Here is a 56,588-nt window from a genome sequence, read left to right as displayed (position 1 = left end):
TTTTTTGTTTTATTTATTCTATATCAATATCTATGATTCCATAGTTATCATCATGTCTCTTATATACGACTTCAATTTTATCAGTTTCTGTATTTAAAAATATAAAGAAATTATGATTTAGAAGTTCCATTTGAAGTGTAGCTTCTTCTTCATGCATCGGGCGAAGTAAAAGCTGTTTTCTTTTTACAATTACGCTACTTTCTTCTTCAACTTCAGCTTCACGCACATTTTCAAATCTAATCGTTTTAGAATTTCCTTGATATCTTTTCTTTAATCTTGTCTTATATTTTCTAATTTGTCTTTCAAGTACATCAACTACTTTATCAATTGAAGCGTACATATCTTGAGTTGTTTCTTCAGCTCTTAAAATCGTTCCCGGAAGGAAAATTGTCACCTCTACAGTCTGACTGCCTTTTTGTGTTGAAAAAACTGCTCTGGCTTCTACCTCTTCATCAAAAAATTTATCTATCTTTGAAAATTTTTTTTCAGCCTGCTTTTTAAGACTTTCTGTCAATTCCATATTTTTTCCAACTAATTTTAGTAACATATTAACACTCCTCTCAAGTTTGTTATATATATGATACCCAAAAATATATATTTTATAGCTTAATTGATTAAAATAAAAAAGTATTTTCACCCTGTGGATAATGTTGATAAGTTTGTGGAAAACTGTTTTTCCCTATAAAATTCTTGTTAATTTATTGTGGATGAATTTTTTTATTTCCTTTGTTATAATTATCTTGGTGATAAATATGAACATAAGTAATATAAATTTTAAGAAAAAAATCGGAATGAGAACAATAAAAACTGCTCTTGCCGTAGTAATAGGATTATATTTATCAATGCTTTTAAACCTTAATACTCCCATATTTACGTCAATAGCGACAATTTCAACAATGAAATCATCTTTCTCAGAAAGCTTTATAGATGTCAAAAAAAGATTATTCACGTCAATTTTCGGAGTTATTCTCGGATCTATTCTTGGGATGTTTAAAACACATCAGCTCTTAAATCCAATAATTGCAGGGCTTGGAATAATTATAATAATCTATATACTTCAAGCTACAAATGTAAAGGATATGACAGTCTTATCATGTGTGGTATTCATGGCAAGTTTTATATCGGATTCTAAACTGATTTACGGTTTTGATAGAGTACTTGGTACATTTTTAGGTGTCGTAATAAGTGTGAGCATAAATTATTTAATTGCAACTCCAAATGTATATGAGCATTTTATAAATAATTCAAGAGATACTTTAAAAAAATCTAAAAACTTTATGCTACAATTAATTATGAACGAAGAACATTCTATTTCGGAATTTGAAGAGTCTTTTGCAAATACAAAAAAATCTTATGAACTTTTAATATCCGAACTTGATACTCCTATTCATGCAAGATTTGATTTTTATAAGGCCGAAAGAATTATGGAATTGTTCACTGATTTTAACAACAGATTCCAATTGTTGAATTCAATTGATAGTAGACCCGATATGACATCTGATAACTGCAACTTGATAGAAGATATTTTTTTTATTAAGCTTCTTGAAAACGGAAAATTAAAAGGTGATCTGAATACAATTTACAACTATCATTTACACAAAATTTTACTGAATTTGAGTATCGTTGAAAAACTGATAGGTGATAATAAATGAGTAAAATTGAAAGACTTATAGCTGAAACAAAATTTTTGTTTGCAAAAAATTTCTATTCACAAATTGACAATTTTGCAAAAATTAAAGCAGATAAAAATGATGAAATATATAAATTTTTGACTGTTACAAGAGGTACCAAAGAGCTAAAGGCCTTTATAATATTAGATGCTCATAGAAATGAGCAACGCATTTTAGAAATGCTTAAATTTTTTTGTAAAAGTAATAAAAAACTAAATGATACAATGCTAAGTTCAATAGCAAGTTCTCTTATAAACAGCTACTGCACTGTCATTGAAGTTTTAAGTGTAGATGAAGATTATTGTGTCATCTATGATAAATTGTTAAACAAGAGTTTTAAAGTAGAATCTGCTTCAAATTTGTCCGACAGAGAATTGTTGTTTGCAAGACTGATTGAAATTGATGGATATTACTATGTGATTAGTATTCTTGAAGTACTTGATGAAAGTTTTGAACTTCTGTTTACAAGTAAAATCTATAATATTTTTAAGGCTTATGCTGAAGAACGTAACCTAAAAAGTTTAAGTGATGAAAATAAAATAGAAATATTAAAGATTTATCTTGCAGATATCTTCTTAATTTTTGCAAGTTCCACCTCCGAATTTATGGAATTGCAAAATACAGAATTGTCAGAGAAGGATAGAACTCTTGCAATAAACACATTTTTTAACAATGAAGATAGTAAAATATTTGAAAGATTCTTGCTATATGCCAACTCAAAATTGGAATACGAAGAGGAAATGTGCATTTATTTCTTCAATATTGTATATATCGAGTGTCTTGCTCCTATCGGAAAAAATTTCTCTGATTTTGAAAACTATAACTTTATAGATATTTTTGAAAATGCAACAAAAAACGGATTTATATATACAAATAGTGAATTTAAAAACACAATAACACTACTTAAATATTATTATGAATTTGCTTTAAAAACTTCAAATAAATTTTTAAAACCATATGAAGAACTTAAATATATATTAAAATATATTTTTCTATATCAAAATAATCTAAGTAAATCATTTAACGGATTTTACTTTGATGAAAATTTATTTGAATTAATTCCAAATAATTTTGAATGTACACTTCTTAAAAACTATATAACATTTACAGACTTATTTAATGATTTGAAATTACAAATTTCAGAAAATAAAAATATGCTGACAAACGCCTCTGTAAATAAACTTGCAACAGCCTTAAATCTAAAAACTTCAAGAGAAATTAAAACACCAAACCAAACTCATTACCCGTTAATTAATTTCTTTTATAATTTTTCCGTAACCAAATCAATTCTTAAAAATGAAAACGGAGATTTTGATTTCAGCGAACGACTTATGCAATTTTTATCGTTAGATGGTGAAGAACAATATGCTATTTTTATAGAAACAATCTTTAATCGAGATTTCTTATTGACATATTTAAACGAGAAAAAAGTAAATATAATATTTGATAATTTAAAAATTATTTTTGAAACTCTATACCATAAAGATAATATAGAAACTTCAGACTTAAATATAGATAACGAATACTCTTATCTCCTGGATATACTTCAAAGGTTGGATATTATATCTATATCAAATACAAAAGTAACTATTACAAATAACGGCAAAGCTATTTTAAATTATTTTTCAAAAAATTTTGTAAATTCAAATGTAATCAGCATAAATAATTATAAAAAATCAATTAGCTGAATTTGTATTTCTAAATAAAAAGAGGCTTAGAATAATTTTCTAAACCTCTTTTTATTATTGCAAAACGCCTACAATTAAAAGCCTTGCATTTTTACTTTCATAAGTACATGTTGAAAGTGTAATGAGTTTTGAATCTTCATTTATATACACATTTTCACTCTGAACTGTCATGTTATTGAGATTATCAATATAATCTATTGAGTTCATAGCATCACTTTTATTTATATAAATATTAAAGTTGAAAAACTTATCTTCATTTGTAAGATCGATTATATAACTTCCTACCACTTTATATTCTCTTACATCATTTAATGTATATAAATAAATTGTACGATGAGAATCAAAAAATTCTTTTTCTTTATACTTAATTAAATCTGAAAACATATTGTCACTACTCATATTATGCCCATACAGTATAAGATTTGTAGATGTATCAACTTCACATTCATAATCCATAAAAATCGAACCGTTTAAGTCATAATTACAATATATATTTCTTCTCATATAATAACTGTTATCTTCCGACTTAAAAATCGGATAGTATACGTGAGTATCCGGAATATCAAGTATTGCAACTATATCTTTATTAATTTTTTTCAGCTCTTCAAGTTCGAGCTTTTTCTTTTCAAATATTTCATTTTCCTCTTTATTTTCGGTAATAACCTTATCATTTTTTTGTTGTATTCTCTCTATTGCCTTTTTTGATACGTCATCAGTCTTTGTAATATAAAATTTATATCCGACCCATACCGCCAAAGTTACCAATACTATAAAAATTAAAATCTTAATTATCTTTTTCAATCATATTCTCCTAAATCTCTATTTAAAATAAGTTCTACATTAAAGTCTTCATCTTCTATTATTATATTAAATTTTCCTCCTAAAAGCTCTACAAGATTTTTGGTTATATAAAGTCCCAATCCCGAACCCTCGGTATTCCTTTCTCTATCTGATTTTACAAATTCTCCTAAAAGTTCTTCCTGTGTAAGCTTAATTTTGCTTTTAGACGTATTTCTCATGGAAAATTTTATTATTTCATCACTTGAAAAAGTCTCCGCATAAATTTTTGTACCCGACTTTGAATATTTATAGGCATTTGAAATTAAATTTTGAACAATTCTCGACAAAATATTCCCATCGGTATATATTACTATATCCTCTTCTTCATATTCATATATAAATTCTACATTTTTGCGCTTTAGAATTTCATCAAAATCCCCATAAATTTGTAATAACAGCTCGTTAAAATCTATAAATTCCTTTTCAACTTTTATGTTTCCCGATCCTGTTTTTGAGGCATATATCAAATCTACTATAAGACTTTTTAATCTCTCAGAATTTCTTCCTAAAACTTGAATATAATCCTTAGCTTCATCATCCATAGCTTCTTTTTTAGAAAGTATATCTGTATAATTTATTATTGAAGTAAGTGGAGTTTTTAAATCATGAGAGATATTTGTTATAAGTTCAGTCTTCAAATGCTCAGCTTCAAGACTTTTTTTCATAGAACTTCTGATCTGCTCTCTTATTTCTTCTAAAAGTCTAAGACTTTCTTTAGTCTTATTATTGGCAAGAATCGAAATATATTCCGCCTCTCCAAAGCTATATAAGTCTTCAATCATTGAAGTTAGTAGAAAATTTTGAACATATACATTTTCTCCGACAAAAATTAATTTAAAAAAACACAATACTACAAAAGTTTCAAATTCTCCATATTCAAGAAACAACATTTCAAAAATTAGCATCAAATTTATTATGCCGAATATTAAAAACAAATAATTTTCACTGTAGCTTAAAAACAACTTTACGGTAAATAATGATTTAATAACCTGTCTTCTATATATTTTCCATATAAAAAAACATACGAATAGAAATGCTCCTATAAAATATCCATACTTGCCATAAATAAGTCCGCATATTAAAAGCATATCAAATAGAAGAGACTCCATAAAATCATTATCTCTAAGATACAAATATATCTTATATAAACTTTTCTTAACTCTTTCGGATAATCTCATTATTTATCCTCTATTTTATAACCCATGCCATATACACTCTTTATTAAATCCGGCTTTCTCGGATTTATTTCGAGCTTATCCCTGAGATGAGATATATGAACTGAAATTATCTTTTTAACATCATGTGCCTCATCTTCCCAAACCTGTCTATAAATTTCATCGGAATTAAATACACGAGATTTATTTTTCATAAGTAGAAGTAAAATTTTATATTCATATGGCGTTAAGTTAACCGCCTCATCATCTATAAAAACTTCTTTAGATGAATTTTTTATTACAACTCTACCCGCTTTATAAATATCTTTATCAATATCTGCACTTCCTAAACTTGTAAATCTTCTAAGTACCGAATTTACTCTTGCAACAAGCTCAATAGCATTAAACGGCTTTACAATATAATCATCTGCACCAACATTAAGCCCTATTATTTTGTCAGTTATTTCAGATTTTGCAGATAAGATAATAATTGGAATATTATGTTTTTCTCTTATTTTTAAAATCGCAGAAATACCATCTACCTTTGGCATCATAAGATCAATAATACAAAGATGAATCTGTTCTCTGTTTATTATCTCAATGGCTTCAAGGCCGTCATACGCTTTAAAAACTTCATACCCTTCCGCTTTTAAATATATCTCTATCGCTTTTACTATATCTTTTTCATCATCACATACAAGAATATTATATGCCATATACTCCTCCTTATTTTCAATATATTTTATCACATTTTATACTGATTATGTTATAATTTCTCTTGAGGTGGATTATGCTTAACAAAATCAAGAAAAATTTTTATAATAACCTAAATAAAAATTATGTAATATTTTTTGACAAATTCCTATATAGATTTGCTGAGCATAGAATTGTTGAAATAAGTGCAAGTTTAGCATATTTTCTAATTTTGTCAATATTTCCGTTTTTAATTGCTCTGTTAAATATAATAAACTTTACAAATTTTTTATATTCTGACAATATAATAGAAGCTCTTAGTTATCTTCCTGAAGATATCACAAAAATAGCAATGAACTTTATAAAAGAAATTTACTCCGGAAGCTCCGGAAGCTTATTTTCAATATCTGTTTTACTGGGACTATGGTCAGCATCTAACGGATTTAAAAAAATTATAAAAAATATAAATTTAGCTTATGGATTTAGCGAAAAAAGAGGTATACTCAAAACCAAATTATTGTCATTACTGTTCACCATTGCTTTGATAATAATGATACTGCTCTTATTATTAACTCAAGTTTTCGGCGAAACTATAATAAATATGCTCATAAATTATGTGGGACTTGGAGAAGATATCACATATCTATGGCATATTCTCAGTTTTATAATCCCATTTATTTATATGTTTATAACTTTTCTATTGGTATATAAATACAGTCCGGGAACTGATACAAGAGATTTATTAAAGTTTAGTTTAATTCTTCCCGGTGCGATATTTTCCACTATCTCATCTGTATTTGCCACAAATTTATTCGGGTACTATGTTGGAAATTTTGCAAAGTACTCTGTAACCTACGGCTCACTTGGAGGAATTATAATACTGCTAATATGGCTATGGCTTATGAGTATGATAATTTTAATGGGTGGAGAAATAAATGCAACTCTATTCTCAATGAAGTATTTTAAATCTACAACGCTATGGCCAAGATATGAATCTGTACTTAAAAATTTTATTAAAGATTTTGAGAAGTAGCTGCTACTAATGCCGCTACTTTTTTTATTCCATTTTCCTTTAAAACTCTCGCCATTTCATTTACTGTAGCACCGGTAGTAATTACATCATCAACTATTATAATACTCTCTACCTTTTCCCCTGCAAATCTAAATACTCCCTTTATATTTTCAATTCTACCGAAAAATTCTTTAATACCTGCTTGCTCCGGAACATCCGCTATTTTTTCAACCGGTGCAACAAACTCCAACAAAGTATTTTTAGCCACTTGTTTTGCTATTAATTCACTTTGGTTATACCCTCTCTTTTTTAAAGCATTCTTATGCATAGGGACACAAGTTATATTTTTATATTTCATACTGAGTTTTTCCTTAAACAATTTTTCTGTCAAAACTTCAGAAAAAAATTTATATAGATATGTCTTATCTTTAAATTTATATGACAACATCTTATCTCTTAGAAAATTATTATATTCAAACGCTACTATAACATCATCCACATATTCAAGTTTTTTTGAAAATAAAATATCCCCTTTCAAATTATCATAACAATTTTTACATATTCCATATTCAAAAATCTCTTTTGAATCACAAAAATAGCACTCTTTCTTAAACAAATTAATCATCTTTCATCAGCTTCTTACATAAATTGGAATATCTTTTTGAAATTCTATTATTCTTAACCATAATATCTAAATACTTATATTCTCCCACAAGCACTACGAGTTTTTTTGCTCTTGTTATGGCAGTATAAATTAAATTTCTCGTCAATAATATATATGGTGCAAAATGTAGCGGAATTATAACTATATCAAATTCCGAACCTTGAGATTTATGAATTGTACAGGCATAAGAAAGTATAAGTTCATCTAAATCCGAATACTCATATTTAACTTTCTTTACATCGTCATAAAGCACAACAAGACTTTTATTCTCAATATCTATTTCTACAACATATCCTATATCTCCGTTAAATACTCCTTCTCCTTCTTCAAGATAAAATTCCGATTCTATCTTATATTCAAGGTTATAGTTATTTTTAGTTTGCATAACTTTATCGCCCACTCTAAATACATTATCCCCAAATATAATTTCATCCCCTTTGGGATTTAATACTTCCTGTAAAGTTTTATTCAAACTGTAAATCCCGACATTTCCTTTTTTCATAGGTGCCAATACTTGTATTTTGTTAGAATTCACCCCATAGTATTGCGGAAGCCTTCTACTTACCAATTCCTTTATAACTTCAAGAGATTTTTTTTCATTCTGTTCCGAAATCATATAAAAATCTCCGGAATTTGAAATTTCAGGTAATATTCCATTATTTATCAAATGTGCATTTTTAATTATTGATGATTGTTCTTTTTGCCTAAAAATTTCATTTAGATTTACAACCGATACTCTCTTACTTTCAATCAGATCTGATAGCACATTTCCTGCTCCAACTGACGGCAACTGATCTTTATCCCCAACAAGTATAAGTCTTGTCCCCTTTTTTATAGAATGAAGCAGAGTGTTCATAAGTCCTAAATCTACCATGCTTACTTCATCCACTATTAGTACATCACAATCAAGCTCAACCTCTTCTTCATATCCATAATTTATTCTATCATCATCGGGGACTCTTATTTCAAGTAATCTGTGAATCGTGCTTGCATCTCTGTTTGTAGCTTCCTTCATTCGTTTTGCGGCACGCCCTGTAGGTGCGGCAAGCTTTACACTTTTCCCCATGGACTCAAAAATTTCTATTATTGCTTTCAAAGTTGTTGTCTTACCTGTTCCCGGTCCTCCGGTTATAATTAATACTCCCTTTTCAACAGCTTCTCTAACTGCAATAACTTGATTTGTTGCAAATTTAATTTCATTACGTTCTTCTATTTTTTTTAAAATCTCATCTATATTTGTATCATACTCAAATTTACCGGATACAAGTTCTTTAATTTTTCCAGAAATATAATTTTCCGCTCTTAGATATGGTGCATAATAACAACATATTTCGCCATCGCTTTGCTCAATAAAAAATCTATCATCTAAACTTAAATTTAAAAGTTCATTTTCAAGTTGTTCTATATTATCTCCAACCAACTTATGGGTTCTTTTAATTAAAATATCTTTAGGTAAAAAACTATGTCCTTCAAGAGTTGCAAGTGAAAGGATATACTTCAATGCAGCTCTGTTTCTAAATGATGAGCCTCTAAACTCTCCAATGCTCATTGCAATCTTATCCGCTTTTTTAAATCCTACTCCACTTATATCCTCCGCAAGTTTATATGGATTTTCTTTTATTATCTGTATTGCTCTCTCTCCATATTCTTTGTATATTTTAACTGCAAGCGTAGTTCCGAGCTCATGCTTATTCAAAAATAAAGTCAATCTTCTAAGTCCTCTATTCTCAAGAAGAGCACTTTTAATCTTATCTAATTTTCGCGGACCTATTCCATCAACTTCAAGTAATCTTTCCGTATCCTCTTCTAAAATTTTTAGTGTTTCCGTTTTAAATTTATCAACTATATTCTTGGCAGTTTTTTCTCCTATAAATGGAATAATTCCACTTGAAAGATAATTAATTATTCCATTTTCAGATTGAGGCAAAATTTCTTCTATGCTCTCAAATTTAAACTGTTCACCATATTTTTTGTGAAATATAAAATCTCCCTTAAGTTCATATTCCATTGAAGTCTTTATTTCTGCACAGCTTCCATTTATAGTTATAGATTCCTCTTCTGTTGAAAATCTTGCAACAGTATAACCGTTATCTTCATTCCTATATATAATTTTCTCTACTACGCCCTTAATTTCTATCATATTTATTCTCCTATTGTCTATTGTAGTATAAAGAGTGTAATAAAAAAAGGAGAATTTCAAAACGAAATTCTCCCAATCAACTATTTTAAATAAGCTTTCAACTTTTCAACTTTATCAAGCTTTTCCCAAGGCAAATCTAAATCATTTCTGCCAAAGTGTCCATAACTTGCTACCTGTTTATAAATAGGTCTTAATAAATCAAGATCCCTTATAATGGCAGCAGGTCTTGCATCAAAATTATCCATAACTATCTTTTCTATTTCATTATCGGATAACTTGCCTGTTCCAAATGTCTGAACATAAACTGATGTAGGTCTTGCAATGCCAATCGCATAGGCAAGTCCTATTTCACACTTTTCCGCAAGCCCGGAAGCGACAATATTTTTTGCAATATATCTTGCAAAATAAGCTGCTGATCTATCAACTTTTGTAGGATCTTTTCCGGAAAATGCTCCTCCGCCATGTCTTGCAAATCCACCATAAGTATCTACAATTATCTTTCTTCCTGTTAATCCTGCATCTGCCATAGGACCGCCCATTACAAATCTTCCTGTCGGATTCACATATATCTTCGTATTTTCATCCATCATTGTTTCAGGTACTGTTTTTTTAATTACTTCTCTAATAATATCTTCTCTGATAGTTTCAAGACTCACATCAGGATTATGCTGTGTAGATACTACTACATTCTCTATTCTTTTTGGAACTAAGTTCTCATATTCAACAGTAACTTGAGTTTTCCCATCCGGTCTTAAATAATCAATAACATTTTCTTTTCTGACATCTGAAAGTCTTTTAGACATTTTATTCGCAAGAGATATCGGCAGAGGCATATACTCCTCTGTTTCATTGCAAGCATAACCAAACATCATACCTTGATCTCCTGCTCCAAATGAATCCAACTCATCAACTCCCGCTTCCTTAAATCTGTCAACTCCCATTGCAATATCAGGGCTTTGCTCTTTTATAGCACATAACACTGAACAAGTATCCGCATCAAAACCAATTTTTGCTCTATCATATCCTATTTCTCTTAATGTATCTCTAACTATTTTAGTGAAATCAACATAAGTACTTGTGGTGATTTCACCGGTAATTAATACCATTCCTGTTGATGCAACTGTCTCACAAGCAACTCTTGCATTTTTATCCTCTTTAATAATTGCATCTAAAACTGCATCTGAAATTTGATCACAAACTTTGTCAGGATGACCCTCTGTTACAGATTCAGATGTAAATAACCATTTATCCATTTCTACCTCCTAAATAAAAAATCCTCCTCCAGAGGAAAAGGTATCAAAAAATAACCTCATCTTCCAGATCTCTCTGTGGGATTTGGCACCACAATAGGTTGCCGGGTTTCATCGTGCCCATTCACTCCGCCGCTCTTAATAAGGTTGTCTATTAAGTTGGTCATTAGTATATCACTTTTTCTTTTTCCTGTAAAGCCTATATTATACTGTAATATTTTAAAATGGCTATGCCCACTGCATAAGATACTATTGAAAAAACAAAAGATGCCGTTATTATCTGTGAGGTTAAATTTGCATCTGAACCCATTTGCTTACCCATAATAAAACAATTCAATGCGCAGGGAGTGCCAAAAAATATATATGCTACAACAAGTTGCGAATTTGTAAAACCTATTAAAAATCCAATAGGTACTAAAATAGCCGCTCCAATTACGTCTTTAATTAAAGTATCTACACAAATAATCATAACATCAGAAAAAGTTCCGTTAAAATTCAAAGAACCTCCTATTAAAATTAGAGATAATGGAGTACATAACTTTGCAATAATACTTGCTCCGGACTCAATTCCACTATAAATAGGAATGTTCAAAAACTTTACACATAATCCAAGTGCTATTGCAATTATCATAGGATTTTTTATTACTTTAATAAAAAAATCTGTAATACTCAATTTCTTATCTCCGTAATAAGTTAAAAGTATAATTGCAAGCATATTATAGAGTGTAAGCCCAAAAATTATTACTATTAAAATTGAATCCATTGCAGGTTCCGAAAAAATTAAATCTAATATTGGTATTCCTATATACACAAAATTAGATCTATATGAACAATGTACAAATGCCGATAATTTTTTCTTATCTTTTATAAAAAAGTAACCTGAAATCCAAGAAAGTCCAAAAATTAAAAGAGTTCCCAAAAGTAAATATAAAACATATTTTATATCCAGCGAGTTGACCTTGGAATTTTTTATGTCAAAAAATAGTTTCGCCGGAAGTGCAACATAAAAAACAAGAGTAGTGCTCTTGGAAATAAAATTTTCATCTAAAATTTTTTTAGTTTTTAAAAAATATCCTACAAAAATTACGAAGAATATAGGGAAAATTATATTTAATCCTATTTGTAAATTTTCCAAAAAACCACCTCTGTCGAAAATTATATAAGGATTAATACCATCCTCTTAACTTCATAGCTGTATCTATTGATTTAATAGCATACATATAAACAGCTTCTCTTAATGGTACTTTATATTCATCAGCAATTCCAAATACTCCGGAAATAGCTTTCATCATATCAGCTTCTTGTTTTTCTTCTACTTCTGCTTCTGTCCAATAATATCCATATTGATTTTGAACCCATTCATAATAAGAAACTAATACTCCACCTGAGTTAGTTAAAATATCCGGTGTAAGAGCTATTCCTCTTTCAGTAAGAACCTTATCTCCTTCTGGAGTAGTAGGTCCGTTAGCTGCTTCACAAACTAATTTAGCGTTTATAACCTTTGCTCTATCACCAGTGATTACATTTTCAAGTGCAGCAGGTACTAAAATATCATATTCTTTTGCCCAGAATTCTTCATCAGAAATCTTAGTTGCTCCAGGGAATCCGATTAATGTCTTATGTTCGTTCTTATATGCAATTAATTCTTTGAAAGACATTCCGTTTTCATTGTATAGTGCATAGTTTCCTTCTTTTTTATCCCATTCAGCTATTGCACAAACTTTTCCGCCTTGTCTTTCAATATTCTTAACTGTGAAAGAACCTACGTTACCAAATCCTTGAACGGCAATCTTAGCATCAGCTATATCAATTCCAAATCTCTTAGCAGATTCTCTAACAACTACTGCAACACCGAATCCTGTTGCTTCATTTCTTCCTTCTGAACCGCCAAATGCAATTGGCTTTCCTGTGAATGTACCAAGGTCCATTCTTTCGCCATTTAATTTTACATATTCATCTACAAACCAGCTCATAATTTGTCCGTTTGTATTTACGTCCGGTGCAGGTATATCTATTCTATCTCCAAGATATTTATAAAGTCCTCTTACCCAACCTCTTGAAAGTTGTTCTAATTCTCTTTGTGATAATTCTGAAGGATCTACACAGATTCCTCCCTTTCCACCACCATATGGAAGTCCTAAAGCTCCACCTTTAAATGTCATCCAAAGTGAAAGTGCCTTTACTTCGTCCATGTTTACATTTGGATGGAAACGAACTCCTCCCTTAGCAGGACCTACTGCATCTGAGTGAGCACTTCTCCAACCTTTAAATACTTTTAGAGAACCGTCATCCATTTTTACAGGAATTGAGATTTCAATAACTCTCTTTGGCTCTTTTAAAAGTTCATATACTGCCGGATCACAACCTAATTTTTCACACGCTACTCTTACTTTCTCTTGTGCAGCTACTAATGGATTTAAAGTATCTGTCATGTTAAACACTCCTTTAATTTTAATTAAGATAAAATCTTATCTTTAATCTACTATTGCCATTTCACATAATGGTAACAATTTCATACACACTAATTATAGCAAATACTATATATAATTTCAACTTTACTGAAATTATTGGCAAATATTAATAAAGCTCTATTATTAGCCTTTTAAATCAACTTTACGAATTTTGTCAAGTAAAATACGCTTAATTTTTTTGTTAATTTTTTTATATTTACAACTTTATTTTTATCAGTTATTCTCTTCCAAGAAAATAATAGCCTCCTGCAACTAACAACCCTCCAATAATATTACCTATCGTTGATGGCACTAAATTATTCATAATCATTGCAATAGTAATCTCAGGTGACATAGCTTTTGCTATTATAAAGCAAGTCATATTTGCAATGCTGTGCTCAAATCCGAGTATTACAAAAGGCATTATGCACCAAAATACCATTATTAATTTTGCACTTTCACTTTTCATTTTTATACAACATAGAACAGCAAGACAAACTAATATATTACACATTATTCCTTTAAAAATCATCGGAACAAACGCAAAACTCGCCTTTACTTTTGCAAGTTCTATAATTGCATTACAAACTCCGGAGTCTTTTATTCCTGTTCCCATATATAAAAAACTAACTAATAAAGCTCCTAAAAAATTCCCTATGTATGATAAGGCGCATACCTTTATAGCATCTGATGTTCTTATTGTCTTAGTCATAGCACCTGTTGAAAGTACAAGTACATTTCCTGTAAATAAATCCCCTCCTGCCATAATTACAAGAGACAATGCAAGGGAAAAAATAAATCCATTTGTAAATTTTACAACCGGAAAATCAAGTCCTCCAAATACAGAAATAGATGCTCCCATACTAATCAATCCAAGCCCGACAAAAAATCCTGCCAGCATTGATGATATAATATACTTAATTTTGGAGCTGTCATATATCTTAAACTTATTTAAGGCACCTCCGGAAATATTTTTTATAATCTCTGCATACATAAAATCCCACCTCAATTAGTTTATGTTAAAACTATAACTCTATTGTGTCTAAAATATGTCGAATATTTAACAAATATAAATTAAAGCAAAAAATCTTCCCCGGTTTCTCGGGGAAGATTTTTAAGTTTAAATTCAAACAAATTTATTTAACAGATTCTCTTGCATCAAGAATTTTTTGTTCAAATTTTTCATATTCTTTTTGTGCATCACTAAGTGATATTTCAGTAAAGCATAACTTATTCATAGCGCCCATTTGTGCAATTTTTGCAATATCCTCTTTTATTACCGTTCCAATCTTAGTATATCCGCCTGTTGTCTGCCTATCAGCCATTAAAATTATAGGGTGTCCATCAGAAGGAACTTGTACTGCACCCATTACTGTTCCATCAGATATAATATCTGCCGCTGTTTTATGTTCAAGTGCTGCACCGTCAAGTCTTATACCCATTCTATCTATATTTTTTGTAAGTGTATATCCTCCCGATCTAAACAATTTTTTAATTCCGTCTTCAGTAAAGTAATCATCTTGCGGTCCAAGTACAACTCTTATAACATTAAATTTATTTATTTGAGCTTTGTATTTATCCGGTAAAATTTTTCCTTCTTTGGCAGCTTCATTTACCTTTACTTCAAATTCATCTCCTGCTTTTAACGGTCGTCCTTCATATCCTCCGATTTTACTCTTAACTAATGTTGACTTACTTCCATTCACTACAGGAACATCTATTTCTCCGCCAAATGCAAGATATGCTCTAACTCCATCTATAAGTTTTCCAAATGATAGTGTACTGCCCGCTCCTATTTTATAGCTTTCATACATATTTATAGGAACTCCATCTATCTTAGGACTTACATTTGCACCTGTGACTGCTATTACTACCTCGTCTTCAAATTTCAACATAGGTCCCAAATATGTTATCTCTAAAACCGCTTCTCCTCTTTTGTTTCCTGTCAAAGCATTTGCAAGTTCATAAGAGTATTCATCCATTACACCCGCAGGTGCTATACCAAATTTTTGATATCCTATTCTTCCATAGTCCTGAACTGTGGTGTAAATGCCTCCGTTTAAAACCTTAATCTTAGCCATTCAGCTCACCTCTATCCACAGTTTTTATACTAACTTCATATGTTCCGTTTTCAACTTCCGACTTTATCTTTTCATATTCAGCTTCATCTATTTTTACATATCTGATATAATCACCTGCATTTATAAACACAGGAGGATCATTAGCCTCATCATATAATTTCAGCGGAGTTCTTCCTATTAACTGCCAACCTCCCGGTGAATCGGAAGGATACATCCCTGTTTGAGCTCCTGCTATTCCGACAGAACCACCCGGAATTTTGAGCCTTGGGCTTTTTAATCTAGGTGTTGCTATTCTCTCGTCCATTCCACCAAGATAAGTAAATCCCGGTGCAAATCCCATCATATATACCAAATAGTCTGTTCCTGTATGAATTTCTACTACTTCTTCTTCATTTAATCCTGAATGTTCAGATACAAATTTCAAATCAGGGCCATATTCACCGCCATAAACTGTAGGTATTTCTATAAGTCTTATTGTATCTCCATCTGATTCTTCTTTATGTTTTTCAAATTCACGAAGTTTCTCTACAAGTTCATCATATTTTATAATCAACGGATTATATGAAACAGTTATAGATCTATATGTTGGAACAAGTTCAACTATTCCTTCAATATTACTTTTTTCAATTTTTTCAATAGTCATTCTAATGCGAGAGTTTATATCTTTTGAAATCTCATTACCAAATTCCATAATAAGAGCTCTATCTCCCGCAATAAGATATTTAACATTATTATACATTTAATCACTTCTCCTTAGAAGAATGTTGACATCTTACTAACAAATGTTGTAACTCCTATATATGCAGATACTACAGTAACTACCCAACCTAAATAGAATAATATATTTGAATGAACATATTCTCCAACTATTGATTTCTTTTTACTTGCTATAAGCATTACTGCAAGTGTTATAGGTAAAATCAATCCATTTAGTGCTCCTACTAATACAAGTAATTTTTGTGGTTGTCCGATAAATATAAATATAATTGTTGAAAAAACTATAAAAAGTATTGTTACAAGATTCGCTCTTTCTCCTATTGGCTTAAATAATGTTTTTAAGAAAGATACTGATGTAAATGCTGCTCCTACTACTGATGTAAGTGCTGCAGCTGTAAATACTATACCGAATATCTTGTATCCGATTTCACCACTCGCAATTCTAAACGCAGATGCTGCAACATTTTTCTCATCAAGTACTCCACCGCTATTTATTACTCCAAGAACTGCTAAGAATAAAAGAATTCTTACTACAAGTGCTACTACTATACCAAGTGTCGCCGATTTATTTACTTCACTTAAATTTTCTTCTCCTGTTACTCCGGCATCAATTAATCTGTGACCGCCTGAAAATACTATATATCCACCTACTGTTCCTCCAAGAAGTGTTAATATTGCAGGAACTGTTGCTCCCATATCTGATGGAGCTACCATTCTCTTTGCAGCTTCTGATACAGGCGGAGCTGTTGTAGCACAAACATAAGCTATAAGTATAATCATTGCCGCTCCTAAAATTTGTGTAAGTTTATCCATAGCCTTTCCTGCTGACTTAGATGTGAAAATTATTACTCCGAGTATTCCTCCGATTGCCGCTCCAACCTTAGGATCTAATCCGAAAATTACATTTATTCCAAGTCCTGCTCCACCGACATTACCGATGTTGAAAGCAAGCCCGCCAAGTGCTACAAGAAATGCAATAAAATATCCAAGTCCTGGTAATACTTTATTTGCAATGTCCTGTCCTCTAAGCCTTGATACCGCAATAACTCTCCATACGTTTAACTGAGTTATATAACTCATAACTATTGACACTAATATTACAAATGCAAAATCAGCCTTTAATCCATTTGTAAATGTAGCTGTTTGAGTCATAAATCCAGGCCCAATAGCTGATGTCGCCATCAAAAATGCCGCTCCTAGTAATACGGAAAGGTTTCCTTTTTTATTTTTTTCCATAAATATTTCCTCCTATTTTATAAAGTCTTGTATTGGAGCAATTGTTATATCCGCTTCTGCTAATCCCGCTCTTATTTGCTTTACAAATTCAATCGCATGAGGATTATCTCCGTGTACACATATAGAATCTGCCTTTATGTCTATCTCTTCCCCTGCTGCTGTTGTTACTTTTCCTTCTTTAATCATTCTTATAACTCTTGGAATTGCATCTTTAGGATCCTTTACAAATGCACCCGGTAAACTTCTGTTAACTAAAGAACCGTCTACATTATATCCTCTATCGGCAAATACCTCTTCTGAAACTCTGAAACCTCTTTCTTTTCCGGCTTTAGCTATGTAGCTTCCACTTAATACCATCAATATTATATCCTTATCCAAAGCTTCAATCCCATCAAGAATTGCATCTGCAAGTGCTTTATCTGCGCATGCCTTGTTATAAAATCCACCATGCAATTTCATATGTTGAAGTTTTATACCGTGAGCTTTTGTAAACGCTATCAATGCACCTGTCTGGTATAGCATATAACATCTTGCTTCTTCGGGAGTAATTGCCAAGTTTCTTCTACCAAATCCAAGTAGATCAGGATATCCGGGATGTGCCCCTACATTTACCCCGAATTCTTTTGCAAGTTTAACCGTCTTATCCATAATTAAAGGATCTCCTGCATGCCATCCACAAGCAAGATTAATGCTCGTAACATGCTTTATAATTTCTTCGTCCATTCCCATCTTATATGCGCCATATCCTTCTCCAATGTCGCTATTAAGATCTACATAATAAGTCATAAAATTACCTCCCGTCATATTTTGATACTTCGTACTGCTACTCTTATAATAAACTAAATTCTTTTTTTTGTAAATATACATTTTATCTATATTACACTTATTTAATATATAGAAATATAATTACCAAGTTATCATAAAATACCTATGAAATTTTTAATTCATTATTTCATTTTTTTGATTCAGATATATTTTTACAGGTCTATTATATGCTTATCCGCTTTATATCCGATTTACAAAAATAAGATAGCTGTAAAGCTATCTTACTTCATTATAATCTTCAAATAATTTACTCAGGAAAAACACCCCGACAAAATCGGGTCCTGTATGTGCTCCAATAACTGTTCCGAGCTGGTTACAATAAATTTGTTGTTCAGATATATTATACTCGGATAATATATGATTTTTCAAACGCTCCGCAAACGAAACATCATCTCCATAAGCTATTATGATACTTTGGTTTGTATTAAACTTTCCACCACTTTTCTTTGCAAGCTCTTCTGAAAGCTTTTTATATAAATTATTTTCTCCTCTCGCCTTATCAAGGGATGTTATTTTTCCATCTGTCTTTGTAAGTTCCATAATAGGTTTGATATTTAAGATCCCCCCTATTGCTGCGCTTCCTTTTGAAACTCTACCGCCCCTTACTAAAAACTCTAAAGTTGTTACTGAAAATACATGTTCTTGATGAGCTTTTAAAAATTCAAGTGCATTTAAAATATATTTTGAATCTCTTCCGTCTGCCGCCATCATCGCCGCCCTGTGAACCATAAGTCCAAGACCGCAAGTTGCACAAAATGAATCAAATACATGAATCTTTGCACTTTTGTATTTTTTTAAAACTTCTTCTCTAATTCTGAGTGCAGCATCATATGTCCCTGTAATTCCGGACGATAGAGAAATATAAATTATTTCTCTATTTTCAGATGCATACTTTTCAAAACATTGAATATAATCCATATTCCCAACTTGACTTGTTCCATAGACTTTTTTGTTTCGCATGTTTTTAAATAATTCATTTGATGATAGTTCATCATCTCCAAAATACTCTTCTATGCCATCATTTACTGCTATCGGTAAAATTTCTATATCATATTTTTTTATATATTCTTTTGGAATATCACAACCGCCATCTGTTATTATTTTTACATTCATAACAAATCTCCTTAAATTTTAACTTTTGGCAAATGAAGATTTTTCTTCACTGCAAATATTCTTATAATTATAACTATCATTGCACTTAATATCATAACTGTATCTGCATCAAGTTTATCTATGAACAGTACATAAAAACATGCTCCAAAAAATGAAGCCACCGCATAAATTTGCTCTTTAAAAATCGACGGAATACTATTTGAAAATACATCTCTTATTATTCCTCCGCCGACTCCTGTTAACATGCCTACAAATATTAATAAAAATTCCTTTTCAGCATATCCTGTACCAATAGCTGTATTTATTCCTGTTACAGTAAATGCACCCAGTCCTATTGCGTCCAAAATCATCAAAAAATCTTCATATTTTTTTAGTGCCTTAGAATTTAGATAATCGGATTTCACATAAAATATCATAAACAGTATTAGCGATGATATTAAAGCCTGAATTGCATAAGACGAATTTACAAACATCCCCGGAGGTGTTATCCCAAGTATTATATCTCTAACACATCCTCCGCCGAGCGCCGTTACTATCCCAAGTACAAGAATTCCGAACAAATCCATGCCCTTTCTTATCCCAACCATTGCTCCCGAGGATGCAAATGCAATCGTGCCTATAATTTCTAATACGGCATCTATTTCACTATAATTCAACATACTTAACCTCAAATAAATTATTTTATTTTTTGTATCAACTCATTTAACTCTTTAGCATTGTCAACGATATAATCCGCCTTACAATCAAGAAGCTCTTTTCTTGAACCATATCCCCATGTTACACCTATGGACTTAATATCAGATTGCTTAGCTCCATTTATATCAGAATACCTATCCCCTATCATATATACTTTCTCTCTTGAACTAATTTCTAATTTTTTCAGCACATATTCTATAACATCATGTTTTTTACTTCTTTCCGCATTTTCTGTAGCTCCACCTATAAAGTTGAAATATCCATCCATTTTTCTATTTTTTAAAATTTCAATAGACTGTTTTTCAGGCTTTGATGTAGCTACTGCAACTATATTATCTCTTCTAATATACTCAAGTGCATCACACACTCCATCATAAAATGTATTTTCATATTTCCCTTTTGCTTTATAATATTGTCTAAAATATTCTATAGTTTTATCCGACAAATTTTTTGAAAATCCCAATTTATTTATAAATGTATCTTCAAGCGGAGGTCCTATAAAATTTTTTATATTATCTATATTGTAGTCTTTATATCCTATTTTTTCAAATCCATATAAAAATCCATTTATAATTCCCTCTTTTGTATCTAATAATGTTCCGTCTAAATCAAATAAATAAACCATATTCACCTCAATAAAAAAATCACTCTTTATATTATACTAAAAAAAGTGATTTCTTTTTATTATTATTTTATTGTTTTATAAAATATTTTGTTAAATATTTTCATCTTTGCTTATTTCTTGCAGATATATCTTATCTTCTGCGCTGTTTAATGAAATTTGATTACTTTTAAAGAAATCATACTTTTGTATTTCTTCTTTTTTATCAGGTGGATATAATTCTATTATAAGTTCCCCAAAATTATTATCCACTTCTCTTTTTTTCTTAGTAATTTTTGAAGATATATTGATTTTTGATTTTTTATAAGGCATAATATCATACTTTTTTCTAACTTCAAGCATATTGGAACTGTCTTTTACAAACTCAAGCTGTAAACTCTCCTCTGAATTTTCATCTCCGATACAAATTTCGCCTTCTTTAAAAGAATTAAATATTCTATTGCTCTCTAAAATAATTTTTCTATCTTTTATTTCCGACATTAAAAATTTGTCCAAGTTCATTACCACTTCAGACGGAATATCAAAAATTTCATATACAACAGCTTTAATTGCTATTTTTGCTCCAAAACTGTTAAACTGAGCAGACTGTTTTACCTTTGCTATTGCATAATAGCTTTCGCTCCTCACCCAAATCAAATCATCTTTTTCTACTCTTTGTAACAGCACAATTAAATTAAAAATATTTTTTATACTACTATAATGCTCATATGCAGCAACATATTCATAACTCATATTAAAAAATGTTTCATCTGCTATCCAATCAACAGGTATGGCTTGCATGTTTAACATAGTCTCAAAACTATTTTTATCCATTAAATTAAGCGTATATAACATATTTTTTCCCTTCTATAGGCTTCTCATCATTCCGGGTCTGAAATTTTTCCTTCTCAGAGTATCATCTATTGTTTCAATAAGACCGCTTATATCTTTATTTAAAGTTCCTCCAAGTAGTACATAATTTGAAGCATGATTTGATCTGAAAATCGTACCCTCGGAATCTACATTTTCTAAAAACAGTCTAATTTCATAAAGTATTTCTTCAGCCGAAGGCATTTCAAATTTTCCCGATATATAATCCTCATATATCGGAGCATTTTTATAAATTCTCATAGTCAAGTAACTCACATAATCAGGTTTGGTTTTTGTTATTAATTTTGCAGTATTAATTGCATTTTGTTTCCATTTTTCTCTGCCGCCAAGACCTGCAATTATCGTTATTGATGTTTGCATTTTAACCTTTTTGCACTTTTCCATTGCAGATATATATTCTTCTGTAGTAAGACCTTTTTTTATATCTGCTAAAATTTCATCATCTCCGCTTTCAAACCCTATATAGAGCATTTTAAGTCCATTGTCATAAAGCTGTTTTAATTCTTCTACTGATTTTCTGTTAATATCTCCCGCAGTTGCATAAGATGAAATTCTATTTACATTTGGGAAATTTTTATTTATATACTCAAGCAGCCTTAACAAATCCGTTGTTTTTAATACAAGCGCATCTCCATCTGCTATAAACACTCTTTCAAATTGCGGAAAATAATCTCTTATAGTTTCAAGTTCTGCTATTATATCATCTATTTTTCTAATTATGAAAGGCTCATCTTTATACATATAACAAAATGTACAGTCATTATGAGAACAGCCTATAGTAGCCTGAATAATAAGTGATCTCGCTTCACTCGGAGGCCTAAATACATTTCCGTAGTAATTCATATTCTCTATTTCCTTTTTATATTTTTACCATGCTCTCCCAAAAGTTCTTCTTTAATCTTCCATAAGTCATAAGATAAATCAACTATATATTCTTGAGGATTATCAAGTCTTTTAGTTTCTTCCCATAGAGTTTCAAGTTCAACTTGAACTTTAGTTTTTATATCTTCAATATTCGGAAGCTCATAAACAAGCTTACCTTTATCATATATTCTTTCAAGCAGAGGCTTAGCTATAAAATTATTTAAAACTCTTCTCTTCCATGTATAAACAGGATGAAAAATTTCATATTCCTTAGAGTCATCTATAATTTCATCATGAAGTGTAATAACATCTGCTATCGCCTTGTTTGTATCCTTATCATATAATCTATATAGTTGCTTAAATCCGGGATTTGTAATCTTTGCTACATTTTCCGAAATTTTTATTTTTGGAATCAGCTTTCCATCTTCTTCAATTGTTGTAAGTTTATATACTCCTCCGAATACAGGAGAACTTTTTGAAGTTATAAGTCTTTCACCAACACCAAATGAATCTATCTTTGCTCCTTGATGTAAAATATTTTGAATTGTAAATTCATCCAATGAATTTGAAATCATTATTTTTGCATCTTCAAACCCTGCTTCATCAAGCATTACTCTTGCTTTTTTAGTAAGATATGCTATATCTCCGGAATCTATTCTTATTCCCTTAGGTCTATTTCCGCTAGGAACTACAACCTCATTAAACACCTTAATGGCATTTGGTATTCCCTCTTTTAAAGTGTCATAAGTATCAACTAAAAGTAAACAATTTTGCGGATATACTTCTGCATATTTTTTAAATGCCTCATATTCACTATCAAAAAGTTGTACCCATGAATGTGCCATAGTTCCAAGAGCCGGAACTCCATAAATTTTTTCTGCAAGGGTATTTGCCGTTCCAAGACATCCACCGATGTAAGCTGCTCTTGCCCCTAAATTCGCTCCTGTATATCCTTGTGCTCTTCTTGAACCAAACTCAACAACAGGCCTTCCATCTGCTGCTGATACTATTCTGTTAGCCTTTGTAGCAATCATAGATTGATGATTTATAGTTAATAAAATCATAGTTTCTACCATTTGAGCTTGAATAATAGGTCCTCTAACTATAATAAGAGGCTCTTGCGGAAAAGCAACTGTCCCCTCCGGAATAGCCCACACATCACATTCAAATTTAAAATTTCTCAAATATTCCAAATATTCTTCATTAAAAATTTTTTTAGTTCTTAAAAATTCTATATCCTCATCTGAAAAATGTAAATTTTCAAAATATTCTATAATTTGTTCAAGTCCTGCAATTATTGCATAGCTTGCATTATCAGGAACAGAACGAAAGAACATATCAAAATAAACTATTTTTTCTTTATATCCTATCTCAAAAAATCCATTACTCATGGCAAACTCATAAAAATCACATAATAATGTATAATTATTTTCATCAAATGACTTAGGCATTCTCCTACCTCCTATATATATTGTATTAATTATATAATTAAATATATAATGTTGCAACCTGTCACAGCTTCGCATAAAAAAGCCCTCTTAAATTTAAGAGGGTTTCTATTATACTGCAAGCTTTCCTGAATTTGATAAATAAGAACTTATTCTTTCAAGTGCGATTAACACTTTTTCAAAGATAAGACCGCTTTCCGGATCACAATCTCCTGTTTTCATTCGTTCCATATGATAATTTCTATATGTTGTTGTATAATTTTCGACTTTTTGATTAAAGAAACGCAATCTGTTAATTCTTTCAGCTTTTTCCAAATCTTCATCTATTGTATTAAACATTGTCATAATAGTAGTTTCTATTGCATCAATTTCCGAAATAGATTCCTCACTATACTTAAGTTCTCTTTCAACACTTAATTTAGCGTTATCCGCTATTGATTTAATATGGTCTCCGATTCTCTCTATATCTCTTACAATTCGCATATATCCTGTGAAATTTGAAGCAAGCGTATCTTCCATAGGATTTCCCATAATATCTATGATATACTTTGTAATTTGAGAATTCAAATAATTTAAAATTTCTTCATTTCTAAAAATTATGTCAAATTTATCAGAATCATATTTAGAAAATATTTCCATTGATAATTTAAAATTTTCTTTTGCAATTTCAAACATTCTTGTTGTTTCTGCCCTGACATTTGTAAATACAAGTATAGGATCAGTAAACTTTCTGTCATTTATATATTTAAGAGATAAATCTTCAACCTCTTGATCTTTTCCTCTTATAAGATTGATTGCAAGCTTTGCAAGCAACTTAGAAAACGGAAACAATAAAATTGTCGTCATCAAATTAAAAAATGTATGCATATTTGCAATTTGTGCGGCAGGCAAATTTCTTGAAATGCTTTCTATAAATCTATCTATTGGAATTACAAAAGATAAGGCAACAAATATAATTGTACCTATCATATTGAATAAAACATGAACCGCAGCAGTTCTCTGTGCATTTTTACTTGTTCCTATAGCGGATAATACAGATGTTATACAAGTTCCTATGTTAAATCCGCAAACTATATACATAGATGATGTAAGACTTATTAAACCTTGATTGGCTATTGCCTGCAAAATACCAAGTGATGCTGCTGAAGCTTGAATTGCAGCGGTAATTGTTGTACCTGCAAGTATTCCCAAAAACGGATTTTGAAACTTAGTCATCAATGCTATAAATTCAGGTTCTTCTCTAAGAGGTGCCATTGAAGATGACATAAACTCCATTCCCATAAATAAAAATCCAAGTCCAATCAAAACCTGACCAAAATATTTAGGTTTGTCCTTTTTAAAACCCTTTAGCATACAAAAACCTATAAACGCTATTATAGGTGCAGATTTTGTTATATTAAGTGCTACTAATTGACCTGTTATAGTAGTCCCTATATTAGCTCCCATTATAATTCCGGCAGCTTGATATATAGTCATAAGTCCTGCATTTACAAATCCCACTACCATTACTGTTGTAGCAGATGATGACTGAATAATTGCAGTTACAACCACTCCAACTAATACTCCTTTAATTGGGTTTGACGTTAATTTCTCAATTACCGTATTCATTTTATTTCCGGCAACTAATTCAAGAGCACTGCTCATCAAATCCATACCGAATAAAAATAGTGCAAGTCCTCCCAGCAATCCAAAAAGATAAGTTATCGACATTTTTTCCTCCAAAATATATATCTACTCAATATAATAACTTATAAATAAATTTTTTCAACAAAATTTTTGTTCATTCTAAAATTAATTTAATTGTCTTATAAATATTTTTGTGTTAAATTAATTTATAGGTGATTAATATGAAAAAAAATAATTACTTTGACCTTCTGATTGAGCTTGGTGATCAAGCATCAAAAGCTGCAAGTATGCTAAATAGAATTTATAGTGAGTTTAATTACAATGATATGAAATATTTAATGATGGAGATGCATTCGATAGAACACAGCGCAGATTCGACTGTTCATAATTTAAATAAAAATCTGATTAACCAATATATGCTCCCTTTTAAAAAAGAAGATATATTCGCAATCGGAGAAGCTGTCGACTCAATCATAGACTCTGTCGAAACTCTAACTCAATGTTTCTACACTTTTGCTATTAAGGAAATGCGAACTGATGTAAAAAATTTTATAGAAATTATTTCTGAAAGTATTTCCGTTATAAATGAAATGCTTAAAAAACTTAAATCACATAAGAATTTTAAAAGCTTAAAAGAATACATTGAAAAGCTTGAATACCTTGAAGATAAAGCCGATAAAATATATATTGAAACCACAAAAAATTTATTTAAAGAAGAAAATGATCCGATAGCATTAATGCAATGGGAAGAAATTATTCACCAGATGGAAAAATGCACCGACAAGTGCAAACATACGGGTATAGTTGTAAGCAAAGCATTTTTTAAAAGTATATAAATAAAGCAAGGGTATAACCCTTGCTTTATTATTTTATATTTTCAATATAAGTTTCATCATTCAACATTTCATTTAATATAACTTCATCTGTTGTCTTCATTCCATATCTTGCTATATGTCCTACCGTTTTAATAGTACTGTCCAAATCAGCTTTTACAATTCCGTCTCCGGCTTCAAATGAATTTTCACTCTTTGCTTGATCATATGCCAAAAATGCATTTCTAAGACTTGATGCTATTTTCATAGCACATGACGGCTTTGCTCCGTCACAGATAAGTCCCGAATTTACAGCTAAGGCATTTGATAAAGTTTCTTTTAGAACTTCTCTTTTTTCACCTTTTAGTATTCCTACTCCACAAACAGAGGCAGCAGCTGCCGAAACAACTCCGCAATATGCAGACAATTTTCCGATTCCCTGCTTCATATATAATCCAATAAGATTTGCAAATATAAGCGCTCTGTACAAGCTATCGTCACTAACATTATTTTCCTTTGCATATACAATTATAGGAACAGCTACCGTTATCCCTTGATTTCCTGAACCGGAATTTATTACAACAGGTTTTTCGCATCCGCTCATTCTTGCATCAGAACCTGCACTTGCATAGGCAACAAGTCTTTCCGAATAGTTTTTTGAATAATTATCAAGTATAATGCTTCCAATATTTGAGCCCCACTGATTATCTAATCCCTCTTTAGCTATATCATAATTATAATCTATCTGCATATCCAATATATTTTTAATTTCAGAATAATCTACATTTTTTGAATAATCATAAATTTTATCAAAATCAAATTCTATTTCTTCTTCTATTGTCCTTTCTGAACTGCCTTTAAATAAAATTTCACTATTTTTTTCAATTAAAGTTATATTAGTGTGTCCACCCTCTATTACAACTCTTGCATAGTCGTCATCTTTTTTTACTTTTATATCTATGTAGAGTCCTGCTATACCTTCTTCTAAATTAATTTTACAGATACCATCTTCAATTAACTTGTCACATTCTATTAACTTAGATTTATCTATTCCCGCCAATACTTCAAGTTCTTTATCAGCATCTCCAAGTAACGCTCCGGATACAATCGAAATTTCAAGTCCTTTTCTTCCATCAGTTCCGGGAACCTTTACTGAGTTCGCATTTTTTATAATATTTCCCGAAACATTAGCCTCAATTTTATCAGGCACATTATTTAAAACTCTTGCCGCCTTTGCAGAAGCATACGCCAAGGCTATCGGTTCTGTACATCCAAATGCAGGTATTAGTTCTCTCTTTAATAATTCTGTATAATTCATTAAATTCTCCTATCATTTTTGTTACTGTGTATATATTCTAATATATAATTTCAAAAAAATGAACCCTAATTTTAAAATAGACTTTTAATGGGATTCTGAATTAATAAAATATTGAAACAAGGTAAAAATATAAACAATAACATGAAAATAACATAGACTTGCCGAAAATCTATGCCTCCGACAAATATGAAAAGGGATGCTCCTTATGGAATCATCCCTTTATAAATTTACTATTAAATTATTTATTTTATTCTGCTTCTCGGTTGCATAGAAAACTCTTAATTTTACTGCATCTTATGATATTTTTATGTCAGTTTGCCTAAAAACCTGTTTTTTATTTTTCAGTTTCCACTGATGGTATATATTCCGGATTTCCGTTTCTACCGGGAACTTTATTAAATATTCCTGTTACCATTAAAGCTATTGCTCCATCACCTGTTACATTACATGCTGTTCCAAAACTATCTTGTAATGCAAAAATAGAAAGCATAAGTGCTGTTCCTGTATCGTCAAATAAAAGTACAGATGTTATTAATCCAAGCGATGCAACTACTGTTCCACCCGGTACTCCAGGTGCAGCTATCGCAAAAATACCAAGTAGTAAAATAAATACTATCATAGTCTGTACATCCGGTAATTTTCCATATAAAACTTGTGATACTGTCATTACAAAAAATACTTCTGTAAGAACAGAACCGCATAAATGTGTATTGGCACAAAGCGGAATTACAAAGTCACGAATTTTCGGATCTAATACTTTCGATTTCCTTGCACATTTTAATGCAACTGAAAGTGTTGCTGCTGATGACATTGTCCCAAGTGCTGTTATATATGCCGGTGAATAATGTTTAAAAACTTCTTTCGGATTTGTTTTAGATATAATTCCCGCCAAAGAATAAAGCAATGCCATCCAAATATAATGACCCACTATTACAATTAATATAACCTTTAAAAATACCGGTAATTCATGTATTATTGCTCCTTCATACGCAAGTTCCGCAAATGTTGTTGCGATATAAATAGGCAATATTGTTATTACAACTTTATCAACTATTGCAAGAACTATTTTATTAAACTCAAGCAATAAATTTTCCCAAGACTTTGAATTTGTCCATAGAACTGCAAGCCCAAGTATAACCGATGTAACAAGAGCTGTCATTACAGGCATAATCGGACTTATTGAAAGTTTAAATATAGATTCCGGAATTGAATTTACTCCCGAAGTATTGCTTGCAATATTCAGATTCGGAATTATTATTCTACCTGCTATTAAACTCATAATAGCCGCTCCTACCGAAGATGTATAACAAATTACCAAGGTAGTTGACAAAATTTTCCCTGCACTATCTTTTAATGAAACTATAGCGGGTGTTATAAAACCAAGTATTATAAGAGGAACTATATATCCGATCAAATCTCCTAAAATTTGTTTTATAGAATGAATTATTGCTATTATAGATTCGCTTACTATAGAACCTATTCCCATACCTATTAAAATTCCCAACACCAACTTAAATACCAAGCTATTAAAAAAACTTTTTTTATTCATATTTACACCTCTTTCCTTATAACTACATTATAACTCTTTTTATTTAATATCGCACTAATTTAATATCCGTATAAATCAATTTTTATAAAAAACTCTGTGACTATACTTATAATCACAGAGTAAATATTATTTAGAATAGTTATAGAATCCTTTACCTGACTTTCTTCCTAAAAGTCCTGCACGAACCATCTTTCTAAGAAGAGTATGCGCTCTATACTTAGGGTCTTTAAATTCTTCATAAAGAACATCCATTATTGCAAGCACTACATCAAGCCCTACCAAATCCCCAAGTTCAAGAGGTCCCATAGGTTGATTTGCTCCAAGTTTCATTGCACTGTCAATATCTTCTACAGTTGCAATTCCCTCAGCATAAATACCGACAGCTTCATTTATCATAGGAATAAGAATTCTGTTTACTACAAATCCCGGTGCTTCTGCTACTTCAACAGGAGTTTTTCCTATTTCTTTCGAAAGTTCTATAATTGTGTTTTTAACATTTTCATCTGTGATATGTCCTGAAATAACTTCCACAAGCTTCATTGCAGGAACCGGATTGAAAAAGTGCATTCCAATAACTTTTTCCGGTCTTTTTGTTGAAGCTCCTATATCGGTAATTGATAATGAAGATGTATTTGATGCAAGAATTGTAGATTCCTTACATACTTCATCAAGTTCTTTAAAAATAGCTTTTTTTATTGTAGGATTTTCTGTTGCAGCCTCTATTACAAGATCCGCATCTTTAATATCTGAAATATCATTTGACGTAGACAGATTTTTTAAGGCCTGAGTCATTTCTTCTTCAGTCATTCTGCCTTTTGCAACATTTTTTTCATATCCGCTTTTTATTCTTTCTTTAGCACGTTCTAAAGCTTCAGGCGCAATATCCCTTACAACAACTTCATGTTTAACTGCAAGTACCTGTGCTATGCCTGAACCCATAATTCCTGAGCCTATTACAGCAATTTTCATCTTTTATTCCTCCAATATCTACTGACCACTAAACTTAGGTGCCTTCTTATTTAAGAAAGAAGTCATCCCTTCTTTTTGATCTTCAGTTGCAAAACATAATGCAAAATTTGCACTTTCAATATTCATTCCCGTAGCAATATCTGCTTGAAGTCCGGTATTTATAGCCTCTTTCGCATATCTAACCGCAAGTTTTGAATTTTTTATTATCTTGGCAGCTATTTCTAAAGCCTTATCCATTAACTCTTCCGGCTCTACAACTTGAGATATTAACCCTATCTTAAGTGCTTCTTCAGCTGAAATAAATTCTCCTGTATAAATTAATTCTTTTGCTTTTGAAATCCCAACTGTACGTGGAAGTCTTTGAGTTCCTCCAAATCCCGGAATAATTCCAAGACTAACCTCAGGAAGTCCAAGCTTTGCATTTAAAGATGCTATTCTAATATCACAGGAAAGAGCGAGTTCACAGCCTCCGCCAAGTGCAAATCCATTTATGGCAGCTATTACAGGTTTATTCAATCTCTCTATTTTTGCAAATGCGGTAGTGCCCGCTTTAGCAAAAGCAAATGCCTCTTTTGTATCTATATTTGCCATATGAGATATGTCCGCACCTGCAACAAACGCTTTTCCACTTCCGGTAATTATTACAACTTCAACATCATCCATTTCCAAAATCTCTGTAAAAATACTGTCAATTTCCGCCATCAATTCTGTATTAAGCGCATTTAAAGTTTTTTCCTTACAGATCTTAATAGTAAATATCCCATCATCTTTTTTACAATCTAAAAATTTATAGTCCATTCTTATACTGACCTTTAATCCCTTTCAACTACAAGAGCCGTACCTTGTCCTCCACCTATACATAAAGTTGCTAAGCCTTTCTTTGCATCTCTTCTGTTCATTTCAAATAATAATGTTGTAAGAATTCTTGCTCCACTTGCACCAATCGGGTGACCTATTGCAATAGCTCCTCCATTTACATTAACTTTATCCATATCAAGACCAAGCTCTTTTGCTACTGCACCTGCCTGTGCTGCAAATGCTTCATTAGCTTCAATTAAATCAAGATCCGAAACAGTAAGTCCCGCTTTTTCTAAAGCCTTTCTGGAAGAAGGTATAGGTCCTGTTCCCATAATTTTAGGATCTACCCCTGCAGATGCATATGAAAGAATTGTAGCAAGAGGCTTTACTCCCAACTCTTTAGCTTTTTTTTCTGTCATCACAACAAGCATAGCTGCACCATCATTAATTCCTGATGCATTACCTGCAGTTACAGTTCCGCCATCTCTTTTAAAAGCCGGCTTTAATTTTGCTAAAGTTTCTTCTGTTACTCCGTCTTTTATAAATTCATCAGTATCTATTACTTTTACATTACCTTTTCTGTCTTTAATTTCAACGGCAACTATTTCATCCTTAAATACTCCTTCAGCTCTTGCCTTAGAAGCTCTGTTTTGAGATACACAAGCAATCTTATCTTGCATATTTCTATCTATTCCAAATTCTTCACTTACATTTTCTGCAGTAATTCCCATGTGATAGTTATTAAATGCATCCCAAAGTCCATCTTTAATCATAGCGTCAACAAGAGTATCATCGCCCATTCTTGAACCCCATCTTGCTTTATTTAAAACATAAGGAGCTCTTGACATAGACTCACAACCACCCGCTAGAACAACTTCCGCATCTCCTGCTTTAATAATTTGAGCTGCAAGTGAAACTGCTCTTAATCCTGATCCGCAAACCTTATTTATTGTCATTGCAGGAACCTCAACAGGTATACCTGCTCCGATAGTAACTTGTCTTGCAACATTTTGTCCAAGTCCGGCTTGAAGAACATTTCCTATTATAACTTCATCAACTTCACTTGGATTTACATTAGCTCTTTTTAAAGCTTCTTTAGCAGCTATAACTCCAAGTTCAACGGCTGTTACATCTTTTAATGCTCCTCCGAATGAACCTACCGGTGTTCTTGCAGCACTAGCAATAACGATTTTTTCCATATTTCCTCCTTTTTATGGGTAACACCCTAAACAAATCTTAAACTTTAAATATTTTGTATTTATAAACAATATCTTACAATATAAAATTAAATTTATATAAATTAATGCAGTAATATAAGAGAGTATAATTTACAGTTATTCTTTTTATTACCCTCATAAGTTATATTTTTTGCATTAATATTTAAATTTTTAAAAATTTTATTATAGTTATAAACAAAATTCCATATTGTGAAACCTATCCCATATATTATTATACTTATATACATGATAATTTTCAAGAATAGACTTTTTTTTAACAAATATAATTAACTATACTGATATAGTATATAATATTTAATCTAAAATCAACTACTTTTTCTTTTAAATTATAATTTTTAAAAATTTTATTGCTAAAATCAAACTTATCAATCTACCTACTAATTTTCGGAAAACATTTCGATAAAAAATAAATACTGATTAAATACAGTTTGATTATTTTCTAATAAAATGACTTTTAATTTCAATATTATTTGACACTACACTTTTAAGTATTTATAATCAAATAATAGGAGGTATTATTATGAAAAAAAGTAAAAAAATGTTAGCCGTTGCTCTCGCTTGTTCTTTCGTTTTTAGTATGGCACAAAACGTTTTCGCTTGTACAGGTGTAATAGTTGGAAAAGATTTAACTACTGATGGCAGTTTTATCTACGGAAGAACTGAAGACTATGAAAGAAATAGAACTATGCGACTTGTTGTTCATCCAAGAGGAGAATTTAAAAAAGGCGATAAGCTTGTTGATGTAAATAATGGATTTGAATACATACACCCTGCCGATAGTGCAAAATTCTTTTCTACTCCGGACTCAACTAAAAAACCTGCTGATATGGAGCAAGGTGTATATGATGCTGCCGGATATAATGAATATGGATTAGGAGCATTCTGTACTGTATCTGCCAATTACTCAAAAGAAATTGAAGCTGTAGATCCTTATATTGAAAATGGTGTAAACGAAGCTTCTATGACAACATTTATATTAGCACATGCAAAATCTGCAAGAGGAGCTATTGAACTTCTTGCAAAAACTATAGATGAAAAAGGTGCATCTATGGGAGATATTGTTGTCTTCGGAGATAAAAACGAAGTATGGTATATGGAAATTTATTCAGGACACCAATATGTAGCAATAAAATATCCTTCTGATAAGTTCAGTGTATTCCCTAATGCTTATTGGCTTGGCGGAGTAAATTTAAATGATAAGGAAAATGTTATAGCATCTAAAGATATTGTTAAAATTGCCAAAGATGCAAAGACTTATATAGAAACTAAGGATGGTTTAATGGATATGGCTGCATCTTATGGTCCAAAAGAACTAAGAGATGTTAATCGTTCAAGAGTATGGTCAGGAATTCATGCACTTGACTCAAACTCAAAGGTTCCTTATGATGCTAAGAGATTTGAACTTTTGAATTCTTTATCTGAAAACAGCAAAAAAATTGATATTAAAGATGTTTTAAATTTAATGAGAAACAGATTTGAAGGAACTCAATACAAACCATGCGATAATAGAAAAATCAGAAATAACGACAAAACTAATACTTACAAACGTCCAATAGGAAGTATTAACACTATGCAAGCTCATATTTTCCAAATAAAAGACAATTATCCTGCAGAAGCTCCCGGACTAATGTGGATGACATTGGGAAGTCCGCTTAACATACCTTTTATTCCTGTTTTTGCAGATATAAATAGTTCTACAAAAGAATTTAATAATGATAGCGGTGTATATGATGAAGGTTCTTATTATTGGGTTGCAAGTGCAGTTAATGATTTAGTAACTTCAAACAGAGATGCTTTGGGAAAATCTACAAGAGATAAAATTCTGGCTTTTGAAGATAAAATTATGACAGAACTTCCTGAAATTGAAAAACAATGGATTGAAAAATATAACAGCAATAAAGAAGAAGCTGCAAAATTCTCAACAGAAAAAGTTACTGAACTTTCAAATAAAGCATTTGAACTTGAAATGGGATTAAAAAATGAATTATCTAAAGTTTCTAAAGTTGATATTGATGAGCACTGGGCAAATGAAGCCATCCTTAGCGGTTTATCTAAACAACTTATTACCGGTGTAGATCAATTACATTTTGCTCCTAATAACAAAATTACAAGAGCTGAATTTATAACTATTTTAGGTAGAATGGCAAAAGTTGAAAATGGTAAGTATATAGAGCCTAAAGCTTCTGACATTGAAAAAGGAAAATTCTACACAGAATATATGAACTGGGCAGTAGAAAAAGGATTAATCAAAGGATATAGTGATAATACTGTAAAACCTGACGAACAATTAACAAGAGAAGAAATGGCAGTAATTTTTGCTAATTATATAAATCTATCTACTGATACAGATTTATTAAAAGATGTTAAATCAGAAACTAAGTTTGCTGATGAAAATATGATTTCCGATTGGGCAAAAGACTCTGTTGCACTTCTTACTAATATGAAAATATTAAAAGGAAAAGATAACAATAATTTTGCACCTAAAGCTCCTCTTACAAGAGCTGAGGTTGCACAAATCATCTATAACTTATCAAATAATAAATAATGGATTATAAAGTAAAAAGGCAAGTGATTTAACACTTGCCTTTTTATTTTATAAAATAAATTGCATTAATTATATTTTTACAACAATCTTAAAATTTTATTTAAATTCATTCTCTATTATATCTATAATTTTCTTTGCAGCTGTTCCGTCACCATACGGATTTACAGAGTGTGCCATTTCATTATAAACATTATCATTATTTAACAGCTCTTTAAAACTATCGTAGATTTTATCATAATCAGTACCAACGAGCCTTGCCGTATTTGCAATAACACCCTCCATTCTTTCCGTTTCTTCTCTAACAACAAGAACAGGCTTTCCAAGAGCAGGTGCTTCTTCTTGAATTCCACCGGAGTCTGTAATTACAAGATGAACTCTCCCCATCAAATTCGAAAACGGAAGATAATCAAGCGGTTCAATCAAATGAATCTTATCTACGCCGTCAAAATATTTATGTGCTATTTCTCTAACCTTCGGATTCAGATGTACAGGGAATATTACTTCAACATCATCTTCGCTGAGAACAACATCTCTTACTGCGCTAAATATATTTTCCATAGGTTTACCTATATTTTCTCTTCTATGTGAAGTTAAAAGTACTACTCTCTTATTTTTATAATCTATGTTATTAAGTAAATCCTCTTCAAACCTATAATCATCTTTTACAGCATATTTAAGCGCATCTATTACAGTATTTCCGGTAATATAAATATTTTTATCATCATACCCTTCTCTTAAAAGATTTTCTCTATTAGAATTTGTCGGAGCAAAATGATAATTTGTAACTACCCCTGTAAGTTTTCTATTTGCTTCTTCAGGATATGGCGAATATAAATTTCCTGATCTTAAACCTGCCTCAACATGTCCAATTTTTACTTTTTTATAAAATGCAGCCATCGCTCCTGCAAAAACTGTTGTTGTATCTCCCTGTATAAGTAATATGTCAGGTTTTTCTTTATCAAGTATTTTTTCAAGTCCAAGCATAGAATTAACAGTAATCTCTGTTAGGCTTTGGCCTGCTTTAAATATATTCATATCATAATCCGGTACAATATTAAATATCTTTAACACCTGATCCAACATTTCTCTATGTTGCCCTGTAACGGCAACTACAGAATCTATATTCTTTCTCTTTTCAAGTTCTTTTACTATCGGAGCCATTTTTATAGCTTCAGGTCTTGTCCCGAAAACCAAAAGTACCTTCACGATTACTCCTCCTTTGATTTAAACATACCCGTTAAAGTAGCAATTAATATTATTGCCAAAACGATTAAAATTGAAATCATAAGACCTATCTTTGAATTAAAATCTGCAACTATATTTGCAAGAATACCAAAAATTAATGATATTATATATAACACGATTACAGTTTGTCTTTGACTAAGTCCAAGAGCAAGTAATCTATGATGCAAATGTCCCTTATCTGCTTGAACTATACTCTTTCCGCTCAGTTTTCTTCTAATCATTGCAAATGTCGTATCAAAAACTGGTACTCCAAGGATTAAAACCGGCACAAAAATTGTAAGAGCCGCTGCTGATTTCATTATACCTTCAACAGAAATATAAGAGAGAACAAACCCTAAAAATAAAGCACCTGTATCTCCCATAAATATCTTTGCAGGATTAAAATTAAAGGGTAAAAAGCCCAAGCATGATCCTGCAATTATACTTGCTATAATAGACATTTCAATATATCCAAATTTATATGCTATTGCCATCAAAGAAATTGAACATATCATAGAAACACCTGCCGCAAGTCCGTCAAGTCCATCTATTAAATTTACTGTATTTGTTATGCCAACTATCCAAAATATTGTTATCGGAATAGATAACATCTCTAAAAATATAACTGTTTCTCCAAAAGAAAACGGATTTGTAAAAAATTCAATTTTAACATTTGCAGCCACAAGTGTAATTGCCGCAGCAAGCTGAAATACAATCTTCATTTTTGGACTAAGCCCTTTTTTATCATCTATAAGTCCTGAAATTACTATTATTGTAGCTCCGACTATAAGAGCAATTATTTCCTTAGTGCATTTTACAAACGTCAATATTGAAACAACAGTAGCTACATACATAGCTACTCCGCCGGCAAGAGGCATAGGTTTTTTATGCACTCTTCTACTATCTTTTGGAATATCAATAAAGCCAAATCTATTTGCTAATCTTATGACTAATGGCGTAAGCACAAATGATATAATCATTGCAAATAAAAATGACATAATTAATTTACCCATAGATTCTCCTATTTTGTACCAAATAACCTATCACCTGCATCTCCAAGTCCAGGAAGTATATAACCGTGATCATTTAAGCATCTATCTATCCCTGCTACATATATATCAACATCCGGATGTGCTTTTCTGACAGCTTCAATTCCCTCAGGAGCGGCAAGAATATTAAGAGTCTTTACTGTAGTTGCTCCTTGAGCCTTAACTTCATCTATTGCAGCTATAAGTGATCCGCCTGTTGCAAGCATTGGATCAAGTAAAATAATAGTCCTGTTAGGAACGTCTTTAGGTAGTTTACAATAATATGTCACAGGCTTTAATGTATCCGGATCTCTGTACATACCTATATGTCCGACTCTTGCTCCCGGAACAACGGACAAAACTCCATCTACCATGCCTATTCCCGCTCTCAAAATTGGAACTATACTTATTTTTTTCCCGCTTATTTCTTTCCCTATGCATTTTTCAAGAGGAGTTTCTATTTCAATATCTGAAAGCTCTAAATCTCTTGTAACTTCATATCCCATAAGAGTAGCTATCTCCCTTACAAGCTCTCTAAAATCTTTTGAACTTGTATCAACTCTTCTAAGAAGAGTAAGCTTGTGTTGAATTAACGGATGATCTGTAACTATTAAATTTCCCATATATTTCCTCCTATAAACCAAATATCACTCTACCGCCGCAAGCTTTTAAAAGTCTATTCATAATCCCGACTCCTATTCCTCTAAGCTCAAAACCTTCGGTATATATATAATCTACTTTCTCATCATCACACTCTCTAAGTGCTTCAAATAAGTTGCTTGCAATTTCAGACATATTTTCCCTTGAACCCAAGTTTATCAAAATATGAGCCCCAATATAATAATCCTTAGTTTCTTCAGTTGCAAGAACACCTATTTTTAAATTCTTATTTTCAGATATTCTCTTATTAATCTCTTTTACAACATTATCTAAATTACCGACAAAACAATATGCCTCTGCACGAGGTGCATAATGCTTATATTTTTGACCCGGCGATTTTGGAATTTTTCCATCACTCGAATCAATAGTCGCAGAATCAATTTTTATATCAGGAATTATAATCTTTAAATCTTCAGTTGTAACTTTTCCCGGTCTTAAAATCATAGGAGGATTTACTGTCATATCAACAACAGTAGACTCAATTCCAACATCCGCACGTCCACCATCAACAATTATATCAACCTTATTATCTAAATCTTCAAAAACTCTCTTAAAACTGGTTGGTGATGGTTTACCGGATAAGTTGGCAGAAGGTGCTGCAATTGGAATCATACAATCTTTTAAAATTTCTCTTGCAATTTTATGTGACGGCATCCTCACTGCAACAGTATCAAGCCCTGCACTTACAACATCGGGAATCTTAGATGATTTTTTAAAAATCATAGTAAGAGGTCCCGGCCAAAACATATCAATTAAATCTCTTGCACTTTCAGAAACATCCTCAACCAAATCATCGAGCTGAGAAATTTCTGCTATGTGAAGAATTAACGGATTGTCTCCCGGTCTTCCCTTTGCATTAAAAATATTCTTACAAGCTGTTTCATCAAGTCCATTGGCTCCAAGCCCGTAGACTGTCTCTGTAGGAAAAACTACAAGTTTTCCATTTTTTAAAGCATTTGTAATTTCCGTAATATTTTCTCTTTTTATATTATCTGCATCAATTTTGATTACTTTTGTCTTCATAAACATCAGACCTTTCATATCTATATTATTATATCAGTGTTTCAGTATCGGTACAACAAATAAGAGCCTTATAAAATAAAATTTAATTATTTTTTAGTATTTATGTTTATTTAAAATATAGACTACTTAAAATTAGTCTATTTAGACTTTTCTGTTATATTATATCCTTTATATTTTGTTAAAATTATGATATACTACTTAGTAAGTAAATATATTTCGGAAGTATATTAGGAGGATTATAATGACAAACGTATGGGAATATGATGATTTTATTTTTAAGGGCGATGAATTAAAGGGGATGACAAAAAAAGGTAAGGATAAGGTAAAAGTTGAAGGTTATACTGATATGATTATACCTGCAACTACACCTGATGGACTTCCAGTTAAAAGAATTGGTGAAAATGCATTTTATAGAAGAAAATTAACTACAGTTGTAATTCCTGAAACAGTAGAATCAATCGGATATGATGCTTTTGGAGTATGTAGCTTAGTAGAAGTCGTAATTCCTGATTCAGTTAAAAAAATTGAAGGTTTTGCATTTTACAGAAACAAACTTGAAAAAGTTAAATTCAGCAATTCATTAGTATCTATTGCTCCAAGTGCTTTTGCTTTAAATAACTTAGCAGAAATAAACTTACCTGAAACACTTGAACTAATTGATACTTCAGCTTTCTACAAAAATGACTTAGAGGAAGTTAAAATACCTAAATCGGTAAAAAAAATAAATATGTATGCTTTTAACAAAAATAATATTTTTGAGGTAGAAATTCCAAGCTCGGTAGAATTTTTACATGAAAGAGCATTTGAACCTACAACAATCATAAAAAGAGACTAATTTAATAAATAGCCCTGCAATATGCAGGGCTATTTATTAAATTAATTATATTCTAAATTTAACAGACATTTCAAACAATATACAATTTATTTAAAACTTTAATATAATTTTTAACTAACTTTTCAAAAGTTCTTATATACCGGTATAGTCTGTTGTTTCAGGAATTTCCGGCATTTTATGTATCGGAAGATACTCACATATTTCCTTAAATCTGCTTGTGTTTTCGCTTTGAAAGGTAATAAAGAAGTAGTAAAATATCTCTTTCCCTTTAAGCCGCCAGTCTGAAAAATTCCGCCTGTGCACTGTCAAAAGTGGCGTGTACGTAATAGTTCAGGATCATGGTGATGTTGGCGTATCCCATAAGATGTTGTTGTATCTGCTTTTGCATAATAAATTTGCTCCTATATAGAAAGAACTGGAGATTACAGTTTTATAACTGTGAATCTCCGGTTCTGTGTCTTTGCATCTGGCTCTTTGATGAGTGATACATTAAATTGTTTGACGTTGATTAAAGTTTCATGTTTGCATTTTGGGCAGAACAACGAAAAGTTTTTTAACTCCGTATCTTCTCTAATTTGCAACCGTGTTTTATTTTTACAAACAGGGCATAATAACCATTGTCTTTCTCTCATATATTCATTTTTTCGACCTTCATTTTATAAAGTTACTTATTCTATGGCAGATTTTATTCATTAGGATTTATTTTTTCTTCTTTAGTCTATCCCATACTTTTTAGTTCGTTTATCATCATTACAATACCAATAATTATCATAATCAAATCTACGAGCGGTTGTGTGAACCAAACCGCTTTTATTCCAAACACCATCGGTAAAAGAATTATCGCAGGAATGAATAAGAAAAGTTGCCTAAATGCAACAATGATTCCAGCTTTTTTCCCGTTTCCGATCGATTGAAAGAAAGTAATGCTCATAACCATTACTCCGTACAAAACAAATACGGAATAGAACAACCTGAAATTACCAACACCTTGTGCAATGATATCTGCATCTACACCGAACCAATAAAGTATCTGTTTTGAAAAAAGAAGTGCCGGAATCCAAAAAATTGCCGCAAGAATAATTCCTCCGATAGAAAATACTTTCACGGTTTTTCGGACTCTATCAAACAACTTTGCTCCGAAGTTTGTCCCAACAACAGGTTGTAATCCCTGACTCATTCCCCAAAGTGGGATAAATGAAAATCCGTAAATACGCATAGCTGCAGACATTAAAATACCATTTGGATTTCCGCCATACTGAAAAGCCATTTTATAAAGCATGGTCTGCTGAATCATGAATAGAAGGTTCATCATCATAGCTGATGAACCTATTTTAAACATTTCTTTTTTAATTACAGCATTTGACTTGATCCTGTGAATTTTAACAGTCTTACTCTTTTTTAAGAAATAGTGCAGCGTCACAACCGCTTGAACGAACTGTGCTGTGATAGTCGCAAGGGCAGCTCCTTCAATAGCGTAATCACCCATAATTATCATTAAAATTGGATCAAGAATAATATTTAATAAAGCTCCAAACCCCATAATCATCATGGCTTTTTTCATCAGACCCTCACCACGCATAATCATATTGGCAGATTGTGTAAAATTCACAAATAGAGAGCCAAGAAAAATTATTCTAAGATATCTTATACCATAGTATTTGATTTCACCTGTTGCACTCACCATAGATAAAAAATGCGGAGCAAGAAGTATTCCTCCAATCGTAATGATTGCTGAAAACCAAATCACCCAAAAGATCAGATTGCCCATGATTTTATCTACGGTTTTCTGATCTCCTTTTCCTAAAGCTCGAGAAAGAACAGAAGCTGAGCCTATTCCAACTAATGTAGCCACTCCATTATTAAATATGGTCAATGTAGTAGCAACACCGCAAGCCGTCATTGCTGTTTGTCCTATAATATTTCCTGCAAAAATTCCATCCATTAGTGGATAAAGGCCAATTACTGTCATACCTATAACTGCAGGGATAGATAGCTGAAAGAGTAACTCTATCGGTTTTTTTGTCAGTAATTGAGTTTTTATATTCTGTTCCATTAATTATCCTCCAAATTTTTGCAATATAAAAAGTTTTTCAACCCAAGAATGATATTAGATATATTTTTTAAAGTCGGATTAAAGCTATCGAAGGATATACACCGCCCCTATGGCTTTGTTGAAATCACTACCACAGCCGCTGCAACCCTCACAAGACCTTTTGCCACATGATAGCTTCGTCATATCTATAATGTAACCCATTCTTTGAAGCTGTTCCAATGCCGCCATAACACTTTGCCTGTCTGTACCCAATTTGTTCGCCAAATCCATTACCGAGATAACAGCAGAACCCCTCAATTCTGCTAATATACTTTGTAGCAATAATCTCACCTCCGTTTAAAAGAACAGCAGTGCGATTCTGTATACAATCGCAGCAAGCAATAGAGCGCTTGCAATATAATAAGCGACAATGCGTACCGTCCATTTTATGCTGTGTGTTTCCGCGTAGGTGGCAGCAACCGTAATATAGCAAGGAACATTGAAGAAGAACGCAAACATGAAGGCCAAAGCCTGCGGGATAGAAACACTTGCCAGCATATTAGCGGTTACATCAGTAGTTGCAACGCCAATTCCCATAAATGCAGCATTGTAAATGTTTCCCATTGCAGCGTGTTGTTCAAATAGTGTCATTACAACGGCGAGAGCACTTTCTTTTCCGATTGCAGAAACAAGAAATGCGATAAACAGTTCCCAATTCAAACCAAAAAGCATCGTAAACGGTTCGATTGCACTTCCAAACTTATAGATTAGACTGCCTGTGATATTCCCGTCAGGTGTGTAGGATAATAGCCAAAATATAATCGTAATACATACAATCAGTTTTATAACACGGCGAAGAAATCCAGCTACACGAAGCCAAACGTGCTTAAACAGAGTTTTAAAGTTCGGTCTGTGATACGGAGGAAGTTCCATAATCAGTCCAGCACGATCCTCCGGCTTTATGATAGCATGTCCGAACAACGTTGCAGTAAATTTCATGTGTAAAAGCGTGACTGCGAATAACAGCAATATTACCCATACCACATTGCTTCCGAAAAAGGCCGAGCCCATCAGTGTGATAACGCCCCATACAGCACTGCAAGGAACAACCCAACTGGTTATGATCGAAAGTAGCTTTTGCTTGCCGGAATCCAAAACGCGCGTGGCGTTTACTCCGGCAATCGTGCAACCAAAGCTCATAAGAATAGGCATGATTGCTTTTCCATGTAGACCAAGTTTCTGCATAGTATTGTCGAATACATAGGCTATTCTCGCCATATATCCGACTTCTTCTATAAATCCAAAAATCAATATCGCGCCAAAAACAAAAAATGTCATCATGATTGCATAGAAGAAACCTGTGAGTACAGCATCACAAAGAAAGCCTATCAGAAATGCCGGAGTATTGATTGCAGATAGCCCCGTATAGGTTACTGAATAGGCATATCCATAGATAATACCCGACAGTTCAGATAGTTTGTAGCCAAGCTTGTAGGAAGCATAAATGCTGAGAACCATCACACATGCCGCAATGATTTTACCCCAAACCGGACTTGTGGCTACTTTGTCAAAGCTATTTAGCAGTGTTTCTGCTTCCCGTTGCTTTACTATCACATCTTTTGCAATCTGATGCAGCCAATTAAACTTACAATCAGCAGACTTCAAAAGACCGCTCGTCATTTGTGCTAAAAGCTCCTGTATCTCGCTCCAATCCTCTCCCTCTACGGTGTTTTTGATGCTTTCAGTTATTTCTTTGTCACCCTCAAGCAATTTGGTTGCCAACCACATACTTGTATATGTGTCGGTCTGGAATGGCTGTAATTTCTGTTCCAGTGCTGTGAACGATTCACCAATTTGTGCTTTGTATTCCTTTTTGAGAGCATCTTCGTGCAAAATATACTGCTGATAATTGCCGTTTTCCAAAAGAGCATAAAGATCACCCATTCCCGTACCGCGTGAAGCTACAAAAGGCAATACAGGGACACCTAGCAATTCAGACAAACGTCGCTCATTGATTTCGCGCCCCTGTGATTTAGCCACATCTACCATGTTCAACAAAACGACAACGGGCTGTTTTATGCCGACGATTTCCGAAAGTAAAAACATACTCCGTTCAAGCTGCGATGCATCCACCAGTGCAAAAACAAGATCAATATCATTTCCAATGATATTCCGGCGTGTTATTAATTCTTCCTCCGAGTTTGCGGACAGACTGTATGTACCAGGTAAGTCCAACAGGGTATATGCTTTTCCTTTATATTTGAAGGATCCTTCCTTTTTTTCGACAGTTTTTCCTGGCCAGTTTCCTACGTGTTGTCGTGCACCTGTTAGGGCATTAAATAATGTGGACTTTCCTGTGTTCGGCTGTCCAAGCAAGCCAATAAGAGGAGCATTTTTAGCCAATATTGCTGTGCTTTGTTTCATCTGTCATTCACCTCCACATGAATGTTGTTAGCTTCCTGTTTATTGATTGCTAGCATCGTATCGCGAGAATAAATCAGCAAAGGCAAACGTTTTACATTGCGTACAACTTTCAGTATTGCGCCTGTAGTAAGACCAACAGAAGTAATGCGGCTGATAAATCTTGCGTCACCATTTATGTCTTTTACAGTATAGTCACGTCCCTCCTCGGCTTGAGCTAATGTCAACATTGTATATCCTCCTTAACACTAAAATTGTTTTACAAATTATTTGCCCAAAATCATTGATAATATGATATAATGAGCATATACTTAATCAAGTTAGATGTTACTAACTTAATTTTAGCGTATCATTGGATTATCATGTTGTCAATTTATAGGAAAAAGCTCAAAATTATTACCATTTTGTAAAAGTCGTATAGAACAAAGGATTTGCGGCATCTTGCTTTATAATGTCTTAATTTCGGGTTGAATAATTTGACAAAATGGAGTATCCAAGGCGGGTGGAGGTAGATCAAATTTGAGCACATCCAAAAAGTATGAATATATAAGTGACGCATCTTTTTTTGTATCAGACTATTGTTTTTGTCATGAAAAAAAGGCAGAGTTTCTTAAACTAAATCCAAAAGAAAATACAGGAACAGGTGGTGTAGTCGAAATCAGTCCGCGGAAAGGACTGTATCTTTCTTGCGCAAATTGGACACCTAAAATAAGTATGGAGAGAAAGTATTGCATTCCAAAAGAATTTGTAAAACTATATTTTTTAGAAAATGGAAATGTAACTTTAATCCAAAACGGAAAGAAAAAATCCATTATACAGCATGGTGTTAATTTATATCTCAATAGACCTGCCAGCGGACGGGTACTTTATGATGCTATGACGCCAATTTGCTATGTTTCAATTCTTATCTATGGAGAATATTTCGATAAGATTGCCACAGTTTTTCCTAAAAATGACCTTTCGCTGGAAGATGTTTTTTTGTGGATGTATAAGGATTATAATACTCCTGAAATAACCAGAGTTTTCATGCAGATACGCGAGAAAATGATAGATGGAATTACATCGGCGGTATACTATGAAAGTAAGACTCTTGAAATTTTGTCGTTAATATCTCAAAGGCACTGCTTAAAACAGCAACATAATTACGAAAATACCTATCTCACTATTTCTCAAGATGAATTATATATATTGAAAAATGTGGATAAGGTTATTCGGCAAACGCCTCTGTGCCCTCCAAGTATTGAAGAATTGTGTAAAATTTCGGCTATGAGCCAAACAAAACTACGAGAATTATTCAAAAAAGTATATGGTGTCCCGCTTGGAAGATATATACAGCAATGCAAATTAGAACATTCACTTATCTTGCTGTCTGGCAATAGTTTATCCATTACCGAAATTGCAGAAAAACTTGGATATACCAATACAAGTAAGTTTTCTGCAGCCTTTAAGAAACAGTATAAAAAGACACCAAGTGAATATAGGGCAAGCACATAGTTTATGGTCGTATCTCTAGACGATTCCCAGCCTGCAAGTTTCCTATAAACTTGCTACCGAGTCTACCGAATCGGATATGTTCGTTAACAATTCTTTTCTCACAAAGGTCTGTCGCCCCAAACACTCAACGACATCAATTCGATATCACTCACGACGAAATGAACGAAAAAGATTTGAAACGTTGCAGTTATAAAAACTGTAGCGTTTTTTCTTTGTACTTTTTGGCAAAAAGTGAATTTCTGTTGTTATAGAGATTAAGGAACAAGTGGAATAGCAAGCATAGGAAATGGGTACCCTTCCCGTAAAAATCTCCATTTCCCGCAGTTCCGGCATTAAAGATTTTACTTGCTGAGAAGTGCCCCAAACCCTCTATAAAAACAGAAAGACATTTCGCCTATGGAAGACAGAAAAAAATATGCAGATTAAATTTCGTGTTACGGAAGAAAAACGCAACTTGATTGAAGAAAAGATGAAACAGATGCCTACAAGCAACATGGAAGTGTACCTTTGGAAAATGGTGATAGACGGATATATCATTCAGATCGATCATAGCGATATAAAGAAAATGACGACAGAACTTCAAAAAATCGGTAAACATCAGTCAGATTGCAAAAAGAGCTAATGCAACGAGAAATGTATATCAGGAAGACACTGAAGAAATCAAAGGAGCATTAAAAGAAATATGGCGCTTACAAAGATTAAGCCTATATATGCCTCTACTTCGTAACATAGCATGAAAAAGCGGTGTTCTTATACTTCCTTTACAGAAGCAAAAGATTACCGCTTTTAAGATTTCCTATTTAATTTTGATTCCCACAGCATACCTTTCGTATCTATGGTAAACCACTTCTATCTGCAAGAATTTTTACAGCACATCAAGGCTTTTTCCTCAAAAGTAGTAAATTCAATCTGCACTTTTGCAAATATCCTTGTATTTTAAGGGACTTGAGAGTTAATTATTAAAGTTTTAAAGAAACTTAAATAATCATTCTTATAAAAGTATAACTTTTTATTATTAAATCAAATTTTTCTAATTTCAAATATAAATAAAATAATCTAAACAAATATTTTTCGGTTTCTTGTAAAATAAAAAACAGGAGCAAAGCTCCCGTTTTTAAAATCTATTTAGTTGTACCATTTCATTAAATGTTTCAAGTTGTGTCTTAACTTGTCCAAAGTCTGCCATTTGTTGATCATATCCCATCTTAATTAGCGGTATTGATTCTTTTTCAAAAGCTTGTTTTAATGACGGATATTCCATTTCCTCCGTATCATTAAAGTTCATCATAAATAATAAACAACCGTCAGCATCATTATCAATAGCAAGATCTACAACATACTTCGGTCTCTTCCAAATTTCAGGGTCATATAAAATCGGATCTTCATCCATTCTTGCAAATTGATCTGCAAGTGCCATCATAGGATCTTCTATAGACATATCTATATCAACTTTAAATCCTCTTGACTCATGTGCAACATCATCTGCTACTATACATATTTTATAGTCATCAAATACTTGTAATAATCCCGGGTTATCTGTTATAACTCCACTTGTTACTACTCTTGCTCCATCCCAATCTTCTTCAGGAAGTGCCTTTAACTTGTCATTTAACTCTTTTAATAATGCATTATACTCATCTTTTAGCATAAAGTACGAACTTTTTAATACATGACATCTGTTTGATGCTTTTACTGTTTGTGGATGAGTTGCTGCAAGTTTTACAAATTCTCTTTTTAAAGTTCTATTTTCATTATAAACTTCGAATGCTTTCTTCAAATTTTCATCTGTTATTTCAACATCACAAATTTTTTCTAATTCTTCTTTTGCTTGCTTGAAGATTCTTGCATTATAAGTTTTACCAAAGTCTTCTTTTCTGTGTTGTGCATGGTTTAAGAATACCATAGGTATTTTTCTTCCTGCACTAACTTTATAGTTTTGTGAAAATGGTCTTAATGTATCATCAAGTGTTGTTACCATAGATGCTGATAATCCGTCTAATGTTCCGTCAAGTGCCATTTCTAAGCATCTTAGTGCCATTGAATAATAGAATGTAGGGAAATAATCCTTAGCTTTTACTATAGGTCCTTGTCCTCCCCATACTCCCATTGGTACAAGTCCACCCGCATACACTATTTCTTCCGGAGCATAGTATGGAAAAATTCCAACCGCTTTTTTACCTTGTGCAAGATAATTATCTAATTGTTCTCTCGGATTATTTGCAATATGCTCAAATTTTTCTAATAATTCTCTTATTTCACTCATAGTTAACCTCACTCTATAGTAGCTTTTGACCAATCTGTTTCTTTAGTGTTGTCAAAAGTAGTATAAATTTCTTCGCCTTTAGCTTCTCTCTCAGCTTTACGTTCATCCATAATCTCAACTAATCCTTGAACTCTTGTGTTGTATTGTTCTGTTGAGAAATTTCTTTCATCAGCTTGGTCCCCGTCAAAGTGAACAACAGGAATGTCTAAGTCTTCCTTCCATCTTCTTTCAATTTCAGGCATAGCACCACTCCATGGCTTACAGCTACGATTATAGTTTACAAGAGCACCGCTTATTCCATTTTCTTTGGCCATAGTTTCACGCCATTCAACACCGTCTTCTATACAAACAGAACATGGCGCTTTACAATAAGCTGCTGCCATTTCTCTAATACCTTCATATCTAAATCCGAATGCAGGAGCATATACTACTGCTGTAACATTTACTCCATTATTTTTTAGAGGCTCAAACAAATGTCTTAATCCCGGCCAACAAGGTATTCCTTCAAATAATATTCTGTGCTCTTCAGGATATTCCCAAGTTGAAGTTCCTTCTTTTACCGATTGTTCAAACTCTTCTGCCAAAAGTTCAAATCCTTCTGCAGCTCTAACATCACATCTTGCAGCTACAATATCTGCCATATGATTGAATAAGTCAAATCCACTTAAAGGTGACGGCTTATACTTCATATAAGAACATGCTTTTAACCATGCTGATGCTGTTCTGTTGGCAAGCTTACAAGCTTCTTCAAATTTCTTTTCATCAAATTTTTTGCCTGTTAATTCTTCTAATTGTTTAATAGCATATTCAAATTGACCTACTAAATAATCTACTTTTTCTTCAGGTACATTTACTGTATTTTGAAACGGTATGTCAACCATTATCATTGGTATATTATGAATTCTCGCAATATTTTCATACCACTTTGTCATCATATTACAAATATTATTACAACAAAGAACAAAGTCAGGTTGAGGCATTTTTCTTGAATCTGTAGGTTCTCCTGCCGCATATGCAATTGATATTCTTGCATAACCGCAAATATCATTATCATATCCCATATCTTCAGCTGCTTGGCATAATCTTAGTCCATCTTTTTTTGCAGCAGTTGTAGCTGCATGATTTTCAGGATACACTACATTTAAGTCAAAAGCCTTTGCAAGTTCAATCGGGAACTTTGAAGAACTCCATCCTACTAATTCTCCTCTTTCTTTAGCTGCCCAAGCATCACCATATACGCTATCTACTACTCCCCTCAAAACTGCAGCAGCGCTCTTATGACCTTCTATAGGTCTTGGTGTTTTTCCTGGTATTTTTTCTAAAATTTTTCCAGACATACTTTCCTCCTAAAATATTTTAACAATTATATCTTACTTTTTCTTAAAACAGCTTTATACTTTTGATAACCGAATAAAGCCGCTCCTAATGCTCCATTAAGCTGACATAAAGGACTTGTTTTTATTTTATGACCTATGTTTTCTTCAAGTGCTCTTACCATTCCTTTATTAAGAGCTACTCCTCCCGTCATTATCACATCGTCAACAAGTCCGACTCTCTTTGCAAGACTTCCTACTCTACTTGCAATTGCAAAATGAATTCCTCTTACTATATCTTCAATAGAAGTTCCCTGTGCCAATTGAGATATTACCTCAGATTCTGCAAAAACTGTACAAGTTGAACTTATTGCAACTTCTTTAGTTGCCTTTGCATCTAAATCTTGTAAATCCGAAACATCTACTTCAAGAACTCTTGCTATTACATCTAAAAATCTCCCTGTTCCTGCAGCACATTTATCATTCATTACAAAATTTTCCAATACTCCTCCATCTCCAATTTTTAATGCCTTTGCATCTTGTCCTCCAATATCTATTATTGTATGAACCCTTGGAAATAAAAAGTATGCTCCCTTTGCGTGGCATGAAAGTTCAGACATTTGAAAATCCGCTTCTTCCAAAGCATTTCTACCATATCCTGTTGCCATTATAAATGCAATATCCTCTCTCTTTAGATTTGCTTCATCTAAAACAGATTTCATTGCTCTTGTAGGTCCTGATGTTCCCGCTCCTACATCAATTACAGCCTTTGCTATTAATTCTTTACCATCTTTAAGAATTACACATTTTGAGGCAGTTGAACCTATGTCAATCCCCATTGTGTAAATAGAATCTCCCATACAATCTCCTCTTCATATACGCAAATATTTTTATTAAATATTACTATAATTTAATTGTACTATCATTTCAATTAATTGTCAAAGCTATATAAAATTAATGTTCATTTTTAGACGTTTACGATTTATATTTATCCTATACATAGTAACAGGCAGGTTTTATCCTGCCTAATTTTGTATTACTTTTACTATATAGAAGTCTCCGGCATATAGCCGGAGAATATTTTATTTAGAATATAGATTGTTAAAATCACGAATTACTCTTGGAAGAAGCATTTGATGCATCGGACAAATTGATTCCGGATTTTGATATACGGATTGTGTAAATGCAACAATATAATTTCTCAACAAGTTCATGTTTACTACTTCATCTACAAGTCCGGCTTCAGCACAGAATTGTGGTCTTGACTTTTCAACATAAGCATTAATTAGAGCATTCATCTTATCTATTGTCGGTTGAAGATCTTTTCCTGATTTTTTATCTTTTGCAAGTCTTCTTGAGAACATCGCAACAGAAGCTGTTTCTCCATTCATTACATTTATTTCAGTAGTTGCAGTTCCTAAACTAAACGCATTTGTATCGTTCCCTTGAGGTCCTCCAAGTACATAGTGAGCGGCAGCTGTTCCCTTTCTAAGAGTAATTTCCAATTGAGGAATATTTGAATTTTGAATTGAATATATCAAAGATTGACCAAGTCCAAGTAATTCAGCTTTTTCAGCATCATCACCTACATCAATACCTGTTGTATCTTGAATCCAAACAATTGGAAGTCTATCTCTTGCACAAAGTGTTACAAATTCATTCATTTTTATAAGACCTTGTCTATATAACTTTCCGCCAATACCAATGCTCTTTTCCTTGTATTCAGGATAATTCATTAGGAATCCTTGAGTATTTGCAACAACACCTACTAAAAGTCCATCAACTTTTGCAATTCCTGTTACCATTTCAGGTCCATATCCCTTTTTATATTCCATAAATTCAGAACCATCAAATAATCTTGAAATTACATCATAGATATTGTAAGTTCTCTTCGGATTCATAGGAACTATTGAATATAGATCATTTGCACTAAATGCAGGAGCCTTAGGATCATCTACTCTAAAGAAATCAAGATCATAGCTTGGAAGCATATCCATATAGTTTCTTATAGCTTCGATAACTCCTTCTTCTTCCACATAAACTTCTCTGAAAAATCCTGTTTGAGCAAAGTGTACTCCAACTGATCCCGGAGGAGTTGTTTTCTTAACATTCATTGTAGCATCTGCAATTTGATTAGCACTTTCTTCATCTATATATCCCTTTGGATTCATTCCTCCAAGTATACCGGCTCCACCTACTGCCATATTAGCATCTTTATGAGCAAGAAGTATTGTTGGTGATATTGAATGGTATCCTCCACCTGCAGGATTTGTTCCATAAATACCTACAATTACAGGTACTCCAAGTTGATTTAATTCAGAGTTTCTATAGAAAGGTGTTCCTCCTCCACGTCTATTAGGATAAACTTTTTCTTGTTCATCAAGCTTAACTCCTGAACAATTTAATACATATACTAGTGGAATTCTAAGTCTTTTAGCTGTATCACTGGCACGTAGCAGATTTTCCGCTTGTCCCGGAACCCATGCTCCTGCAAGTTTCTTATTATCTGATGCAACTATTACTGCCCACTTGTCGTTAATTTTTCCAAGTCCCTTTATAATACCTGTTGAACCGTTTGAATTGTTTTCAGGATTATATAATGAATTTAGCGGACACCATGTTCCCTCATCTATAAGTTCAGCTATACGTTGAAGTGCTGTCCATTCTCCACCTTCATTGATTTTTTCATCAGGTTTTCCTTCAGCTTGTACTTCTGCTATTCTTGCAGCAAGTTCTTCTTCAACTTTTCTAACCGCTTCTATATTTTCTTCATTAGTAGCTTTTAATGGGCTACCTATAACGCTCATATTCTTAAAATAAACGTTCATTGAATAATTACTCATCTATTATCTCCTTTAGTCTTCTTTAGGTACTTTGATAAATGCTTCGCCCGGATCAATTTCTTCACGAATTAATTTAATTACCGCTTCATCAGGAGCATCAAGTAAAACTGCTCTTGAAACATCAATATCAAATCCTGTATTTTCAATTACATCTTCAGGGCTTGATGTTGGATAATATCCTGCAAGATACATTTTCTTTGTATCTTCATCAAACTTTAAGATACCCCTATCTGTTACGACCATTTGTGGTCCAACATTTCCAGGAATTCCTGCTCTGTCTCTTCCTCCAGGACCATCCATCCAACCAGGTGAAGTAACATAATCTATTTTTTCTATAAATCTTCTCTTTTCATGTTGCATCATTATTACAGTATTTACATAAGATGCAATACCGTTTGCTCCACCGGAACCCGTAAATCTTGTCTTTGGACTGTTATAATCTCCTATAACTGTTGAGTTTACATTTCCATATGGGTCAATTTGTGCTCCACCTATAAAAGCTATTATTCTCTTTTTATCATGTAACCATTCACAAGCTTCAAATCCTATAAATCTTACATTTGGCCACTGTACTGCACAGTGCGCCATAAATCTATTATCTCCAACTGATCTTGGAACTTCTATAGGAGAACAATCCATTAAACCGCTTTCTACAATAATATTACAATTTGGAGCAAATACTCTTTTAGCAACTGATGCCCCTATTAATGGTAATCCTGTTCCTACAATTACAATTTGATCATCTTTAATTTGTTTTGCAATTGTTACTGCCTGCATTTCTTTATTTGTATAATTATCATATCTTGCCATTGTTATTTAACCTCCTTTAGGACATTTGTAGCATATCCAAAGCCTTTTACAGGTTTTAAATTAAGAAGTCTTGTTGCTCCTAATTTATCAAGATATTGATTATGATCTTCTATATCATAAACCCATTCTTTCATATAATTGTTAAAGCTTTCTTCATCTTTACTTACTACATCATACATCTTGTAGAAGCTGGAATCATAGTCATAATAATCATAACATTGAGATGGATGTGCACCATATGGTAGATGAACTACAGCATCAACGCAGAATCCCGGAATTGAATTAAGAGTCGGATCAAGTCTGATCTCTTCATTACTTACCAATTCTTCACAAGTTACTATAGTTTTTCTTGCAGCTACTGCAATATCAACATCATGGAATTCATCTCCGATAATTCTACATGTTCCATCCGGAGAAGCAACTTGAACGTGAATTACTGCTGTATCAATTACAGGAACCGGTACTGCTACCACTTTTTTATCTCCGTTAAATGGATTTTCTACATATACATATTTGTCATTTGGAAGTTTATCTATTTTTTGTCTTTCTTCTTTTGAAATTCCCCATTTATCAACAAGGTCTGTACCCATCATTAATTTAACCGGTAGATAAGGAAGACCTAATGATGCTGCATGAAGTCTTAACATTTCTACGTCTTGTGAATAGTCTTCAAATAATAATGTTCCGGCTTCAATTGCTTTTCTAAATCTTCTTGAAACATTAGTATAACCTGAGTTTGCAGTATAACAGTTTATATATGCTTTAACTCTATTTTCTCCAATCATCATATCCCAGTCTCCGCCTGCAGGACCTGCTTCAGCGATAAAATCTTTCTTTCCTTGGCGAAGAATTTCATAAACAGCTGCATATGGCTTTCTGTTTGTGGTAAATCCACCGAAAGATATTACATCTCCATCTTCTACAAATTTACTTATAGCATCTTTTAAACTATAAATCTTACTCAATGTAATGCCTCCTTTTATTTTTCACTTATTATTACATAGAACAATTGAGAATCTCGAAAAGATCCCCAATTGAAATAAACATCTTAACATCAACTACCGAATATTATTAAAAATACTCCGGCTGCTACTGCAGATCCTATTACTCCGGCAACATTCGGTCCCATGGCATGCATTAATAAGAAGTTGGTAGGATTGTATTTTCTACCTTCAACTTGAGCTACACGTGCAGCCATAGGTACTGCAGATACACCTGCTGATCCGATAAGCGGATTTATTTTTCCGCCGGTTACATAATATAGAACCTTTCCGAATAATATTCCTCCAACTGTTGCAAATGCAAATGCAACAAGTCCAAGGCATATAATTATTATAGTTTTAAGACTTAAAAATATCTCTCCGTTTGCAGTTGCTCCGACTGTTGTTCCAAGCATTATTGTAACAATGTTCATAAGAGCGTTTTGTGCTGTATCTGAAAGTCTTTCAGTAACTCCGGATTCCTTAAATAAATTACCAAGCATAAGCATACCAAGAAGTGGTGCTACCGAAGGTAATAACAAAGCTGTAAATAATATTACAACTACCGGGAAAACTACTTTTTCTGTCTTAGAAACTTTTCTAAGAGCTACCATTTTTGTTTCACGTTCTTTTTGAGTAGTAAGAGCCTTCATAATTGGCGGTTGAATTAACGGTATAAGTGCCATATATGAATAAGCTGCTACTGCTATAGGAGCCAATAACTCCGGTGCCAAATTATTTGTAACATAAATTGCAGTAGGACCGTCCGCTCCTCCGATAATAGCTATTGATGCTGCCTCTTGAGGTGTAAACTTTCCTGAAGCTATAGCTATTATAAATGCAATATAAATTCCAAATTGTGCTGCTGAACCCAATAATAATGAAATAGGATTTGCAATAAGAGGACCGAAGTCTGTCATTGCACCTACACCCATAAATATTAGGCATGGGAATAAATTAGATTTAACTCCACCGTAAATAATTCTCAATACCCCTTGAGTATACCAAGGATCAGCCTCTCTCATAAGATTTGCCTCAGGTAAATTTGCAAGCATCATACCAAAAGCAATAGGCAATAATAGAAGAGGTTCAAAACCCTTTCTAATAGCAAGATATAATAATACGAAGGATATTAGAATCATTACCCCTTGTTGCCAAGTCATGTGAGCAAAGCCCGACTCAGCTAAAATACCTGATAATGCTTCGAAAAAAATCACTTTAACTCCTCCTAAATTACTTAACTTCTGCTATAAGTGCATCTGTATCAACTGTTTGTCCTGTTGTAACTTTTATAGAAACTGTACCGTCACATGGTGCTACTATTTCATTTTCCATCTTCATCGCTTCAAGAATTACTATAACTTCTCCGGCTTTAACTTGTGAGCCATCTGCTGCTACTATTTTCCAAATATTTCCAGGCATTGGTGCTAAAACTTGCTCTCCACCTGTTGATGCTGCTTTAGGTGCCGGTGCCGCAGGTGCAGGAGTAGGTGCTGCCTGTTGTACAGGTGCAGATACCGGTGCTGGCGCCGGTGCGCCAAAATCTGCCATAGTAAGTGATTTACTTGCGCCTGATACTTTTTCCACTTCTACTTCAAAAACTTTTCCGTCTACTTTTACTTGATACTTCATTTTAATTATTCTCCCCTTCATAATTATTTCTTTTCATTTATAGATACTATCTTAAATTTGTCTACTGACTGTCTCATTTCAGCACTCACTGCAGCAATTATTGCAGCAACTAATGCCTTATCAGTTTTATCTTCAGCAACCTTCACAGGTGCCGGACTCGGAGCACTCGCAGGCTTATTCTCTTCTTTCACTACAGAATTTACTACTGATGAAATTATTTTTACGAATAAAGCTATTGAAATTAGAGCCAAGAAAACTATCGAAAATCCTGTTAAAGCTACTTGAAAGGCTTCTCCGATAGTCATACTAGTTCCTTGCCACATTATTACACCTCCTCAAATTTCATAATGTAGAATGAATTCCAACTTATTTTCATTATATCAAAACAAAAATATAATATCAATCACTTTAAAGCTAATAAAAAATTTTTTTAAGCAGTTTTTTCCTGTTTATTTCGCTATAAAACTCAATTGCTAAAGCACTTCAATTACACAATATAATCCCTCTCTATTATAATTAAAAATTATAATTCCCCTTAGAACTCTTAAAAATTTATTTATCTTATTTTTCCGCTTATAAAAATCATATTCTTTATCCGCCATATGATTTCACATAAACTATATTTCAATAAATGGTTTCCTAAACTTAGCTCACTTAATAAAAAATTTATCGTCATAAATCTTCAAAACAATCTCTCCCTTATAATACCATCAACTTTCTATATTTAATCCCGAAAGTCCACTTAACTGCTTCAAAATATAATCTAAATATTCATCACCCGAACTCATATGGCATCTCTTTTATTTTTTCATTATACTATACATATGGTAGACTTTAATGCTTAAAGCCTTTATAATTATTGAAGGAGGTAATAAAATGAAAAAAATATTAGTTTTATCACTATTTCTTTGCACTTTGATTGCAAAGAACGTATATGCAAAAGTATTACCGACAGATCAAAAAGTATTAGAGCGGGAAGAGCTAATCCATCTTTATTAGATAAAATAACAGTAGATTATTATGGACAAGCAACACCTCTTAATCAAGTTGCGGGTATATCTGCTCCAGAGCCTAGACTTCTTGCAATTACTCCTTGGGATGCAAGCTTAATACCAGCTATTGAAAAGGCTATATTAAAATCT

Annotated in this window: 53 protein-coding genes, 2 pseudogenes and 1 riboswitch; of the genes and pseudogenes, 9 read left to right on the top strand and 46 right to left on the bottom strand. The window is 32.4% G+C overall.

Annotation, left to right across the window (positions count from 1 at the left end):
- Positions 1–13: 13 nt before the first annotated feature.
- Entirely contained in the window at positions 14–547 is a 534-nt protein-coding gene (gene raiA / locus HMPREF0629_RS02135) for a ribosome hibernation-promoting factor, HPF/YfiA family (RefSeq protein ID WP_009221730.1), read from the bottom strand.
- 205 nt (positions 548–752) lie between these two features.
- Here raiA and HMPREF0629_RS02130 point away from each other — a divergent pair, with 205 nt between their 5' ends.
- Together HMPREF0629_RS02130 and HMPREF0629_RS02125 are read left to right on the top strand one after the other, a co-directional pair.
- Positions 753–1,652 (top strand): aromatic acid exporter family protein, encoded by a 900-nt coding sequence (locus HMPREF0629_RS02130; protein ID WP_039856468.1) that lies wholly within the window; start codon positions 753–755, stop codon positions 1,650–1,652.
- Positions 1,649–3,358 (top strand): hypothetical protein, encoded by a 1,710-nt coding sequence (locus HMPREF0629_RS02125; RefSeq protein WP_009221728.1) that lies wholly within the window; start codon positions 1,649–1,651, stop codon positions 3,356–3,358. Before HMPREF0629_RS02130 ends, HMPREF0629_RS02125 begins: the two co-directional genes overlap by 4 nt.
- A gap of 54 nt (positions 3,359–3,412) precedes the next feature.
- Here the strand turns inward: HMPREF0629_RS02125 and srtB are convergent, their stop codons facing one another.
- From srtB to HMPREF0629_RS02110, 3 genes are read right to left on the bottom strand one after another with little or no spacing between them, the layout of a single operon-like run.
- Positions 3,413–4,159, bottom strand: a complete 747-nt coding sequence (gene srtB, locus HMPREF0629_RS02120) for a class B sortase (protein WP_009221727.1) — start codon at positions 4,157–4,159, stop codon at positions 3,413–3,415.
- Complete coding sequence (locus tag HMPREF0629_RS02115; protein WP_009221726.1) at positions 4,156–5,376, bottom strand: sensor histidine kinase KdpD; 1,221 nt, start codon at positions 5,374–5,376, stop codon at positions 4,156–4,158. Before HMPREF0629_RS02115 ends, srtB begins: the two co-directional genes overlap by 4 nt.
- The gene (locus tag HMPREF0629_RS02110; protein ID WP_039856465.1) at positions 5,376–6,068 is read right to left on the bottom strand and encodes a response regulator transcription factor; all 693 of its coding nucleotides are present in this window, start codon (positions 6,066–6,068) and stop codon (positions 5,376–5,378) included. Before HMPREF0629_RS02110 ends, HMPREF0629_RS02115 begins: the two co-directional genes overlap by 1 nt.
- Positions 6,069–6,142: 74 nt before the next feature.
- Here HMPREF0629_RS02110 and HMPREF0629_RS02105 point away from each other — a divergent pair, with 74 nt between their 5' ends.
- On the top strand, positions 6,143–7,078 hold the full coding sequence (locus tag HMPREF0629_RS02105; RefSeq protein WP_009221724.1) for a YihY/virulence factor BrkB family protein: 936 nt from the start codon (positions 6,143–6,145) through the stop codon (positions 7,076–7,078).
- Here HMPREF0629_RS02105 and HMPREF0629_RS02100 read toward each other — a convergent pair.
- The 17 genes from HMPREF0629_RS02100 to HMPREF0629_RS02020 all read right to left on the bottom strand — a co-directional run bounded on the left by HMPREF0629_RS02100 (position 7,059) and on the right by HMPREF0629_RS02020 (position 25,743).
- On the bottom strand, positions 7,059–7,682 hold the full coding sequence (locus HMPREF0629_RS02100) for a ComF family protein (protein WP_009221723.1): 624 nt from the start codon (positions 7,680–7,682) through the stop codon (positions 7,059–7,061). The genes HMPREF0629_RS02105 and HMPREF0629_RS02100 overlap by 20 nt on opposite strands.
- A complete protein-coding gene (locus tag HMPREF0629_RS02095; RefSeq protein WP_009221722.1) occupies positions 7,675–9,861 on the bottom strand; it encodes an ATP-dependent RecD-like DNA helicase in 2,187 nt (728 codons plus the stop codon). Before HMPREF0629_RS02095 ends, HMPREF0629_RS02100 begins: the two co-directional genes overlap by 8 nt.
- 80 nt (positions 9,862–9,941) lie before the next feature.
- Entirely contained in the window at positions 9,942–11,114 is a 1,173-nt protein-coding gene (metK, locus tag HMPREF0629_RS02090; protein WP_009221721.1) for a methionine adenosyltransferase, read from the bottom strand.
- A 53-nt stretch (positions 11,115–11,167) separates the two neighbouring features.
- Positions 11,168–11,259, bottom strand: a riboswitch (SAM riboswitch).
- A gap of 51 nt (positions 11,260–11,310) precedes the next feature.
- On the bottom strand, positions 11,311–12,246 hold the full coding sequence (locus HMPREF0629_RS02085; RefSeq protein ID WP_009221720.1) for an AEC family transporter: 936 nt from the start codon (positions 12,244–12,246) through the stop codon (positions 11,311–11,313).
- Between the two features lie 31 nt (positions 12,247–12,277).
- Entirely contained in the window at positions 12,278–13,543 is a 1,266-nt protein-coding gene (locus HMPREF0629_RS02080; RefSeq protein ID WP_009221719.1) for a Glu/Leu/Phe/Val dehydrogenase, read from the bottom strand.
- Between the two features lie 256 nt (positions 13,544–13,799).
- Positions 13,800–14,555, bottom strand: a complete 756-nt coding sequence (locus HMPREF0629_RS02075; RefSeq protein ID WP_009221718.1) for a formate/nitrite transporter family protein — start codon at positions 14,553–14,555, stop codon at positions 13,800–13,802.
- A 142-nt stretch (positions 14,556–14,697) separates the two neighbouring features.
- Positions 14,698–15,642, bottom strand: a complete 945-nt coding sequence (locus tag HMPREF0629_RS02070; RefSeq protein ID WP_009221717.1) for a biotin-dependent carboxyltransferase family protein — start codon at positions 15,640–15,642, stop codon at positions 14,698–14,700.
- Complete coding sequence (gene pxpB, locus HMPREF0629_RS02065) at positions 15,635–16,381, bottom strand: 5-oxoprolinase subunit PxpB (RefSeq protein WP_009221716.1); 747 nt, start codon at positions 16,379–16,381, stop codon at positions 15,635–15,637. Before pxpB ends, HMPREF0629_RS02070 begins: the two co-directional genes overlap by 8 nt.
- 14 nt (positions 16,382–16,395) lie before the next feature.
- A complete protein-coding gene (locus tag HMPREF0629_RS02060; RefSeq protein WP_009221715.1) occupies positions 16,396–17,595 on the bottom strand; it encodes an NRAMP family divalent metal transporter in 1,200 nt (399 codons plus the stop codon).
- 12 nt (positions 17,596–17,607) lie between these two features.
- On the bottom strand, positions 17,608–18,381 hold the full coding sequence (locus HMPREF0629_RS02055; RefSeq protein ID WP_009221714.1) for a LamB/YcsF family protein: 774 nt from the start codon (positions 18,379–18,381) through the stop codon (positions 17,608–17,610).
- Positions 18,382–18,636: 255 nt separating this feature from the next.
- Positions 18,637–19,533, bottom strand: a complete 897-nt coding sequence (locus HMPREF0629_RS02050) for a DegV family protein (protein WP_009221713.1) — start codon at positions 19,531–19,533, stop codon at positions 18,637–18,639.
- An 11-nt stretch (positions 19,534–19,544) separates the two neighbouring features.
- Complete coding sequence (locus HMPREF0629_RS02045; protein WP_009221712.1) at positions 19,545–20,192, bottom strand: trimeric intracellular cation channel family protein; 648 nt, start codon at positions 20,190–20,192, stop codon at positions 19,545–19,547.
- A 17-nt stretch (positions 20,193–20,209) separates the two neighbouring features.
- Positions 20,210–20,854 carry an HAD hydrolase-like protein gene (locus HMPREF0629_RS02040; protein WP_039856455.1) on the bottom strand — a complete coding sequence of 215 codons (645 nt, stop codon included), beginning with the start codon at positions 20,852–20,854 and terminating at the stop codon, positions 20,210–20,212.
- Between the two features lie 90 nt (positions 20,855–20,944).
- Positions 20,945–21,664 carry a hypothetical protein gene (locus HMPREF0629_RS02035; protein WP_141553388.1) on the bottom strand — a complete coding sequence of 240 codons (720 nt, stop codon included), beginning with the start codon at positions 21,662–21,664 and terminating at the stop codon, positions 20,945–20,947.
- Between the two features lie 33 nt (positions 21,665–21,697).
- Positions 21,698–22,564: a radical SAM protein gene (locus HMPREF0629_RS02030; protein ID WP_009221709.1), complete on the bottom strand. Its 867-nt coding sequence runs from the start codon at positions 22,562–22,564 to the stop codon at positions 21,698–21,700.
- A gap of 5 nt (positions 22,565–22,569) precedes the next feature.
- The gene (locus tag HMPREF0629_RS02025; RefSeq protein ID WP_009221708.1) at positions 22,570–24,036 is read right to left on the bottom strand and encodes a nicotinate phosphoribosyltransferase; all 1,467 of its coding nucleotides are present in this window, start codon (positions 24,034–24,036) and stop codon (positions 22,570–22,572) included.
- A gap of 108 nt (positions 24,037–24,144) precedes the next feature.
- A complete protein-coding gene (locus HMPREF0629_RS02020) occupies positions 24,145–25,743 on the bottom strand; it encodes a Na/Pi cotransporter family protein (RefSeq protein ID WP_009221707.1) in 1,599 nt (532 codons plus the stop codon).
- Positions 25,744–25,880: 137 nt separating this feature from the next.
- On the opposite strand from HMPREF0629_RS02020, the gene HMPREF0629_RS02015 reads away from it, so the two are divergent.
- Positions 25,881–26,495 (top strand): DUF47 domain-containing protein, encoded by a 615-nt coding sequence (locus HMPREF0629_RS02015; protein WP_039856451.1) that lies wholly within the window; start codon positions 25,881–25,883, stop codon positions 26,493–26,495.
- 28 nt (positions 26,496–26,523) lie between these two features.
- Here HMPREF0629_RS02015 and HMPREF0629_RS02010 read toward each other — a convergent pair whose 3' ends face one another.
- The 5 genes from HMPREF0629_RS02010 to HMPREF0629_RS01990 all read right to left on the bottom strand — a co-directional run bounded on the left by HMPREF0629_RS02010 (position 26,524) and on the right by HMPREF0629_RS01990 (position 32,304).
- On the bottom strand, positions 26,524–27,789 hold the full coding sequence (locus HMPREF0629_RS02010) for a serine dehydratase subunit alpha family protein (protein WP_009221705.1): 1,266 nt from the start codon (positions 27,787–27,789) through the stop codon (positions 26,524–26,526).
- 334 nt (positions 27,790–28,123) lie between these two features.
- The gene (locus tag HMPREF0629_RS02005) at positions 28,124–29,338 is read right to left on the bottom strand and encodes a dicarboxylate/amino acid:cation symporter (RefSeq protein WP_009221704.1); all 1,215 of its coding nucleotides are present in this window, start codon (positions 29,336–29,338) and stop codon (positions 28,124–28,126) included.
- A 126-nt stretch (positions 29,339–29,464) separates the two neighbouring features.
- Positions 29,465–30,307: a 3-hydroxybutyryl-CoA dehydrogenase gene (locus tag HMPREF0629_RS02000; RefSeq protein WP_009221703.1), complete on the bottom strand. Its 843-nt coding sequence runs from the start codon at positions 30,305–30,307 to the stop codon at positions 29,465–29,467.
- An 18-nt stretch (positions 30,308–30,325) separates the two neighbouring features.
- Entirely contained in the window at positions 30,326–31,105 is a 780-nt protein-coding gene (locus HMPREF0629_RS01995) for an enoyl-CoA hydratase-related protein (protein ID WP_009221702.1), read from the bottom strand.
- Between the two features lie 14 nt (positions 31,106–31,119).
- Positions 31,120–32,304, bottom strand: coding sequence for an acetyl-CoA C-acetyltransferase (locus tag HMPREF0629_RS01990; protein WP_009221701.1), 1,185 nt, complete (start codon positions 32,302–32,304; stop codon positions 31,120–31,122).
- Between the two features lie 559 nt (positions 32,305–32,863).
- On the opposite strand from HMPREF0629_RS01990, the gene HMPREF0629_RS01985 reads away from it, so the two are divergent.
- Positions 32,864–34,888, top strand: a complete 2,025-nt coding sequence (locus HMPREF0629_RS01985) for a C69 family dipeptidase (protein WP_036730518.1) — start codon at positions 32,864–32,866, stop codon at positions 34,886–34,888.
- Positions 34,889–34,984: 96 nt separating this feature from the next.
- Here the strand turns inward: HMPREF0629_RS01985 and wecB are convergent, their stop codons facing one another.
- Genes wecB through HMPREF0629_RS01965 form a run of 4 tightly spaced genes read right to left on the bottom strand, consistent with a single transcriptional unit; the run spans position 34,985 to position 38,823 of the window.
- Positions 34,985–36,094, bottom strand: a complete 1,110-nt coding sequence (gene wecB / locus HMPREF0629_RS01980; RefSeq protein ID WP_009221699.1) for a non-hydrolyzing UDP-N-acetylglucosamine 2-epimerase — start codon at positions 36,092–36,094, stop codon at positions 34,985–34,987.
- Between the two features lie 2 nt (positions 36,095–36,096).
- Positions 36,097–37,125 carry a glycosyltransferase family 4 protein gene (locus HMPREF0629_RS01975; RefSeq protein WP_009221698.1) on the bottom strand — a complete coding sequence of 343 codons (1,029 nt, stop codon included), beginning with the start codon at positions 37,123–37,125 and terminating at the stop codon, positions 36,097–36,099.
- An 8-nt stretch (positions 37,126–37,133) separates the two neighbouring features.
- Positions 37,134–37,763 carry a uracil phosphoribosyltransferase gene (gene upp / locus HMPREF0629_RS01970; RefSeq protein WP_009221697.1) on the bottom strand — a complete coding sequence of 210 codons (630 nt, stop codon included), beginning with the start codon at positions 37,761–37,763 and terminating at the stop codon, positions 37,134–37,136.
- 10 nt (positions 37,764–37,773) lie between these two features.
- Entirely contained in the window at positions 37,774–38,823 is a 1,050-nt protein-coding gene (locus HMPREF0629_RS01965; protein ID WP_009221696.1) for an L-threonylcarbamoyladenylate synthase, read from the bottom strand.
- A 241-nt stretch (positions 38,824–39,064) separates the two neighbouring features.
- Between HMPREF0629_RS01965 and HMPREF0629_RS01960 the strand changes: the two genes are divergently transcribed.
- On the top strand, positions 39,065–39,658 hold the full coding sequence (locus HMPREF0629_RS01960) for a leucine-rich repeat domain-containing protein (RefSeq protein WP_009221695.1): 594 nt from the start codon (positions 39,065–39,067) through the stop codon (positions 39,656–39,658).
- 268 nt (positions 39,659–39,926) lie between these two features.
- Here HMPREF0629_RS01960 and HMPREF0629_RS08110 read toward each other — a convergent pair.
- The 6 genes and pseudogenes from HMPREF0629_RS08110 to HMPREF0629_RS01940 form a co-directional block, all read right to left on the bottom strand.
- Positions 39,927–40,028: pseudogene (locus HMPREF0629_RS08110) on the bottom strand (site-specific integrase); the annotation flags it as partial.
- 52 nt (positions 40,029–40,080) lie between these two features.
- The gene (locus tag HMPREF0629_RS07790; protein ID WP_009221694.1) at positions 40,081–40,290 is read right to left on the bottom strand and encodes a cysteine-rich KTR domain-containing protein; all 210 of its coding nucleotides are present in this window, start codon (positions 40,288–40,290) and stop codon (positions 40,081–40,083) included.
- An 86-nt stretch (positions 40,291–40,376) separates the two neighbouring features.
- Positions 40,377–41,711 (bottom strand): MATE family efflux transporter, encoded by a 1,335-nt coding sequence (locus HMPREF0629_RS01955; protein ID WP_009221693.1) that lies wholly within the window; start codon positions 41,709–41,711, stop codon positions 40,377–40,379.
- A gap of 84 nt (positions 41,712–41,795) precedes the next feature.
- Positions 41,796–42,041 carry a helix-turn-helix domain-containing protein gene (locus tag HMPREF0629_RS08175; RefSeq protein ID WP_009221692.1) on the bottom strand — a complete coding sequence of 82 codons (246 nt, stop codon included), beginning with the start codon at positions 42,039–42,041 and terminating at the stop codon, positions 41,796–41,798.
- 6 nt (positions 42,042–42,047) lie between these two features.
- On the bottom strand, positions 42,048–44,114 hold the full coding sequence (feoB, locus tag HMPREF0629_RS01945) for a ferrous iron transport protein B (protein WP_009221691.1): 2,067 nt from the start codon (positions 44,112–44,114) through the stop codon (positions 42,048–42,050).
- Positions 44,111–44,341: a FeoA family protein gene (locus HMPREF0629_RS01940; RefSeq protein WP_009221690.1), complete on the bottom strand. Its 231-nt coding sequence runs from the start codon at positions 44,339–44,341 to the stop codon at positions 44,111–44,113. Before HMPREF0629_RS01940 ends, feoB begins: the two co-directional genes overlap by 4 nt.
- A gap of 289 nt (positions 44,342–44,630) precedes the next feature.
- On the opposite strand from HMPREF0629_RS01940, the gene HMPREF0629_RS01935 reads away from it, so the two are divergent.
- Positions 44,631–45,605 (top strand): AraC family transcriptional regulator, encoded by a 975-nt coding sequence (locus tag HMPREF0629_RS01935; protein ID WP_009221689.1) that lies wholly within the window; start codon positions 44,631–44,633, stop codon positions 45,603–45,605.
- A gap of 415 nt (positions 45,606–46,020) precedes the next feature.
- Positions 46,021–46,342 (top strand): annotated as a pseudogene (gene mobC, locus HMPREF0629_RS01930) (plasmid mobilization relaxosome protein MobC).
- Positions 46,343–46,719: 377 nt separating this feature from the next.
- On the opposite strand, the gene HMPREF0629_RS01925 reads toward mobC, so the two are convergent.
- The 10 genes from HMPREF0629_RS01925 to HMPREF0629_RS08105 all read right to left on the bottom strand — a co-directional run bounded on the left by HMPREF0629_RS01925 (position 46,720) and on the right by HMPREF0629_RS08105 (position 56,048).
- Positions 46,720–47,868, bottom strand: a complete 1,149-nt coding sequence (locus tag HMPREF0629_RS01925; protein WP_009221688.1) for a 2-hydroxyacyl-CoA dehydratase subunit D — start codon at positions 47,866–47,868, stop codon at positions 46,720–46,722.
- A gap of 8 nt (positions 47,869–47,876) precedes the next feature.
- The gene (locus HMPREF0629_RS01920) at positions 47,877–49,205 is read right to left on the bottom strand and encodes a 2-hydroxyacyl-CoA dehydratase subunit D (RefSeq protein ID WP_009221687.1); all 1,329 of its coding nucleotides are present in this window, start codon (positions 49,203–49,205) and stop codon (positions 47,877–47,879) included.
- Between the two features lie 26 nt (positions 49,206–49,231).
- The gene (locus HMPREF0629_RS01915; protein WP_009221686.1) at positions 49,232–50,041 is read right to left on the bottom strand and encodes an acyl-CoA dehydratase activase; all 810 of its coding nucleotides are present in this window, start codon (positions 50,039–50,041) and stop codon (positions 49,232–49,234) included.
- A gap of 222 nt (positions 50,042–50,263) precedes the next feature.
- Positions 50,264–52,024: an acyl-CoA carboxylase subunit beta gene (locus HMPREF0629_RS01910; RefSeq protein ID WP_009221685.1), complete on the bottom strand. Its 1,761-nt coding sequence runs from the start codon at positions 52,022–52,024 to the stop codon at positions 50,264–50,266.
- 12 nt (positions 52,025–52,036) lie between these two features.
- Complete coding sequence (gene gctB / locus HMPREF0629_RS01905) at positions 52,037–52,834, bottom strand: glutaconate CoA-transferase subunit B (RefSeq protein WP_009221684.1); 798 nt, start codon at positions 52,832–52,834, stop codon at positions 52,037–52,039.
- Positions 52,835–52,836: 2 nt separating this feature from the next.
- Positions 52,837–53,799 carry a glutaconate CoA-transferase subunit A gene (gene gctA, locus HMPREF0629_RS01900; RefSeq protein WP_009221683.1) on the bottom strand — a complete coding sequence of 321 codons (963 nt, stop codon included), beginning with the start codon at positions 53,797–53,799 and terminating at the stop codon, positions 52,837–52,839.
- Positions 53,800–53,888: 89 nt separating this feature from the next.
- A complete protein-coding gene (locus HMPREF0629_RS01895; RefSeq protein WP_115737035.1) occupies positions 53,889–54,977 on the bottom strand; it encodes a sodium ion-translocating decarboxylase subunit beta in 1,089 nt (362 codons plus the stop codon).
- Positions 54,978–55,047: 70 nt separating this feature from the next.
- The gene (locus HMPREF0629_RS01890; protein WP_009221681.1) at positions 55,048–55,446 is read right to left on the bottom strand and encodes a biotin/lipoyl-containing protein; all 399 of its coding nucleotides are present in this window, start codon (positions 55,444–55,446) and stop codon (positions 55,048–55,050) included.
- Positions 55,447–55,469: 23 nt separating this feature from the next.
- Entirely contained in the window at positions 55,470–55,769 is a 300-nt protein-coding gene (locus tag HMPREF0629_RS01885; RefSeq protein ID WP_009221680.1) for an OadG family protein, read from the bottom strand.
- Positions 55,770–55,919: 150 nt separating this feature from the next.
- Positions 55,920–56,048: a hypothetical protein gene (locus HMPREF0629_RS08105; protein ID WP_255263806.1), complete on the bottom strand. Its 129-nt coding sequence runs from the start codon at positions 56,046–56,048 to the stop codon at positions 55,920–55,922.
- 306 nt (positions 56,049–56,354) lie between these two features.
- Here HMPREF0629_RS08105 and HMPREF0629_RS07785 point away from each other — a divergent pair.
- Positions 56,355–56,588: ribosome-recycling factor (locus HMPREF0629_RS07785; protein ID WP_009221679.1), on the top strand; the 234-nt coding region annotated here is incomplete at its 3' end.

The sequence above is a fragment of the Peptoniphilus sp. oral taxon 386 str. F0131 genome (assembly GCF_000090945.1).
In the GTDB taxonomy this organism is placed as follows: Bacteria; Bacillota; Clostridia; order Tissierellales; family Peptoniphilaceae; genus Anaerosphaera; species Anaerosphaera mikwangii.
This window is presented reverse-complemented; position numbering and strand designations above follow the sequence as displayed.

Coding starts and splice junctions, on each gene's coding strand:
- HMPREF0629_RS01925 (WP_009221688.1), bottom strand. CDS start 47,868: ATGAGTGAAATAAGAGAATTATTAGAAAAATTTGAGCATATTGCAAAT.
- HMPREF0629_RS02055 (WP_009221714.1), bottom strand. CDS start 18,381: ATGACTTATTATGTAGATCTTAATAGCGACATTGGAGAAGGATATGGC.
- upp (WP_009221697.1), bottom strand. CDS start 37,763: ATGGGAAATTTAATAGTTACAGATCATCCGTTAATTCAACACAAGCTT.
- HMPREF0629_RS01990 (WP_009221701.1), bottom strand. CDS start 32,304: ATGGAAAAAATCGTTATTGCTAGTGCTGCAAGAACACCGGTAGGTTCA.
- HMPREF0629_RS02030 (WP_009221709.1), bottom strand. CDS start 22,564: ATGAATTACTACGGAAATGTATTTAGGCCTCCGAGTGAAGCGAGATCA.
- HMPREF0629_RS02115 (WP_009221726.1), bottom strand. CDS start 5,376: ATGAGATTATCCGAAAGAGTTAAGAAAAGTTTATATAAGATATATTTG.
- HMPREF0629_RS02105 (WP_009221724.1), top strand. CDS start 6,143: ATGCTTAACAAAATCAAGAAAAATTTTTATAATAACCTAAATAAAAAT.
- HMPREF0629_RS01985 (WP_036730518.1), top strand. CDS start 32,864: ATGAAAAAAAGTAAAAAAATGTTAGCCGTTGCTCTCGCTTGTTCTTTC.
- raiA (WP_009221730.1), bottom strand. CDS start 547: ATGTTACTAAAATTAGTTGGAAAAAATATGGAATTGACAGAAAGTCTT.
- HMPREF0629_RS02010 (WP_009221705.1), bottom strand. CDS start 27,789: ATGAATTATACAGAATTATTAAAGAGAGAACTAATACCTGCATTTGGA.
- HMPREF0629_RS01940 (WP_009221690.1), bottom strand. CDS start 44,341: ATGTTGACATTAGCTCAAGCCGAGGAGGGACGTGACTATACTGTAAAA.
- HMPREF0629_RS02075 (WP_009221718.1), bottom strand. CDS start 14,555: ATGTATGCAGAGATTATAAAAAATATTTCCGGAGGTGCCTTAAATAAG.
- feoB (WP_009221691.1), bottom strand. CDS start 44,114: ATGAAACAAAGCACAGCAATATTGGCTAAAAATGCTCCTCTTATTGGC.
- HMPREF0629_RS08105 (WP_255263806.1), bottom strand. CDS start 56,048: ATGGCGGATAAAGAATATGATTTTTATAAGCGGAAAAATAAGATAAAT.
- HMPREF0629_RS02100 (WP_009221723.1), bottom strand. CDS start 7,682: ATGATTAATTTGTTTAAGAAAGAGTGCTATTTTTGTGATTCAAAAGAG.
- HMPREF0629_RS01915 (WP_009221686.1), bottom strand. CDS start 50,041: ATGGGAGATTCTATTTACACAATGGGGATTGACATAGGTTCAACTGCC.
- HMPREF0629_RS02040 (WP_039856455.1), bottom strand. CDS start 20,854: ATGGTTTATTTATTTGATTTAGACGGAACATTATTAGATACAAAAGAG.
- HMPREF0629_RS02070 (WP_009221717.1), bottom strand. CDS start 15,642: ATGGCTAAGATTAAGGTTTTAAACGGAGGCATTTACACCACAGTTCAG.
- HMPREF0629_RS02095 (WP_009221722.1), bottom strand. CDS start 9,861: ATGATAGAAATTAAGGGCGTAGTAGAGAAAATTATATATAGGAATGAA.
- HMPREF0629_RS01975 (WP_009221698.1), bottom strand. CDS start 37,125: ATGGGTAAATTAATTATGTCATTTTTATTTGCAATGATTATATCATTT.
- HMPREF0629_RS01995 (WP_009221702.1), bottom strand. CDS start 31,105: ATGGACTATAAATTTTTAGATTGTAAAAAAGATGATGGGATATTTACT.
- HMPREF0629_RS01920 (WP_009221687.1), bottom strand. CDS start 49,205: ATGTCTGGAAAAATTTTAGAAAAAATACCAGGAAAAACACCAAGACCT.
- HMPREF0629_RS07790 (WP_009221694.1), bottom strand. CDS start 40,290: ATGAGAGAAAGACAATGGTTATTATGCCCTGTTTGTAAAAATAAAACA.
- HMPREF0629_RS02000 (WP_009221703.1), bottom strand. CDS start 30,307: ATGAAAATTGCTGTAATAGGCTCAGGAATTATGGGTTCAGGCATAGCA.
- HMPREF0629_RS02025 (WP_009221708.1), bottom strand. CDS start 24,036: ATGCCTAAGTCATTTGATGAAAATAATTATACATTATTATGTGATTTT.
- HMPREF0629_RS02005 (WP_009221704.1), bottom strand. CDS start 29,338: ATGAATAAAAAAAGTTTTTTTAATAGCTTGGTATTTAAGTTGGTGTTG.
- HMPREF0629_RS01910 (WP_009221685.1), bottom strand. CDS start 52,024: ATGAGTAATTATTCAATGAACGTTTATTTTAAGAATATGAGCGTTATA.
- HMPREF0629_RS01965 (WP_009221696.1), bottom strand. CDS start 38,823: ATGAAGACAAAAGTAATCAAAATTGATGCAGATAATATAAAAAGAGAA.
- HMPREF0629_RS01955 (WP_009221693.1), bottom strand. CDS start 41,711: ATGGAACAGAATATAAAAACTCAATTACTGACAAAAAAACCGATAGAG.
- HMPREF0629_RS02130 (WP_039856468.1), top strand. CDS start 753: ATGAACATAAGTAATATAAATTTTAAGAAAAAAATCGGAATGAGAACA.
- HMPREF0629_RS02020 (WP_009221707.1), bottom strand. CDS start 25,743: ATGTCGATAACTTATCTTTTTGGATTGCTGGGAGGACTTGCACTATTT.
- pxpB (WP_009221716.1), bottom strand. CDS start 16,381: ATGTATAATAATGTTAAATATCTTATTGCGGGAGATAGAGCTCTTATT.
- HMPREF0629_RS01960 (WP_009221695.1), top strand. CDS start 39,065: ATGACAAACGTATGGGAATATGATGATTTTATTTTTAAGGGCGATGAA.
- gctB (WP_009221684.1), bottom strand. CDS start 52,834: ATGGCAAGATATGATAATTATACAAATAAAGAAATGCAGGCAGTAACA.
- HMPREF0629_RS02045 (WP_009221712.1), bottom strand. CDS start 20,192: ATGTTGAATTATAGTGAAATAGATGCCGTATTAGAAATTATAGGCACG.
- HMPREF0629_RS02110 (WP_039856465.1), bottom strand. CDS start 6,068: ATGGCATATAATATTCTTGTATGTGATGATGAAAAAGATATAGTAAAA.
- HMPREF0629_RS02125 (WP_009221728.1), top strand. CDS start 1,649: ATGAGTAAAATTGAAAGACTTATAGCTGAAACAAAATTTTTGTTTGCA.
- HMPREF0629_RS02080 (WP_009221719.1), bottom strand. CDS start 13,543: ATGACAGATACTTTAAATCCATTAGTAGCTGCACAAGAGAAAGTAAGA.
- HMPREF0629_RS02060 (WP_009221715.1), bottom strand. CDS start 17,595: ATGGAAAAAAATAAAAAAGGAAACCTTTCCGTATTACTAGGAGCGGCA.
- HMPREF0629_RS01890 (WP_009221681.1), bottom strand. CDS start 55,446: ATGAAGTATCAAGTAAAAGTAGACGGAAAAGTTTTTGAAGTAGAAGTG.
- HMPREF0629_RS01895 (WP_115737035.1), bottom strand. CDS start 54,977: ATGACTTGGCAACAAGGGGTAATGATTCTAATATCCTTCGTATTATTA.
- HMPREF0629_RS02050 (WP_009221713.1), bottom strand. CDS start 19,533: ATGAATGTAAAAATAATAACAGATGGCGGTTGTGATATTCCAAAAGAA.
- HMPREF0629_RS02035 (WP_141553388.1), bottom strand. CDS start 21,664: ATGGATAAAAATAGTTTTGAGACTATGTTAAACATGCAAGCCATACCT.
- HMPREF0629_RS02015 (WP_039856451.1), top strand. CDS start 25,881: ATGAAAAAAAATAATTACTTTGACCTTCTGATTGAGCTTGGTGATCAA.
- metK (WP_009221721.1), bottom strand. CDS start 11,114: ATGGATAAATGGTTATTTACATCTGAATCTGTAACAGAGGGTCATCCT.
- HMPREF0629_RS01885 (WP_009221680.1), bottom strand. CDS start 55,769: ATGTGGCAAGGAACTAGTATGACTATCGGAGAAGCCTTTCAAGTAGCT.